The 57,671-nt window shown below is 64.3% G+C and carries 50 protein-coding genes and 3 pseudogenes (2 of these 53 cut by a window edge); 26 read left to right on the top strand and 27 right to left on the bottom strand.

All coding sequences use genetic code 11. The annotated features are described in order from the left end of the window. Nucleotides 1-1,698 (bottom strand): annotated as a pseudogene (locus tag HAP48_RS34345) (putative bifunctional diguanylate cyclase/phosphodiesterase); its annotated part reaches 36 nt to the left of the window's first position; the annotation flags it as partial. Further along, the gene (locus HAP48_RS34340; RefSeq protein WP_224496732.1) at nucleotides 1,689-1,856 is read right to left on the bottom strand and encodes a hypothetical protein; all 168 of its coding nucleotides are present in this window, start codon (nucleotides 1,854-1,856) and stop codon (nucleotides 1,689-1,691) included. The pseudogene HAP48_RS34345 and the gene HAP48_RS34340, both read right to left, overlap by 10 nt. Nucleotides 1,857-2,253: 397 nt before the next feature. Here HAP48_RS34340 and HAP48_RS34335 point away from each other — a divergent pair, with 397 nt between their 5' ends. From HAP48_RS34335 to HAP48_RS34325, 3 genes are all read left to right on the top strand, one after another. Continuing rightward, nucleotides 2,254-4,014 carry an ATP-binding protein gene (locus HAP48_RS34335; protein WP_166204244.1) on the top strand — a complete coding sequence of 587 codons (1,761 nt, stop codon included), beginning with the start codon at nucleotides 2,254-2,256 and terminating at the stop codon, nucleotides 4,012-4,014. A 97-nt stretch (nucleotides 4,015-4,111) separates the two neighbouring features. Next, nucleotides 4,112-4,690: a peroxidase-related enzyme gene (locus HAP48_RS34330; protein ID WP_166204243.1), complete on the top strand. Its 579-nt coding sequence runs from the start codon at nucleotides 4,112-4,114 to the stop codon at nucleotides 4,688-4,690. 8 nt (nucleotides 4,691-4,698) lie between these two features. Continuing rightward, nucleotides 4,699-5,211 (top strand): MgtC/SapB family protein, encoded by a 513-nt coding sequence (locus HAP48_RS34325; protein WP_166204242.1) that lies wholly within the window; start codon nucleotides 4,699-4,701, stop codon nucleotides 5,209-5,211. Here the strand turns inward: HAP48_RS34325 and HAP48_RS34320 are convergent. After that, entirely contained in the window at nucleotides 5,172-5,798 is a 627-nt protein-coding gene (locus HAP48_RS34320; RefSeq protein WP_166204241.1) for a ParB-like protein, read from the bottom strand. The two genes, HAP48_RS34325 and HAP48_RS34320, sit on opposite strands and share 40 nt — an antisense overlap. Nucleotides 5,799-5,999: 201 nt before the next feature. On the opposite strand from HAP48_RS34320, the gene HAP48_RS34315 reads away from it, so the two are divergent. The 7 genes from HAP48_RS34315 to HAP48_RS34285 all read left to right on the top strand — a co-directional run bounded on the left by HAP48_RS34315 (nucleotide 6,000) and on the right by HAP48_RS34285 (nucleotide 11,683). Further along, nucleotides 6,000-6,767, top strand: a complete 768-nt coding sequence (locus HAP48_RS34315) for an ion channel (RefSeq protein ID WP_224496731.1) — start codon at nucleotides 6,000-6,002, stop codon at nucleotides 6,765-6,767. An 87-nt stretch (nucleotides 6,768-6,854) separates the two neighbouring features. After that, the gene (locus tag HAP48_RS34310) at nucleotides 6,855-7,196 is read left to right on the top strand and encodes a hypothetical protein (RefSeq protein WP_166215434.1); all 342 of its coding nucleotides are present in this window, start codon (nucleotides 6,855-6,857) and stop codon (nucleotides 7,194-7,196) included. A 181-nt stretch (nucleotides 7,197-7,377) separates the two neighbouring features. Continuing rightward, nucleotides 7,378-7,677: an acyl carrier protein gene (locus tag HAP48_RS34305; RefSeq protein WP_024582229.1), complete on the top strand. Its 300-nt coding sequence runs from the start codon at nucleotides 7,378-7,380 to the stop codon at nucleotides 7,675-7,677. Between the two features lie 9 nt (nucleotides 7,678-7,686). Beyond that, complete coding sequence (locus tag HAP48_RS34300; protein ID WP_166204239.1) at nucleotides 7,687-8,163, top strand: 3-hydroxyacyl-ACP dehydratase FabZ family protein; 477 nt, start codon at nucleotides 7,687-7,689, stop codon at nucleotides 8,161-8,163. Then, a complete protein-coding gene (locus tag HAP48_RS34295) occupies nucleotides 8,156-9,340 on the top strand; it encodes a beta-ketoacyl-ACP synthase (RefSeq protein ID WP_166204238.1) in 1,185 nt (394 codons plus the stop codon). The genes HAP48_RS34300 and HAP48_RS34295 overlap by 8 nt, the downstream gene beginning before the upstream one ends. A gap of 107 nt (nucleotides 9,341-9,447) precedes the next feature. Beyond that, entirely contained in the window at nucleotides 9,448-10,725 is a 1,278-nt protein-coding gene (locus tag HAP48_RS34290; protein ID WP_166204237.1) for a beta-ketoacyl-ACP synthase, read from the top strand. 22 nt (nucleotides 10,726-10,747) lie between these two features. After that, nucleotides 10,748-11,683, top strand: coding sequence for a lipid A biosynthesis lauroyl acyltransferase (locus HAP48_RS34285; protein ID WP_166204236.1), 936 nt, complete (start codon nucleotides 10,748-10,750; stop codon nucleotides 11,681-11,683). 33 nt (nucleotides 11,684-11,716) lie between these two features. Here the strand turns inward: HAP48_RS34285 and HAP48_RS34280 are convergent, their stop codons facing one another. From HAP48_RS34280 to HAP48_RS34250, 7 genes are all read right to left on the bottom strand, one after another. After that, nucleotides 11,717-12,826, bottom strand: a complete 1,110-nt coding sequence (locus tag HAP48_RS34280; RefSeq protein WP_166204235.1) for a polyamine ABC transporter substrate-binding protein — start codon at nucleotides 12,824-12,826, stop codon at nucleotides 11,717-11,719. A gap of 6 nt (nucleotides 12,827-12,832) precedes the next feature. Further along, nucleotides 12,833-14,002, bottom strand: coding sequence for an aminotransferase (locus HAP48_RS34275; RefSeq protein ID WP_166204234.1), 1,170 nt, complete (start codon nucleotides 14,000-14,002; stop codon nucleotides 12,833-12,835). Between the two features lie 8 nt (nucleotides 14,003-14,010). After that, nucleotides 14,011-14,340 carry a rhodanese-like domain-containing protein gene (locus tag HAP48_RS34270; RefSeq protein WP_166204233.1) on the bottom strand — a complete coding sequence of 110 codons (330 nt, stop codon included), beginning with the start codon at nucleotides 14,338-14,340 and terminating at the stop codon, nucleotides 14,011-14,013. 136 nt (nucleotides 14,341-14,476) lie between these two features. Next, nucleotides 14,477-16,402, bottom strand: coding sequence for a potassium transporter Kup (locus HAP48_RS34265; protein WP_166204232.1), 1,926 nt, complete (start codon nucleotides 16,400-16,402; stop codon nucleotides 14,477-14,479). Nucleotides 16,403-16,556: 154 nt separating this feature from the next. After that, entirely contained in the window at nucleotides 16,557-18,479 is a 1,923-nt protein-coding gene (locus HAP48_RS34260) for a potassium transporter Kup (RefSeq protein ID WP_166204231.1), read from the bottom strand. 113 nt (nucleotides 18,480-18,592) lie between these two features. After that, nucleotides 18,593-19,423: an OmpA/MotB family protein gene (locus HAP48_RS34255; RefSeq protein WP_166204230.1), complete on the bottom strand. Its 831-nt coding sequence runs from the start codon at nucleotides 19,421-19,423 to the stop codon at nucleotides 18,593-18,595. A gap of 28 nt (nucleotides 19,424-19,451) precedes the next feature. Next, a complete protein-coding gene (locus HAP48_RS34250) occupies nucleotides 19,452-20,225 on the bottom strand; it encodes a motility protein A (RefSeq protein WP_029078588.1) in 774 nt (257 codons plus the stop codon). A gap of 273 nt (nucleotides 20,226-20,498) precedes the next feature. On the opposite strand from HAP48_RS34250, the gene HAP48_RS34245 reads away from it, so the two are divergent. Further along, nucleotides 20,499-21,476 (top strand): NADPH:quinone oxidoreductase family protein, encoded by a 978-nt coding sequence (locus tag HAP48_RS34245; RefSeq protein WP_166204229.1) that lies wholly within the window; start codon nucleotides 20,499-20,501, stop codon nucleotides 21,474-21,476. Nucleotides 21,477-22,299: 823 nt separating this feature from the next. Beyond that, complete coding sequence (locus HAP48_RS34240) at nucleotides 22,300-22,488, top strand: hypothetical protein (protein WP_166202813.1); 189 nt, start codon at nucleotides 22,300-22,302, stop codon at nucleotides 22,486-22,488. Nucleotides 22,489-23,289: 801 nt separating this feature from the next. Here the strand turns inward: HAP48_RS34240 and HAP48_RS34235 are convergent. Continuing rightward, complete coding sequence (locus tag HAP48_RS34235) at nucleotides 23,290-26,643, bottom strand: adenylate/guanylate cyclase domain-containing protein (RefSeq protein WP_166204228.1); 3,354 nt, start codon at nucleotides 26,641-26,643, stop codon at nucleotides 23,290-23,292. Between the two features lie 328 nt (nucleotides 26,644-26,971). Continuing rightward, a complete protein-coding gene (locus HAP48_RS34230; protein WP_166204227.1) occupies nucleotides 26,972-28,165 on the bottom strand; it encodes a M14 family metallopeptidase in 1,194 nt (397 codons plus the stop codon). Between the two features lie 265 nt (nucleotides 28,166-28,430). On the opposite strand from HAP48_RS34230, the gene HAP48_RS34225 reads away from it, so the two are divergent. The 4 genes from HAP48_RS34225 (at nucleotide 28,431) to HAP48_RS34210 (ending at nucleotide 31,665) form a co-directional block, all read left to right on the top strand. Beyond that, complete coding sequence (locus HAP48_RS34225; protein WP_166204226.1) at nucleotides 28,431-29,336, top strand: hypothetical protein; 906 nt, start codon at nucleotides 28,431-28,433, stop codon at nucleotides 29,334-29,336. A 70-nt stretch (nucleotides 29,337-29,406) separates the two neighbouring features. Continuing rightward, a complete protein-coding gene (locus HAP48_RS34220; protein WP_166204225.1) occupies nucleotides 29,407-29,817 on the top strand; it encodes an ASCH domain-containing protein in 411 nt (136 codons plus the stop codon). A gap of 282 nt (nucleotides 29,818-30,099) precedes the next feature. Next, nucleotides 30,100-30,333 (top strand): hypothetical protein, encoded by a 234-nt coding sequence (locus HAP48_RS34215; protein ID WP_166204224.1) that lies wholly within the window; start codon nucleotides 30,100-30,102, stop codon nucleotides 30,331-30,333. Nucleotides 30,334-30,396: 63 nt separating this feature from the next. Further along, nucleotides 30,397-31,665, top strand: a complete 1,269-nt coding sequence (locus HAP48_RS34210; RefSeq protein WP_166204223.1) for a lipoprotein-releasing ABC transporter permease subunit — start codon at nucleotides 30,397-30,399, stop codon at nucleotides 31,663-31,665. Between the two features lie 9 nt (nucleotides 31,666-31,674). On the opposite strand, the gene HAP48_RS34205 is transcribed toward HAP48_RS34210, so the two are convergent. The 8 genes and pseudogenes from HAP48_RS34205 to HAP48_RS34170 all read right to left on the bottom strand — a co-directional run bounded on the left by HAP48_RS34205 (nucleotide 31,675) and on the right by HAP48_RS34170 (nucleotide 40,551). Beyond that, nucleotides 31,675-32,946, bottom strand: coding sequence for an NAD(P)/FAD-dependent oxidoreductase (locus HAP48_RS34205; protein WP_166204222.1), 1,272 nt, complete (start codon nucleotides 32,944-32,946; stop codon nucleotides 31,675-31,677). Next, on the bottom strand, nucleotides 32,946-34,610 hold the full coding sequence (locus HAP48_RS34200) for a thiamine pyrophosphate-binding protein (RefSeq protein ID WP_166204221.1): 1,665 nt from the start codon (nucleotides 34,608-34,610) through the stop codon (nucleotides 32,946-32,948). Before HAP48_RS34200 ends, HAP48_RS34205 begins: the two co-directional genes overlap by 1 nt. 314 nt (nucleotides 34,611-34,924) lie before the next feature. Beyond that, nucleotides 34,925-36,070 carry an acyl-CoA dehydrogenase family protein gene (locus tag HAP48_RS34195; protein WP_166215432.1) on the bottom strand — a complete coding sequence of 382 codons (1,146 nt, stop codon included), beginning with the start codon at nucleotides 36,068-36,070 and terminating at the stop codon, nucleotides 34,925-34,927. A gap of 77 nt (nucleotides 36,071-36,147) precedes the next feature. Next, nucleotides 36,148-36,974: pseudogene (locus HAP48_RS34190) on the bottom strand (SDR family NAD(P)-dependent oxidoreductase). 172 nt (nucleotides 36,975-37,146) lie between these two features. Then, entirely contained in the window at nucleotides 37,147-38,313 is a 1,167-nt protein-coding gene (locus HAP48_RS34185) for an integrase core domain-containing protein (RefSeq protein WP_224496526.1), read from the bottom strand. A gap of 186 nt (nucleotides 38,314-38,499) precedes the next feature. Then, entirely contained in the window at nucleotides 38,500-38,907 is a 408-nt protein-coding gene (locus HAP48_RS34180; RefSeq protein ID WP_166204220.1) for a MaoC family dehydratase, read from the bottom strand. Then, nucleotides 38,904-39,359, bottom strand: a complete 456-nt coding sequence (locus HAP48_RS34175; protein ID WP_166204219.1) for a MaoC family dehydratase N-terminal domain-containing protein — start codon at nucleotides 39,357-39,359, stop codon at nucleotides 38,904-38,906. Before HAP48_RS34175 ends, HAP48_RS34180 begins: the two co-directional genes overlap by 4 nt. A gap of 7 nt (nucleotides 39,360-39,366) precedes the next feature. Continuing rightward, nucleotides 39,367-40,551 carry a lipid-transfer protein gene (locus HAP48_RS34170; RefSeq protein ID WP_166204218.1) on the bottom strand — a complete coding sequence of 395 codons (1,185 nt, stop codon included), beginning with the start codon at nucleotides 40,549-40,551 and terminating at the stop codon, nucleotides 39,367-39,369. A gap of 105 nt (nucleotides 40,552-40,656) precedes the next feature. Between HAP48_RS34170 and HAP48_RS34165 the strand changes: the two genes are divergently transcribed. The 7 genes and pseudogenes from HAP48_RS34165 to HAP48_RS34135 all read left to right on the top strand — a co-directional run. Next, entirely contained in the window at nucleotides 40,657-41,457 is an 801-nt protein-coding gene (locus HAP48_RS34165; protein WP_166204217.1) for a TetR/AcrR family transcriptional regulator, read from the top strand. Beyond that, entirely contained in the window at nucleotides 41,387-42,943 is a 1,557-nt protein-coding gene (locus tag HAP48_RS34160; protein WP_166204216.1) for an acyl-CoA synthetase, read from the top strand. The genes HAP48_RS34165 and HAP48_RS34160 overlap by 71 nt, the downstream gene beginning before the upstream one ends. Nucleotides 42,944-43,158: 215 nt before the next feature. Further along, a complete protein-coding gene (locus HAP48_RS34155) occupies nucleotides 43,159-43,755 on the top strand; it encodes a DUF2889 domain-containing protein (RefSeq protein ID WP_166204215.1) in 597 nt (198 codons plus the stop codon). A gap of 72 nt (nucleotides 43,756-43,827) precedes the next feature. Continuing rightward, nucleotides 43,828-44,979 (top strand): IS110 family RNA-guided transposase, encoded by a 1,152-nt coding sequence (locus HAP48_RS34150; RefSeq protein ID WP_166204214.1) that lies wholly within the window; start codon nucleotides 43,828-43,830, stop codon nucleotides 44,977-44,979. 347 nt (nucleotides 44,980-45,326) lie between these two features. Beyond that, a complete protein-coding gene (locus HAP48_RS34145) occupies nucleotides 45,327-45,641 on the top strand; it encodes a transposase (protein WP_166204213.1) in 315 nt (104 codons plus the stop codon). Nucleotides 45,642-45,843: 202 nt separating this feature from the next. After that, the gene (locus HAP48_RS34140) at nucleotides 45,844-47,211 is read left to right on the top strand and encodes an IS110 family RNA-guided transposase (RefSeq protein WP_166204212.1); all 1,368 of its coding nucleotides are present in this window, start codon (nucleotides 45,844-45,846) and stop codon (nucleotides 47,209-47,211) included. A gap of 9 nt (nucleotides 47,212-47,220) precedes the next feature. Further along, a pseudogene (locus tag HAP48_RS34135) lies at nucleotides 47,221-48,105 on the top strand (IS3 family transposase); the annotation flags it as partial. A gap of 217 nt (nucleotides 48,106-48,322) precedes the next feature. On the opposite strand, the gene HAP48_RS34130 reads toward HAP48_RS34135, so the two are convergent. Together HAP48_RS34130 and HAP48_RS34125 are read right to left on the bottom strand one after the other, a co-directional pair. Beyond that, the gene (locus HAP48_RS34130) at nucleotides 48,323-48,790 is read right to left on the bottom strand and encodes a carboxymuconolactone decarboxylase family protein (protein WP_166204210.1); all 468 of its coding nucleotides are present in this window, start codon (nucleotides 48,788-48,790) and stop codon (nucleotides 48,323-48,325) included. Then, nucleotides 48,787-49,194 carry a cupin domain-containing protein gene (locus tag HAP48_RS34125; RefSeq protein WP_166204209.1) on the bottom strand — a complete coding sequence of 136 codons (408 nt, stop codon included), beginning with the start codon at nucleotides 49,192-49,194 and terminating at the stop codon, nucleotides 48,787-48,789. Before HAP48_RS34125 ends, HAP48_RS34130 begins: the two co-directional genes overlap by 4 nt. Before the next feature lie 88 nt (nucleotides 49,195-49,282). Here HAP48_RS34125 and pdxR point away from each other — a divergent pair, with 88 nt between their 5' ends. After that, nucleotides 49,283-50,737 carry a MocR-like pyridoxine biosynthesis transcription factor PdxR gene (gene pdxR, locus HAP48_RS34120; RefSeq protein WP_166204208.1) on the top strand — a complete coding sequence of 485 codons (1,455 nt, stop codon included), beginning with the start codon at nucleotides 49,283-49,285 and terminating at the stop codon, nucleotides 50,735-50,737. Here pdxR and HAP48_RS34115 read toward each other — a convergent pair. Then, nucleotides 50,715-51,542 carry an SDR family NAD(P)-dependent oxidoreductase gene (locus tag HAP48_RS34115; RefSeq protein WP_166204207.1) on the bottom strand — a complete coding sequence of 276 codons (828 nt, stop codon included), beginning with the start codon at nucleotides 51,540-51,542 and terminating at the stop codon, nucleotides 50,715-50,717. The two genes, pdxR and HAP48_RS34115, sit on opposite strands and share 23 nt — an antisense overlap. A gap of 398 nt (nucleotides 51,543-51,940) precedes the next feature. On the opposite strand from HAP48_RS34115, the gene HAP48_RS34110 reads away from it, so the two are divergent. Then, nucleotides 51,941-52,336, top strand: a complete 396-nt coding sequence (locus HAP48_RS34110; protein WP_224496730.1) for a hypothetical protein — start codon at nucleotides 51,941-51,943, stop codon at nucleotides 52,334-52,336. A gap of 189 nt (nucleotides 52,337-52,525) precedes the next feature. Next, complete coding sequence (locus HAP48_RS34105; RefSeq protein ID WP_166204206.1) at nucleotides 52,526-53,146, top strand: TerC family protein; 621 nt, start codon at nucleotides 52,526-52,528, stop codon at nucleotides 53,144-53,146. Nucleotides 53,147-53,209: 63 nt separating this feature from the next. Here the strand turns inward: HAP48_RS34105 and HAP48_RS34100 are convergent, their stop codons facing one another. From HAP48_RS34100 to HAP48_RS34085, 4 genes are all read right to left on the bottom strand, one after another. Further along, on the bottom strand, nucleotides 53,210-53,929 hold the full coding sequence (locus HAP48_RS34100; RefSeq protein ID WP_166204205.1) for an RraA family protein: 720 nt from the start codon (nucleotides 53,927-53,929) through the stop codon (nucleotides 53,210-53,212). 270 nt (nucleotides 53,930-54,199) lie between these two features. Next, entirely contained in the window at nucleotides 54,200-55,078 is an 879-nt protein-coding gene (gene pssA, locus HAP48_RS34095) for a CDP-diacylglycerol--serine O-phosphatidyltransferase (protein ID WP_029078561.1), read from the bottom strand. A gap of 78 nt (nucleotides 55,079-55,156) precedes the next feature. After that, nucleotides 55,157-55,855, bottom strand: coding sequence for a phosphatidylserine decarboxylase (locus HAP48_RS34090; protein ID WP_166204204.1), 699 nt, complete (start codon nucleotides 55,853-55,855; stop codon nucleotides 55,157-55,159). 141 nt (nucleotides 55,856-55,996) lie between these two features. After that, a protein-coding gene (locus tag HAP48_RS34085; protein WP_166204203.1) for an ABCB family ABC transporter ATP-binding protein/permease crosses the window boundary here: on the bottom strand, nucleotides 55,997-57,671 show its 3' portion. 314 nt of this gene lie beyond the right edge of the window; only the last 1,675 of its 1,989 coding nucleotides appear in the window; the start codon falls outside the window, past its right edge; the stop codon is at nucleotides 55,997-55,999.

The following is a 57,671-nucleotide window of genomic DNA, read 5'->3' as shown; positions in this document are numbered from 1 at the left end:
CAGCAGCTTGCGGACGTCAGCGGCCGGCACCGGCCGGCTGAACAGATAACCCTGCATCTCGGTGCAGCCGAGGACGCGCAGCATGTTGCGCTGCTGCTCGGTCTCGACGCCCTCCGCGGTCGTGGTCATGTCGCTGGCGGCGGCAATGTTCACGACGGCCTGGACGATCGTGGACGACGCACCGGCCCCGGCGAGATCCTTGATGAACGCACGATCGATCTTGATCTTGTCGAAGGGAAAGCGCTGCAGGTAGCTCAGCGACGAATAACCGGTGCCGAAATCGTCGAGCGCGATGCGGACGCCGAGCTCGCGCAGCTGATGCAGGATATCGAGCGCGGCCTCGTCGTCGCGGATCAGCACGGCCTCGGTAATCTCGAGTTCGAGCCGCGACGGCGCGAGCCCGGACGCCGCCAGCGCGGCGGCGACGTTCAGCGCCAGCGTCTGGCTCTTGAACTGGATCGGAGACACGTTGACCGCGACATGGATATGTTCCGGCCAGTTCACGGCTTCCCGGCACGCGGTGTTGAGCACCCAGTGGCCAATGTCGTTGATCAGACCGGTATCCTCGGCGACCGGGATGAAATCCGCCGGCGAGATCATGCCGCGTTCGGGATGGCGCCAGCGCAGCAGCGCCTCGCAGCAGCTGACCCGGCTGTCCTCGAGATGGAGCAGCGGCTGATAATGCAGCTCGAAGCTGCCGTCGGCGATCGCCTGGCGCAGCTCGAGCTCAAGACTGCGCCGCGCCTTGGCGCGCGCATCCATGCCGGTCTCGAAGAACCGGTAGGTGCGGCGGCCGTCGCTCTTCGCGCCATAGAGCGCGAGGTCGGCGTTGCGCAGCAGTTGATCGAGGTCGAGGCCATCGGCGGGCGCGACCGCGATGCCGATGCTTGCGTCGGTGGTGATCAGATGCCCGCTGCAGTCGACCGGCTGCCGGATCGCCTGATAGATCGCGGCCAGCAGCTGCATGGTCTGGGTCTGGTCGCGGATGGCGGTCTGGATCACGGCAAACTCGTCGCCGCCGAGCCGCGCCGCGACATCGCCCTCCCCGACACAGGAGCGCAGGCGATCGGCGATCGCCCTGAGCAGTTCGTCGCCGATCTGATGGCCGAGCGCGTCGTTGACGCTCTTGAACTCGTCGACGTCGATGTACATGACCGCGAGCTGCTCATCGGGCCGGAGCGCTTTCAGCGCCCGCTCCAGGCGCTCGCGGAACAGCACACGGTTCGGCAGATCGGTCAGCGCATCATAATGCGCCATGTAGGCGATCCTGTTCTCGGTGCGCGTGCGCTCCGTGACATCCTCGATGGTCGCCACCCAGCCGCCTTCCGGCAGCGGCTTGTTGACGATCTCGATCGCGCGCCCGCCCGGCGCGCGCGTGAGTTGACGCGTGGCGCGGCCAAGCTTCACGTTGCCGATGATGGTATCGCAGAAATCCTCGACGTCGCCATCGAACGAGCCGGTCTCCTGACGGTGTGCGATCAGCCGCTGCATGGTGCAGCCCGGCTTCGCGATATCGGGCGAGAGCCCGAACATCTCGATATAGGGACGGTTGCAGATGATGATGCGCGCCGACGCATCGTAGAGCACGAGCCCCTGCGGAATGTTGTTCACGGCGGTCGTGAGATTGCGCCGTTCGGCGGCGAGCCGGTCGTCCGAGATCTGGTGCCGCTTCAGCAACAGGAAGACGATCACGGCCATATCGCAAATGCCGCCATCAAGAGGCCTTCGCGCTCGCTCCACTGCGCGGTCGCGCTTCCGAGCAGGCTGCCCACGAGCATGCCGGCACAGAACGCCAACCCCTTGGTCGAGCCGTCGTCGGCATTCCCTGACTTTGCATTGCGGTGTTCGATGCGCACGCTGATCTCTCCCCGAGCGCGGCATCGTTACGCGGCACAAATGGAAAGGACGTTACAAGTCGCAGTTAGCAATCGGTTACACGATACCATGACACGGCGCGCGGCCAATCGCGCCGCAGTCTCCGTAAACCTAAGGAGCCGCTGCTCACTCCTCGGAGATGGTGAATGCGGCGTTAACGGCAAAACCGCGAAACAATCGCGGCTGTGCCGGAAAGCGACGATTTCACCGCCGGAGCGCGCGACAGGGCGCGATCTCACGACACGACAGAAACAAATCGTCACCGGGAAGGTATAGATTTAGCCGATGCGGAACCCCGGCGACTTAACGGTTTTTCCAGCCCCGGGCCGGCATATTGGTCCGGACATTTAGATTTCGAGAACGAGCCAGGCGAGAACTGTGACATCCTTCGGACGTGTGATCTCTGTGCGCGGCTCGCAGGCCCGGGTTGGGCTGCTGGCCGGCGGCCAGATGCAACTTTCAGAAATGCGCGCAACTGTCGGCCGGTTCGTCAGCATCCGCTGCGCGAGCTCGATCATCGTCGCCATGATCACCGAAGTGTCGTGCGAGCACCTGCCGCCGTCCGACCAGTACATGGCGACCGCTTCCGTCGACCTGCTCGGCGAAATCCTTGGCGGCGACCGGCCGAAATTCCAGCGCGGCGTCACCCACTATCCGACCATCGGCGACAGCACCGACCTGATCACGAACCAGGAGCTGCGCACGGTCTACGCGCCGAGCGGCTCGGACCAGATCAATGTCGGCACGCTGCAGCAGGATCGTTCGGTCATCGCCTATGTCGACGTCGAGGAAATGCTCTCCAAGCACTTCGCGGTGCTCGGCTCGACCGGCGTCGGCAAGTCCACCGGCGTCTCGCTGCTGCTCAACGAGATCCTGAAATCGCGGCCGAACCTGCGCATCTTCCTGCTCGACGTGCACAATGAATACGGCCGCTGCTTCGGCGAGCGCGCCCAGGTGCTGAACCCGCGAAACCTCAAGCTGCCGTTCTGGCTGTTCAACTTCGAGGAGATCGTCGACGTGCTGTTCGGCGGCCGCCCCGGCGTGCCCGAAGAGCTCGACATCCTCGCCGAAGTGATTCCGATGGCGAAGGGCCTCTACACCCAGTACCAGAACTCCGACCGGGTCGGTCTCGGGCTGAAGCGAATCGACCCCAAGCAGGTCGGCTACACCGTCGATACGCCGGTGCCCTATCGCCTCGTCGACCTGATCTCGCTGATCGACGAGCGCATGGGTAAGCTGGAGAACCGCTCCTCGCGCATCATCTATCACAAGCTGATCTCGCGCATCGACGCCGTGCGCAACGATCCGCGCTACGCCTTCATGTTCGACAATGCCAATGTCGGCGGCGACACCATGGCCGAGGTGATCAGCCATCTGTTCCGCCTGCCCGCCAACGGCAAGCCGATGACCATCATGCAGCTCGCGGGCTTCCCCGCCGAGGTCGTCGATTCCGTGGTGTCGGTGTTGTGCCGCATGGCGTTCGATTTCGGGCTGTGGAGCGACGGCGTCTCGCCGATGCTGTTCGTCTGCGAGGAAGCGCACCGCTACGCCTCCGCCGACCGCAATATCGGGTTCGGGCCGACCCGCAAGGCGGTGTCGCGCATCGCCAAGGAAGGCCGCAAGTATGGTGTCTATCTCGGCCTGATCACCCAGCGTCCGGCCGAGCTCGACGCCACCATCATCTCCCAGTGCAACACGCTGTTCACGATGCGCCTTGCCAACGACCGCGACCAGGCGCTGCTGCGCTCCGCCGTCTCGGACGCGGCCGCCAATTTGCTGTCGTTCGTGCCCTCGCTCGGCACCCGCGAAGTGCTGGCGTTCGGCGAGGGCGTGGCGTTGCCGACCCGGCTGCGCTTCAAGGAGGTGCCGCCGCACCAGCTGCCGCGCGGCGAGGCCACCATCGCAACCGTGCCGTCGGTCACCGCCGGGCATGATTTGCATTTCGTCAGCGCCGTGCTGGAACGCTGGCGCGGCGCCACCTCGCATCGCGATACCGCGCCGAACGACCCCGGTCTCAACTCCAGCCTCACCTCGCCTGCGCCGCCGCGCACCATGGCGCCGGCCGAGGCGCCGATGCTGCAGCCATCGCTGGGCCTCGATCCGGATCGCTTCTCGCTGCTGAAGAAGCCGCTGCGCTAGCATCACTGCCGCAAGGCGCCGATGCGCCTTGCGCCGGACCCGTCATCCACTATGGTTTCGCCTGACGCCGCAGCCCGCGGCATGCCGGAACCATCTCATGACGCCGCCGACCGCAAAGCGCTTCCCGACACCCGCTCTCGACAAGCTCCCCGAGGATATCCGCACCCGCATCCTGGCGGTGCAGGAGAAGTCCGGCTTCGTGCCGAACGTATTCCTCACTTTGGCCTATCGCCCCGACGAGTTTCGCGCGTTCTTTGCCTATCACGACGCGCTGATGGAGAAGGACTCCGGCCTCTCCAAGGCCGAGCGCGAGATGATCGTGGTGGCGACCAGCGCCGCCAACCAGTGCCAGTATTGCGTGATCGCCCACGGCGCGATCCTGCGCATCCGCGCCAAGAATCCCGAGATCGCCGACCAGATCGCGGTCAACTACCGCAAGGCCGACATCACGCCGCGGCAACGCGCGATGCTCGACTTCGCCATGAAGGTGAGCCGCGCCGCCGAGGAGGTCGCCGAGACCGACTTCGCGGCGCTCGCCGACCACGGCTTCAGCGACGACGACGTCTGGGACATCGCCGCGGTTGCGGCCTTCTTCGCGCTGTCGAACCGGCTCGCGAACGTCACCGGCATGCGGCCGAACGCCGAGTTCTACATGCTCGGCCGGCAGCCGAAATAGAGGGCGCGGTGACGGACTGGAGCGAGATCATCCTGCGTCTCGGCGTGGCGACCCTTGCCGGCAGCGCGATCGGGCTCGACCGCGACCTGAGCGGCAAGCCGATCGGCCTGAAGACGCTGGGTCTCGTCAGCCTCTCGACCGCCACGGTCGTGCTGCTGGCCTTGCACGCGGCTGCGCCGGGCCAGTTCACCGATGCCGCCAGCCGTGTGATCCAGGGCGTGCTGACCGGGATCGGATTTCTCGGCGCCGGCGTAATCGTCCGGCGCGGCGATCGCGCTCGGGTTCACGGCCTGACCAGCGCCGCATGCGCTTTTTTCGCCGCATGCGTCGGGATCGTCTGCGGCGCCGGACATTGGCCGATCGTCGCAACGGCCCTCGTACTTGCATTCCTGCTGCTGACTTTCGGCAACCGGACCGAGCGGTGGCTGCACCACGCGCTCGGCGGCAGGGAGGATCAGCACGGGCCGGAGGTCGCGCCCGGTCAGTCGTCGGATGCCGGGCCGCACCAGCCGGGCAGATAGACCGCTCCCCCGCTGCGACCGAGCGCCAGCCCCTTCTCCAGCGCCTTGGCGAAATTGTCCTCCACCGTCTTGCGCGGGATGTGGCGGCGCAGGAAATCGGCCCACAGGAATTCGCTGAACGGCGTCGTATCCTTGGCGAAACCGCCGGCCCGGCGCATCTCGCCGGCAAGGCTGCGGAACGGATCGTCCTTGAGATCCTTGATCGATTTCGGAATGTCCCTGAAGTGCCGGCGCTCGCCCTTGGAGTCATAGGGATAGACCCAGCGCTTGTTGTCCATCACGCCCCAGAACACGTCACGCTCGACCATCGTGAGATCGCCGATCACGGTGACCAGGATGTCCTTGACGCCCTCCTCGTGCAGCGCCCGCGCCATGTGATGATGATCGACCACGTAATAGCGATCGTCGGGACCATGGACGACCGGGATCATGTGCTTGCCCAGAAGCTCGGCACGCTTCTTGTCGGACTTGTGCTCGCGCCAGCGCTTCCGTTTCTCCTTTACCTCATGCATGCCGACCGTCATCTGGGTCGGCCGCAGCGACATGATCGGAACCGGTTTGACGTAGGGCTCGCGCGTATGGGCCATGATGTGTGCTCCCGTTTGACCGGCACTCCGGAATAGGTTCCATTATGTCATGGTGTCGCAGGCAGGTGAAAGAGCCGGTTCGGCGGAATGGCTTTGAGAGCAAACGATCGCGTGAAGGCCCGCACGGTCCGCCTCGGCAACCGCGAGGTCGTGACCGAGGGGTTGGAGCTTAGTTTCTGGGCAGACATAAGCCATCGCTGCATGACGGCATCCTGGCCCGCCTTTATCGGCGGTGCAGCATTGGTGTTCGTCGTCTTCAACGCCGTGTTCGCCTTGTTCTATTGGCTCGGCGATCATCCGATCGCCAACGTGCCCAACGGCCAATACATCGACTACCTCTATTTCAGTATCGAAACGCTTTCGACCGCCGGCTACGGCGACATGCACCCGCAGACGCATTACGGGCACTTCATCGCCACCATCGAACTCTTCACCGGCATCTTCTCGATGTCGCTGATGACCGGGCTGATCTTCGCGCGCTTCTCGCGGCCGAGCGCGCGGCTGCTGTTCGCCGACAGTCCCGTGATCTCAAACCATGAGGGACAGCTGACGCTGATGATCCGTCTCGCCAACGAGCGGCACAACATCATCGCCAATGCCACCGCGCGGCTGTGGCTGTTCAAGAGCGGCGTCAGCAAGGAAGGCATGGCCTATCGCCAGTTCTACGAGCTGCCATTGGTGCGCAGCGAAAGCCCGGCGCTGGTGCTGAGCTGGACCGTGTTTCATGTGATCGACCAGGACAGCCCGCTCAACGGCCTCACCGCCGCGGACCTGGAAGCCGTCAATGCCGGGCTCGGCCTCATCGTATCCGGCTATGACGACGTTGCAGCGCAAACTGTGCACGCGCGAAAATCGTACGAACATTCCGACATCCGCTTCGGCCATCGCTATGCAGAAATTTTGCGCGCGACCGACGACGGCCGTCTCAGGATCGATTACAGTCGGTTCCACGAGACGATCGAAGGATGAATACCACCTCTGCGCGCACCAAGATTTTAGATGTGAAGCGCATCGAACATGCTAGACATAAGCGGCGACGCGACCGGACTGACAACAGTGAAGACGCAGCGGCCAATTTCCTCGGAGGACGAGCACGTGGTGCTCAAATTCCGGCCGCGCACCTCGGCGCAGCCGCCCGGCAAGCGCGAGCAGCCGATCCGATCGCCCCGTCCTGCTTCCGTTGCCAACGATCTCTCTCGCTATGAGAAGCCGCGCGAGGAGCCGGACGATTTCCGCCAGCGCATGCTCGCCAACATCGCCGCCTTCGCCTTCACCGTGGCGCTCACCGCGATCGGTATCTGGCTGGCCATGAGCATCGCCGATTTGCGCAAGACCCAGGACTGCGTGCTGATGGGCCGCCGCGATTGCGCGAAGATTACGGTGATGCCGCGCAACTAGGCTGGCCGGAACCCTGCCCAAAAACCGCCCTTGCCAGGCCGGCCAAGCTCCATTGAACTAACGGCCCTGCTCCGATATACGGGCACACGACTCCGGCAGCAGCAATAAGGGCATTCCGGGGCAACGCGCCCGCCTTCTCCGAGAGTCCCGGAATTACCTTCAATATATCAAAGGCTTAATGATGTCCTCCACATTCGAGCAGATCGCCAACATTATCGCGGAGACCTGCGACATCCCGCGCGACACGATCAAGCCGGAGAGCCACGCGATCGACGATCTGGGAATCGACAGCCTCGACTTCCTCGACATCGCCTTTGCCATCGACAAGGCCTTTGGCATCAAGATGCCGCTCGAGAAGTGGACCCAGGAGGTCAACGACGGCAAGGCAACGACGGAGCAGTACTTCGTGCTGAAGAATCTCGCCGACCGCATCGACGAGTTGGTTGCGGCCAAGAACGCGGGCACGGGCACGGGCTCGTAATCGCCCATCATGCAGCTCGAAATTTTTCAGCTGATCGACCGGATCGTCGACCTCGACCTCGACGCAAGGACCATTGTCGTCGAGGCGGATGTCCCGCCCGACAGCCACTCCGTTTTCGCGGGGCACTTCCCGGGCTACCCGATCATGCCCGGCGTGTTGCTGACCGAAGCAATGGCCCAGAGCTCGGGCTGGCTGATCCTCGGTCTGACCAAGTTCGAGCGCATGCCTTTCCTCGCCATGGTCAAGGAAGCCAAGATGCGCGGCTTCGTCAGCCCCGGCTCGGTCCTGAGGATCGAAGCCAAGATCGAACACGAAGGTTCAGGCTTCGCCGTGACCTCGGCGAAGGTCCGCGTCGGCAAAGAGCTCAAATGCAATGCCGAGCTGACCTTCCGTCATATCCCCTTCCCTCACCCGGACTTGCGTGTGCACATGGATGCGATGGCCAACAAGATCGGCTTTCCGATGCAGGCAATGACCAATGGCTGAGAAGGAAGTCTGGATCACCGGCGTCGGCCTGCTCTCGTCGCTCGGCGAGGGGCTGGACGCGCATTGGCAGGCGCTGGGCGAACGGCGCGTCAATGCCGACGAGAAGCGTCTCGCGCCCTACGTGATCCATCCGATCGCCCCGGTCAGCTTCGACGCCCAGATTCCGAAGAAGGGCGACCAGCGCCAGATGGAGCTGTGGCAGCGCATCGGCACCTATGCCGCGGGGCTGGCGCTCGATTCCGCCGGCGTCAAAGGCAATCAGGAAATCCTGTCGCGGATGGACATGATCATCGCAGCCGGTGGCGGCGAGCGTGACCTCAATGTCGACCTGGCGATCATGAACGCCGACGCGCAGGGCAATTTGCCGCCCGCCCTGCTCAACGAAAAGCTGATGAACGAACTGCGCCCGACGCTGTTCCTGGCGCAGCTTTCCAACCTGCTCGCCGGCAACATCGCAATCGTTCACGGCGTGTGCGGGACGTCGCGCACCTTCATGGGCGAGGAAGCCTCGAGCATCGACGCTGCGCGGATCGCAGTCGCGCGCATCGGCGCCGGACAGAGCGACATCGCGCTGGTCGGCGCGGCGCATAATGGCGATCGCGGCGACCTCTTGATGCTCTACACGTTCGGCGACTTCGCCCTCAAGGATCAACATAGCGCGGTATGGGCCCGCAGGAACAACCCGGGCTTCGCGATCGGCTCGGCCGGCGCTTTCCTGGTGATGGAGTCGCGCGAGCACGCCGAGGCCCGTGGCGCCAAGCCCTACGCCAGGCTGACCAGGGTGGTCGCCGATCTGGCCAAGCGCAAGGAGCCCGGCGCCGTGACGAAATCGCTGCAGGCGATGTGGCCGAAGCTCGGCGTCAGCGACGACAAGGCCATGCTGATCACGGGCGCGACCGGCGCCGAGCCCGCGACCACTGAGGAGCGCGCATTCCTCGGCCAGCACCCCGGCCTCGCCGTGCGCGCCACCGGAACGACCTTTGGGCACACCATGGAGGCGCAGTTCCCGCTCGGGCTGGCGCTGGCAGCGTTGTCGATCTCGCGCGGCGCGCTTTATCCGGCCAACGATCCGACCGGGCTGGAGGTTGAAAAGACCGAAGCGCCAACCCAGATTGTCGTGTTGGGGGTCGGCCACTGGCAGGGCGAAGGCATGGCACTGGTCGAGGCCGTCAGTTAGTGCATGATCCGGAAAAGCTTTCCGAAAAGATCATGCTCAAACAAATAGCTAAAGCGCGATGAGTCTCATCGCGCTTTAAGTTCGGCGCAAGTACCGACGGGGAAACCATGACAGCACCACGCGATAAATTCGGCCGACCGATCGTTGTCGTGACCGGCATGGGAATCGTGACGTCGCTCGGCGGCGGCAAGACCGACAATTGGAAGCGCCTGACCGCGGGCGAGTCCGGCATCAAGACCGTGACCCGTTTCCCGCTCGACAGCCTGAAGACGACGATGGCCGGCGCCGTCGATTTCGTCACCGTCGACCCGTTCTCCTCGACCAGCCTGTCACAGCGTCTGGCCGAGATCGCGACCGAGGAAGCGCTGGAGCAATCCGGCATCGGCACCAAGGGCGACTTTCCCGGCCCGATGTTCCTGGCGGTCGCACCGATCGAGACCGAGTGGCCGCAGCGGCTCGAAATCGCGCGCGAGGTTCCGACAAAGGACTTTGGCATCATCGACTATCTGGCGACCTGCAGCGGCGGCAAGTTTGCGCACTTCCACCGGCGCTTTACGTTCGGCTCCGTCGCGCTCAGCCTGGCCGAGACCTTCGGCACCAAGGGATCACCGATTTCGCTCTCGACGGCTTGTGCGTCCGGCGCGACCGCGATCCAGCTCGGCGTCGAGGCGATCCGCCGCGGCGAAACCGATGCGACGCTGTGCATCGCGACCGACGGCTCGGTGAACCCGGAAGCCATGGTGCGTTTCTCGCTGCTCTCGGCCCTTTCCACCCAGAACGATCCGCCCCAGGGCGCCTCAAAACCGTTCTCGAAGAACCGCGACGGCTTCGTGATGGCCGAAGGCGCCGGCGCGCTGGTGCTGGAGAGCTACGAGGCCGCGATGGCGCGCGGCGCGCACATCCTGGGCGTCGTCGCCGGCTGCGGCGAGCTGACCGACTCCTTCCACCGCACCCGCTCCGCCCCCGACGGCAAGCCGGCAATCGGCTGCGTGCGCAAGACGCTTGCGGACGCCGGCATGGAGCCGCACCAGATCGACCACATCAACGCACACGGCACCTCGACGCCGGAAAACGACAAGATGGAATATCTGGCGACCGCGGCCGTGTTCGGCGAGCACACGCCAAATATTCCCGTGTCGTCGAACAAATCGGCGGTCGGTCACACCATCTCGGCCGCCGGTGCGGTCGAGGCGATCTTCTCGCTGCTGACGCTCGAGCATCAACGCATTCCGCCGACGATCAATTACGAGGTGCCCGACCCCGCGATCCCGTTCGACGTGGTCGGCAACAAGGCGCGCGACGCCAAGGTGACCGCTGTGATGTCGAACTCGTTCGGGTTCGGCGGGCAGAACGCCTCGCTGATCCTGACGCGCGAGCCGGCTTAGGCCGGCTCCATCGCCTCATCAGATGAAACGCCTGCTCCTTCGCGCCCGGGCGCGCCTGCGTGACGCCGCCAAGCCTGTGACGGGCGCTGCGATCGGCGCGCTGACGACCGGCCTGCTGCGAACCACGCGCTACTTCGATCCGGACAAGACTGCAAATTTCTTCGGTCACGCCGCGCATTTCATCGGCCGCAGGTTGCGCGAGGATCGCATTGGCCGCGAGAATCTCACGGCGGCCTTCCCGGAAAAGTCACCGGAAGAGATCGAGACGATCCTGACCGGGGTCTGGCACAATCTCGGCCGCATCGGTGCCGAATTTGCGCATCTCGATCGCATCTGGGACCACGACCCCGCGCATCCCGACAAGCCCGGCCGGGTCGAATTCTCCGGACGCAGCAAGCAATTGTTCGATCAGCTCCGCGACGACGGCAAACCGGCGCTGTTCTTTGCCGCGCATCTCGGCAACTGGGAGCTTTCTCCGCTCGCCGCCGCCGCGCATGGGCTCGAAGCCGTCGTTTTGTTCCGGCGACCGAACATCGAGGCCGCCGACCGCGCCATCGAACGGATCCGGGCCGTCAATTTGGGCACGCTGGTCCCGGCCGGCCGGGACGCGCCGCTCAAGCTGGCAAAGGCCCTGCAAGACGGCCAGCACGTTGCGATGCTGGTCGATCAGTATCTGACCAACGGCGTTCCCGTCACCTTCTTCGGCCGCAAGACCACGGCGAACCCGCTGCTGGCGCGCCTGCGCCGGCAGATCGACTGCCCGATCCACGGCACGCGGATCATCCGCCTGCCCGACGGCCGTTTCCGCGGCGAAGTCTCCGAGGAAGTGAAGCCGGTGTTCGACGCATCCGGCGAGATCGATATCCAGGGCACGATGCAGGCGATCACCGACGTGGTCGAAGGCTGGGTCCGCGAGTATCCGGATCAATGGCTCTGGTTGCACCGGCGCTGGCGGTAGGCCGGACTTCGCCATTGCCCGCGCGAACGCCCGTCACTTCCCCGTCTTCACCCGCGTCCACAGCCGGTTGATGATCCGCTGCGTCGCCGGATCGTGCGCCGTGATCACGAACAGCTTCTTCTGCATCGCCTCGTCGGGATAGATGTTCATGTCGTTGAAAATCTTCGGATCGATCAGCTTCTGGCTCGCCAGATTGCCGTTGGCGTAGGACAGGAAGTTCGAGTTCTTCGCCGCGACCTCGGGCCGGTAGAGATAGTTGATCAGCTCATAGGCCTCAGTGACATTCTTGGCATCGGCGGGGATCGCGAGATTGTCGAAGAACATCTGCGCCCCCTCCTTCGGGATCGTGTAGCCGATCTCGACGCCGGTGTTGGCTTCGGCTGCACGGCTGCGTGCCTGCATGATGTCGCCCGACCATCCGACCACGAAGCAGATCTCGCCCGAGGCCAGCGCGCCGAGATATTCGGACGAATGGAACTTGCGCACATAGGGCCGGATTTTGATGACGAGATCGGCGGCCTTCTCGAGGTCGGCCTGCTTGGTCGAGTTCGGATCGAGGCCAAGATAGCTCAGCGCCGCCGGCAGGATGTCGTCGGCGGAATCCAGCATGTGGATGCCGCAATCCTTGAACTTGGCGAGGTTCTCCGGCTTGAACACGATGTCCCAGCTGTCGATCTTCGCATCCGGCCCGAGAATCTTCTCCGCCATCTTGACGTTGTAGCCGATGCCGGTGGTGCCCCACATGTAGTTGGCGCCGTAATTGTTGCCGGGATCGTAGGTGGCGAGCTGACCGGTCACCACGGGCCATGCATTGGCGAGGTTCGGCAGCTTCGACTTATCGAGCTTCAGGAACACCTTCGCGGTGATCTGGCGCTGCAGGAAGTAGCCGGTCGGCACCACGACGTCGTAGCCCGACTTGCCGGCGAGCAGCCGCGTCTCCAGCGTCTCATTGGCGTCGAACGTATCGTAGACGACCTTGATGCCGGTTTCCTTGGTGAAGTCCTCGAGGACTCCCGGCGCCATGTAGTTCGACCAGTTGTAGAAGTTGACCGTACGCTCCTCCGCACCCGCAGAGGCGCCGAGTAGCAGAACCGTGGCGATCGCGCCGACGAAGCTGACGAGACGACGGTTCTGCTTCTGCATTCTGGTCTACCTCTTGCGGCGGTGCACGGCGTCGGACAGCCGCTCCAGCGCAGTGTCGAGCGTCGAGTCCTTCTTGGCGAAACAAAAACGCACGACAGACGTCACAGCATCCTGCTCGTAGAACGCCGACACCGGAATAGCCGCAACCTTGTAATCCTGCACAATTCGCCAGCAGAACTCGGCGTCGGTCTCGTTGAGCCCAAGTGGCGACAGATCGACGGTGAGGAAGTAGGTCCCCTGCGACTTCAGCACCGGAAAGCCGATGCTCTCCAACCCCTTGGTGAGGCGGTCGCGGCTGCGCGCCATGTCCTTGCGCATGTCGAGGAAATAATCGTCCGACTTGCCAAGGCCATACGCAACGGCCGCCTGCAGGTTGGGCGCCGTCGTGAAGGTGAGGAACTGGTGCACCTTGGCGGCGACCCGCAGCAGCGGCGGTGCGGCGCAGACGAAGCCGATCTTCCATCCCGTCAGCGAGAAGATCTTGCCGGCGCTGCCGACCTTGATGGTGCGGTCGCGCATGCCCGGGATCGTGATCAGCGGGATGTGCTCGCGGCCGTCGAACACCACATGCTCCCAGACCTCGTCGCAGATCGCGACCACGTCGAACTCCTGGCAGAATCGCGCCAGCAGTTCGAGGTCCTCGCGCGGATAGACCACGGCGGCCGGGTTGAGCGGATTGTTGAACAGCACCGCCTTGGTCTTGTGGTTGAAGACGCTGCGCAGCATCTCCTCGTTGAGCCGCCATTCCGGCGGCTCGAGCCGCAACAGGCGGGGAATGCCGCCGGCCTGGCGGATGATCGGCAGGTAGGAATCATAGACCGGCTGGAAGCACACCACTTCGTCGCCCGGCTCGATCATCGCCAGGATCGAGGACGTCAGCGCCTCGGTGCCACCGGAGGTGACCATCACCTCGGTCATCGGGTCGAGCTTGAGCCCGTGCCAATGACCGTAATGCGATGCGATCGCCTGACGAAGCTCCGGGATGCCCATCATCGACGGATACTGGTTGTAGCCGTTGACGGAAGCATCCGCGGCGGCGCGGCGGATGTCCTCCGGTCCGGGATCGTCGGGAAAGCCCTGGCCGAGATTGATGGCGTTGTTGTCGCGCGCAGCCTGCGACATCGCCTCGAAGATCGTGACGGGAAGGTCCGCGAAGACCTTGTTCATGGAGGTCATGTCAGCAATCAGCCGCCCGTCTTGGTCGGCAGTCCCGCCGCCTTCCAGCCGATGATGCCGCCAGCCAGATGCTTGTCGTAAGGCAGGCCCGCGGCCTGGGCGGCCAGCGAGGCCGTCACCGAGCGCTTGCCCGAGCGGCAGGCGAACACCACCTGCTTGCCCTGCGGATCGGGAATCGCGGCCGGATCGAACGTCGACAGCGCCACCACGACGCCATCGGGATAGGCCTCGACGGCAACCTCATTGGGCTCGCGGACGTCGACCAGGAGATAGCGGCCTTCCGCTATGCCCTTCGACACCTCGTCCGGAAACAAATCTTCCACTTTGTGGTCCGCCACGGAAATATCCTCCCGACAATCAGTTGGCGAGCGTCGCACGGCTCGCCGTTCCGGGCCGCAAAGTCGCCTCTTGCGCGGAGAAAATCAAGCGTCCGAAACGGGTTAGATGCTGCGCAGAAACGCTGGATCGTAGACCCTAGATCGTGACTTGCGTGCCGACCTCGACCACCCGCCCGGTCGGGATCTGGAAATAGTCGGTGGCGTCGTTCGACGAGCGGCTCAGCGCGATGAACAGATGGTCCTGCCAGCTCGGCATGCCCGAATGCGCCGCGGGCTTCAGCGCACGGCGGGACAGGAAGAACGAGGTCGACATGATGTCGAACTGCCAGCCGAGCTTGCGGGCGATCGCCAGCGTCTTCGGCACGTTCGGCTGTTCCATGAAGCCGAACTTCAGCGTCACTTTGGAGAAGGTCTCGCTCAGCTGCTCCATCCGCACCCGCTCGGACGGATCGATCCGCGGCGTCGGCGCGGTCTCGATGGTGAGGATCACGTTCTTCTCGTGCAGCACCTTGTAGTGCTTGAGGCTGTGCATCAGCGCGGTCGGCGCGCTGACGGGGTCGCTGGTCAGGAACACCGCGGTGCCGGAGACCCGCTGCGGCGGCCGCTTCTCCAGCATCTTGACGAGATCGTCGAGCGGGAATTCCAGCTTGCGCGATTTCTCGAACAGCAGCCGGCTGCCGCGCCGCCAAGTGTACATCACCAGGATCATGGCCCCGCCAAGCGCGAGCGGCACCCAGCCGCCCTCGAACACCTTGAGCAGGTTGGCGGCAAGGAAGGTGATGTCGAGGAACAGGAACGGCGCAACCAGCGCGGCGGCGGCGATCGGCGACCATTTCCAGACCCGCCAGATCACCACAAAGCCCATCATCGCCGTCACCACCATGGTGCCGGTCACCGAGATGCCGTAGGCCGACGCCAGCGCGCTCGATGAGCGGAACATCAGCACCAGCACGATCACCGCGATGAACAGGAAGCGGTTGATGCGCGGCATGTAGATCTGCCCGGAATGCGCCTCCGAGGTGTGGCGGATCTCGAACCGCGGCATAAGGCCGAGCTGGATCGCCTGCCGGGTCAGCGAATAGGCGCCGGTGATAACGGCCTGGCTCGCAATCACGGTCGCCATGGTCGCAAGCGCGACCATCGGGATCAGCGCCCAGTCCGGGAACATCAGGAAGAACGGGTTCTCGATCCCCTTGGGATCGCCGATCAGGAGCGCGCCCTGCCCCAGATAGTTCAGCGCTAGCGATGGCAGCACGATGAACAGCCACGCGGTCTGGATCGGGCGTTTGCCGAAGTGGCCGAGATCGGCATAGAGCGCTTCCGCGCCGGTCACGGCGAGGAAGACCGCACCGAGCGTGATGAAGCCGATCACGCCGTGATGCAGCATGAACGACACCGCAAGGATCGGGTTGAGCGCGTACAGCACCTCCGGATGCCGCGCGATCTGCGGCAGCGCCGCGATCGCAATCACGGCGAACCACACGCACATCACCGGGCCGAAGAACGCCGCCACGCGCGCGGTGCCGCGCGACTGCACCGCGAACAGCACGACCAGGATCACCACTGTGAGCGGGACGACATAGGGATCGAAGGTGGAGGTGACGAGCTTGATGCCTTCGATCGCCGACAACACCGAGAGCGCCGGCGTGATGACGGCGTCGCCATAGAACAGCGCGCCGCTGATGATGCCGAGCAGCACGATTGCGGCGCCGCCCTTGGTGACCGCGCGCTGCGCCAGCGCCATCAGCGCCAGCGTACCGCCTTCGCCGTTGTTGTCGGCGCGGAGCAGGATCACGACGTATTTCAGCGTGACGACGACGATCAGCGCCCACAGGATCAGCGAGAGCACGCCGAGCACCGCATGAGCCGTCACGCCGCCCTCGCCGCCGCTGGCCGCGACAATGGCTTCGCGCAGCGCGTAGAGCGGGCTGGTGCCGATGTCGCCATAGACGACACCGATGCTGCCGAGCATCAGCGCCTTGAAGGTGGCGGTGGAATGCGCCTCGCCATGGCCATTTGCCGCCGGCGCTTCCGCCGCGGTGATCGCACTCTCGGATGACATGGGAAGCTGCGCCTCTGTCTTCTGCCGCACCGCACAATGCCGGGTCGCAGGGCTATACTCCCGGCAGGAATGCATAGGTTAGCCCGGATTCAGGCCTCCGCCATGCATATCACGCATAGATCACAGCTTTTCAACTGTAGAATTCGTTGCCGCATCAAATAGTTACCTGGGTACCCACTTCAACCACCCGGCCGGTCGGGATCTGGAAATAGTCGGTGGCATCGTTGGCGGAGCGGCTCATCGCGATGAACAGATGGTCCTGCCATTGCGGCATGCCGGACTGGGCCGAGGGCTTGAGCGAGCGGCGCGACACGAAGAACGAGGTCGCCATGATGTCGAACTGCCAGCCGAGCTTGCGTGCGACCGCCAGCGCCTTCGGCACGTTCGGCGATTCCATGTAGCCGAAACGCAGCCGCACCGCGGTGAACTTGTCGCTGACCTTCTCCATGTTGACGCGCTCCGACAGATCGACGCGTGGCGTCGGTGCGGTCTCGATGGTCAGGATCACATTGTGCTCGTGCAGCACCTTGTTGTGCTTCAGATTGTGCAACAGGGCGGTCGGCACGAAACTGGGATCGCTGGTCAGGAACACCGCGGTGCCCTTGACGATGTGCGGCGGCCGCTTCTCCAGACTGTGAATCAGATCGCGCAGCGGCACCTCGATGCGGCGGGTCTTGGCGATCAGAATCGCGGCGCCGCGGCGCCAGGTCCAGATCATCGTCGCCATCACGGCGCCGAACAACAGCGGCACCCAGGCGCCCTCGAACAGCTTCAGCAGATTGGCGCTGAAGAAGGTCATGTCGACGATCACGAACGGCAGGATCAACGCCGCCGCCGACGCCGCGCGCCAGTTCCACAGCTTCCAGATCACGATGAAGCCCATGATACCGTCGGCGACCATGGTGGTGGAGACCGCGATGCCGTAGGCCGAGGCGAGCCCGCTCGAGGTGCGGAACAGCAGCACCAGCAGCAGCACGCCGATCAACAGCAGCCGGTTGACGCGCGGCAAATAGATCTGGCCGGCATGGGTCTCCGAGGTGTAGCGGACCTCGAAGCGCGGCAACAGCCCGAGCTGCACCGCCTGGCTGATCAGCGAATAGGCGCCGGTGATGACGGCCTGGCTTGCGATCACAGTCGCGGCGGTGGCAAGCCCGACCAGCGGCAGCAGCAGCACGTCCGGCACCATGCGGTAGAACGAGTTCTCGATCGCCGAGGGATCGGACAGCACCAGCGCGCCCTGCCCGAAATAGTTCAGGAGCAGCGCGGGCAGCACGAAGAACAGCCAGCCGGACTGGATCGGCTTGCGGCCGAAATGCCCGAGATCGGCATACAGCGCCTCGCCGCCGGTCACCGCGAGGAACACCGCGCCCAAGGTCACGAGGCCGATGGTGCCGTGGGTCAGCATGAACTGGAGCGCGTAATACGGATTGATCGCCGCCAGCACCGACGGATCGTCCGTGATGTGGACCAGCCCCATCACCGCAAGCCCGGCGAACCACAGCACCATCACCGGCCCGAAGGCGGAGGCGACGCGGGCGGTGCCGGAGCTCTGCACCGAGAACAGCAGGACGAGGATCAGGATCGTCAGCGGCACCACATAGTGCTCGAGATGCGGCGTGGCGAGCTTGAGACCTTCGACCGCCGACAGCACCGAGATCGCCGGCGTGATCATGGAATCGCCGATGAACATCGAGGCGCCAACCACGCCGAGCGCGAGCAGCGGCCAGCTGCGCCGTCCGATCGCGCGCTGGCCGAGCGCCATCAGCGACAGCGTGCCGCCCTCGCCATTGTTGTCGGCGCGCAGCAGCAGCAGCACGTATTTCGCGGTGACGACGGTGAACAGCGCCCACAGGATCAGGCTGAGCACGCCGAGCACCATGATGCGGGTGACCGGCTGGCCATGCGCGGCGCCGCCGACCGCCTCCCGGAATGCGTAGAGCGGCGACGTCCCGATATCGCCGAACACAACCCCGATGCTGCCCAGTGTCAGGGCCCAGAAGCCGGAGGTGCCTTGGCCCGTTCCTTGGCCCGAGCCTTGACCCTCCTGGGCTTCGGTGGATGAGACGCTGGCAGCCATGGCGAGATTAGAACGCCCGATCGGTTGATTTTGATCCGCGCGGCTATCGACGCTTCCGCTCCGCGTGTCAACCGCGCAACATTACGAGCTTGACGGTAGCATGTAACCCGGAGCTACGGCTTCAGATCCGGCGGCAGCGGCGGATTTTCCCGCATCAACGTGATGGTCACGCGACGGTTGGCCGGCAAGGTCGGATCGTCGGGAAACAGCGGCTGGCCGTCAGCTTTGCCGGAAACCGCGAAGATATGGGACGGCGGCAGCCCTTCCCGCTCCAGGATCTGCCGCACCGCATTGGCGCGGTCCGCGGACAGGTCGAAGGCGTCGTAGTCGCTGCGCGCCGGCACGAAGCCTGCGGCTGTATGCCCCACGATCGCGACCCGCAGCGGCGTCGCCTTCAAGGGAGCTGCAAGCCTCTGGATCAGCCGGCGGGTGCGTTCATAGGGCTCCCTGGAACCATCGGCGAACATCGAGCGGCCGTCCTGGTCGACGATCTCGAGGTTCAACCCCTCCTTGGTCTCCTCGAACATGATGTTCTTGGAGATCTCGGTCAGTTCCGGCATGTCCTGCAGCGCCTGCCGGAGCGAGGCGGAGGCCAGCGCGAATTCGCGGTCGATCTTCAGCCGCGCGCCGTTGATCTGGCTGCGCTCCTTCTCGTCCGGCGTCGGATTGGCCGAGGACTCCTCCGGCGAGATGTGCTCGACATTCTTCAGCTTCGGCCGGGTCGGCAGGCCGTCGGATTCGACGACGCCGGAATAGCGCACATCGGTCTGCACGCCGAAGGCGTCGCGCATCGAGCCTGCGACGATCTTCAGCTTGTTGTTGTCCATGGTGGAGAACGCGACGAGCATCACGAAGAAGCTCATCATCAGGCCCATCAGGTCGGCGAAGGTCACGAACCAGCCGTGACCTCCACCGTGAGCGTCGCCGCGCTTTTTCTTGGCCATCGCTGCGTTTCCCGAAAGCGCCGGCCGGTCAGGCCGGGACCGGCTCGCCTTCCTCGTTGCGATGCTTCTCCGGCAAATAGGCGAGCAGCATCTCGCGCACCAGCGCCGGGCTCTTGGAGTCGCGGATCATCAGGATGCCGTCGATGATCAGCGTGCGGTTTGTCTCCTCGTCGAGCAGCTTGCCGTGCAGCTTGTCGGCGATCGGTAGGCAGAACAGATTGGCGACCAGCGCGCCGTACAGCGTCGCGAGCAACGCGGTCGCCATGAACGGGCCGAGCTTGGAGGGGTCGGTCATGTTGGCGAACATCTGCACCATGCCGATCAGCGTGCCGATCATGCCGAACGCCGGTGCGCAGTCGCCGATCGCGCGATAGATCTTGCTGCCCTCGTCGAGGTGCATCAGGAAATTGTCGCGGTCGCGTTCCATGTTGTCGCGGATAAATTCGAGGTCGTAGCCGTCGGCGACGTAGCGGATGCCCTTGGCAAGGAACGGCTCGTCGGTCTCGACCTTCTCGAGGCCGACCGGGCCCTGCTTGCGGGCGATCTCGGCGATGCGGGCGAGCTCGTCGACGAGGTCGCGGGCCGACAGCCGGCTCATGGTGAAGGCAAATTTGGCGCCGAGCGGCAGGCCGTGCAGCATCACGCCGAGCGGAAAGCGGATCATCGTCGCCGCGATCGAACCACCGAAGATGATGATCATGGCGTGTTCGGAGATGAACATGTGCAGGTCGCCGCCCATGAACATCATCACCGCGATGACGATGATGCCGGCCAACAGCCCGGCGCCTGTCATGATATCCATGAAAAACTCCAACGCGAACGCAACCCGCCTGTCCTGGACGGCGCGCAGCCCAAGGCGGGCCGCGTGGAAAAACCCTAACGTTAATGCCATTAAGGACGCGTTACCGAATTTGGTAGGGATAACAACGGGTAAACGCCGGTCTTTTCGTGATGTCGTTGAAGATGCTGGCTTTCCGCATGCGACGCCGTCGCTGCATGCGGAAAAGCCCTCCCCGTAGAACAACGGACATGAGATAGGTTGGCTCAGAGGAAGCCAACCAATGAGCAGGACAGGATGAAGGCGGTCGTCGTCGAGCAATATGCGCCCATCGATCAGATCGGGTTGAAGGAGATCGCCAGCCCCGAACCCGGTCCCGGTGAGATCCGCGTCCGGGTTCACGCCGCGAGCATCGGCTTCGTCGACGGGCTGAAGGTCGAGGGCCGCTACCAGACCAAGGATCCCCTGCCCTTTACGCCCGGCGCGGAATTCGCCGGCGTGGTCGATGCGGTCGCGAGCGACGTCACCGGCATCGCGCCGGGCATGCGGATGATGGGCGCGGCGCGCTCGGGGGCGCTGGCCGAGCAGATCGTGGTGCCGCCTGCCGCCGTCGAGATCATGCCCGACGGCCTGACGATGGAGGCCGCCGCCGCCTTCCGCACCAACTACCTCACCGCGCTCTATGCGCTCGGCGAGCGCGGCCGGCTGCGATCCGGCGAACAGTTGCTGGTGCTCGGCGCCGCCGGCGGCACCGGCGTTGCCGCGATCCAAATCGGCAAGCTGCTCGGCGCGCGGGTCATCGCCGCGGCCTCGACCGAGGAGAAGCGCAGCTTCGCCGCAAGCTTCGGCGCCGATGCTGTCGTCGACTACACGCGGCCCGATTGGCGCGACGCGCTGAAGGACGCGACGGGCGGCGATGGCCCCGACGTGATCTTCGATCCAGTCGGCGGCGAGGTCTCGCTGCAGGCGTTCCGCTCGATCGCCTGGAACGGCCGCCATGTCGTGGTCGGCTTTGCGGCCGGCAGCATCCCCGCGCTGCCGTTCAATCTGCCGCTGTTGAAAGGTGGGCTTCTGATCGGCGTCGACGCCGCCCAGATCGCGCGCCGCGAGCCCGAGGCGCAGACGCGCGTGATGACGCAATTGTCGGCATGGCTGAACGACGGCCGACTGACGCCGGTGGTCGGCAAGGTGTTCGCGTTTGAGGATTTTCGCGACGCATTCACCACGATGCAGACCCGCGCGGCGCTGGGCAAGATGGTGGTGCGGATCGGGTAGCGGAAGAGGCACCGCAGTCATGTCATCGTAGCTGTGTCGTCCCGGCGAAAGCCGGGACCCATAACCACAGGGTTCTGTTGTTGAACACGCTGTGGCCCCAGCGTCGCTCGCATAATTGCCATTCGTGGTTATGGGTCCCGGGTCGCGCTTCGCTTGCCCGGGACGACACTGAAATTGTCGCAGCGTTTGTGACATGACCCATGCATCGGCATTCTCGCGACATGAATCGTCCGAGTCTTGCCTCTCGTTTGCCCTCTCCTTGAACAGAGGGCGCAGGGAAAGCCGGGTGCCGATCGCACCCATGGGCCCGAGCAAAAGGTAGAAAGCTCGGGGGTAGGACCACAGGTGTAACCGGAGCAATCCGGCTTTCCCTGCGCGATGGGTTACGGCTTACTTCGTGCTCTCCCCGGCGAGACTGGGCTTGCTTGTCACCGCCTTCGCAACACGCCATCGCGTGTTGCGACGAGACACCTGCCGCTAGGGCGTCAGGACCACACGACTTCGCCGTCCGCCTTACGCGCACTCGTCGACTGCGCGCTCGGCGTCCACCGCATCCCACACCGCGTTCGTGACGATCGCGAAGCGCCCCTCGATCGGGTGAGACGGCGGCATTAGACTGCTGAGTTGGGGGCCGCGTCAAGAGAAATTTCCGAAAAAACGAAATCCCTCTGTCGCCGGAGACTGGCGGGTTATGCCGGGTTGCCCGCTGTCGAGGCCGCTGCGAACGTACCAGCAGGCCGGCATGTCCGGCATTATCACACGTTATTGTCGCCGGGTTCCGTGCCGCCTACGGTCTGCCGAAAACGGCAGCGGGCGGGAAAAAATGCAGGACATGCTGACGCATCTCGAGAAACTTCGCACCGACGCTGCGGAGTGCGCCCTGATCCGCGACCTGACCACGGACATCCAGAAGCGCGAGTTGTTCACCAAGCTTGCCGAGCATCTTGCGGCGCTCGCGGCGGAAGTCGAGAAGACCATAGCCGCGGCCCGCAAGGAGGGCGCGGCTGGCTAGCGGGGCATCCGCATCAATCCGGGACGTCCGCTTGTCCGCCAACAGCGATGCAGAAGCGACATTGCACGAGGTCTGAGCAGGGCCAACAGGCGACACTCGCGAAATGAAAGAGGCCGCCAACTGAAGCGGCCTTAGTGAATAGCTCCCAATTTCTTTGGCTCGGCGCTCTTATGAGCGCCAGCCGCTACCGCTAGTCGCAACGGCGGATCCTGCGGACCGAACCGTCGTCGCGCTCGATCGTGACGGTGCGGCATCCACCGCGATATCCGCGATCATATCCGTAGGCGCGATAAGCGGGTCGATCGTAGTCTCGGTAGTAACGCCGCTCGGGGCCCACGACTACGCCGCCGAGCGGAGTTTCAACGGCAACTTGAGCCGACGCGGGTGCAATGGAGATCGGTGTGGCGACCGCGAAACCAGCAACCGCCAGCACACCAGCCAGTAACAGAGTTCTCATACCCGTTCCTCCTGAGTTATCGCATTGCTTTCCAACATCTCAGGTAGGGCAAGGTTCCTGCACGAAATTCACCCAAACGGCGGGCGGCTCGGACTTAGGTCGCCCGCCTCGGATCGATACGGACAGTAGCCCACGCGCATGTTCCTGAACCAAACAAATACCGACCGGACTCTCTGTTGAGGGTCAAAACCCGGCAATACTCTGATTGAACAGAAAGGCTCTGCTTAGACCCCAAAAGCTGACGTCTGCACCTCTTTGGGCACACGCCTTGGGTGTTTGGACAAAAATGCAGGACATGCCGACCATGCAGGCTCATGATCCAAGTCGACCCATGATTTGTCTCATCACGTGCGAGCTGACTCCGCACGCCCGTGCAGCATTTCGATAGCCTGCTTGAAGTCGGGCGTATCGTGCCCTTCGGTGAAGCAGTCACAAGTCGACCTTAGTAATTCCTGCGCTTGGTCACGCTTGCCAATGCGACCCCACAAATCAGCGAGATGGATAGCAGTGCGCAATTCGAGGACCTTGGCGCCTTGTAAGGCCGCAAAATCAAGGGAACGCTTCAATCCTGCTTCGACCATTTCTTCGGTTTGGCCTGTTTCCCGCATCAGCAGCGCGCGGTTCAGAAGCAGGCGATCCAAATAGAAGGATTCGCCGATGTTTGACGCGACGTGAATCGCCCTTTCTACTTCGCTCAGACCTTCCTGATATCTTCCAATCACCAGGTGGATTTCGGCGATAACCCCGTAAGCGCGAGATAGAACAATTCGGTTACCGGTCCGCTGCAGTAAGCCGGTGCCCTCAGTTGCAAGTGCAAGACCTTCTTCCGCTCTGCCGGAATATGCCAATGCCCAGCCGCGATAGATCAGTCCCATCGCACGCGGCAGCGGAAGTCCGTATTGCTCGGCGAGGTTCAGGAGTTCCGCCGTGTTTGCAGTCACGCCGAGAACATCCCCGCGTGTCATCTGCGATTCAATGACGAACCAAAGGCCGTGCATAAGAGTGGGCTCATGGTTGAGCCTCCGGGCCAACGCCAAGGCCTGATCAGCCCTGTCCTTTGCTTGTGCCGTATAACCGAGACTCGAACAGAGTTGTGAAGCGATCGCCAAGCCGCAAACGGCAGGGTCATGTCCGAGATACAAGAACCGGTGATGCGCGTGGCGCTGCTCATCATAGAGCGCCAATCCAGCATCGATATGTCCGAGAGCGTCCTTCATTGCCCCTCGTCCCCAACGCACGGGCCACGCTGTGTGATGTGCTTGCAGCAACACCTCCTGGCTGTCCAAATCCTGCGCAATCCTGAGCAGATTGCGCGACACTTTCTCAGCTGCATCCAGCCGGCCATTGGCATAGTGGAATAGCCAGAGGTTTGCGATGGAGGGTGCGATCTCCGGTGAACTGTCGAGCTGATGGCCCACTTCAGTGGCCCGTTCGACAACTTCGCCGACTTCGGTCGCACCCCAGCCATGGACGCTCATCAACGCCGGCGCGAGCTGCGACAAGATCGCGAGCTCGATGCCCAGGCGGTCACTCGTTTGCGGATGCCCCTCTAGCAGGGCCAGCGCGCGACGAAAGTGAGCCACCGCTTCGCGATTGTTCGCCCTTCGAGCAGATTGTTCTCCAGCCTTCCGCCAATAGGCTATCGCTTCGGCTGGTCGGTCGGCTTGTTGCAGATGAAAGGCGACGATCTCCGGCGCAGCGCTGTCGGTGGTTCCGCCGGCCAGCATTGCATTGGCGATGCGTGCATGGATATCCCGCCTCGAAGTCCGCAGAAGCGTGGAATAAGCGGCATCTTGCACAAGGGCATGCTTGAAAAGGAAGGCGGCCTGAGGAAGCGATGCGCTCTGGAAGATCAGTTCCTTCTCGACCAGCCGGGCAAGGGCATCCTCCAGGTAGACAGGAGGGCGCTCCGACGCCGCCGCAAGAAGGTTGTATGAAAACTCGCGCCCGATCGCCGCGCCAAGCTGGGCGATCTCCTTCGCTGCCTTCCCCAGGCAGTCAAGACGTCCAATTAACGAGGCCTGCAAAGTTGAAGGGATACGACGGTCGGGTGTCGACGGGGCGGAGCCGTTGCTGACGACATTGGCGTCTCCGACTTCGAGCACAGCTCGCGTCACTTGCTCGAGGAACAGCGGCACACCGTCTGACCGATCGATGATTTCCTGCACCACTCCCTCGGAGAGCGGCGCATTGGTGCGTTCGATCTGCCGCACGAGGGCGACCGAATCTTCCGGCGAAAGCCGCGGCAGCGGCAGCGATGTCACATGAGATTGGCTTGCCCAAGACGATTGAAACTCCGTTCGAGACGTGACGAGCGCCAGAATCGGCAATTGCCGCAGCTGCCGAACGGCGAGATCCAGCCATTCGCGCGAGGTCGGGTCGATCCAATGGACATCCTCAAAGATTAACAGGACCGGCTGGCGCCTTGCCGCGCCAACCGCGTAACGCAAAAGAGCTTCCAACGTCTTTTCTTTCGTGCGCTGCGGTGAATAGTCCATTGCACGGTCGTCATCCGACCGCGGCAGCGCGAGCAACTCTGCAATCAAAAGGACATCCTCGGCCACGTCGGAGCTGGACGTGACTAGCGTTTCAATCTTGTTGCGCTTGGCTTCTGGAGTATCTTCATGTTTGAAGCCCGCCGCCCGTTCCAGGCAGGCGATGATGGGGAAGAGCGCGCTGTCGCGAGTATGGGGTGCACAAAAAAATTGCAGAATGGTGTGGGGCTCGGACCGAAGCTGTTCGGCGAATGTCGCTACAAGATGCGACTTTCCCAGTCCCGCCTCGGCCGAGACCTGAACCACGCGGGTCTCACCACTTTTTGCCAATCGCCAGTAACGTTTGAGCAGTTCGATTTCTGCCTCGCGTCCGACGAACGTCATCGTGCCTGCATGAAGAGCTTCGAACCGGCTTTCAGCTGCGCCGGCCCGCAGCACTGCCCATGACGGCACAGGTTTCGGAATGCCTTTGAGGTCCTTTGCTTCGAGTTCTTCAAGATCAAACAGCCTGCCGAGTTGCTTTCGGGTGCTTTCGGCGATGACAACCATTCCGGGCTCCGCCACGCCTTGCAATCGCGCCGCTAGATTCGGTGTTTCGCCGACGATGCCGCGTTCGCGCGCTTCGTCTGTCTCAATCAGGTCGCCGACGACGACCAGGCCGGTTGCGATGCCTACGCGCGTTTGCAACGGGACCAGCGTCTTGAGTTCACAGATCGCCGCGACAAGCTCCAACCCCGTCCGAACGGCGCGCTCCGCGTCCTCTTCATGGGCTTCCGGATAGCCAAAGTAGGCGAGCACGCCGTCTCCCATGTATCTGGCAACAAAGCCACCAGAGCGGCGGATGATCTGCGTGACGCAATTTTGGTAAGATGAGATAATGTCTCTGAGATCTTCGGGGTCCAGGCGCGTGGAGAGGGCTGTCGAGCCTACCATATCGGAAAACAATACTGTGACCTGGCGGCGCTCAGCGATCTCCCGCGGTTGCGGCTCGGACGGGCTGGCGGGTGCGGGTGATGCTGTTGCGATCGCGAGCCGGCCAATCGCCGCGAGCATTTTCCGTCGATGTCCGAGGAGAATGCCAAGTTCCTTGAGATCCTGATCGGTCAGATGCGGAAGTACCGAGATGTCGATGCCATTCTCGGCGAAGCGCTGCGAATACTCGGACAGGCCGATATCTTCCAGCCACTCGGCGATTTGCTGCATCTCCGCCCCCGTGTCGGTAGCCGGGCTCGATCGACCTTTCTAGCTATCTAACGACGATGCGAGTCGCCAAGCAATCGAGGTAGCGCGTCAAAGCGATCCAACATGACAGCACTACTTACTTTTCAGCTTCGGCTGTCTGCGCACGGATATTCAGGAGAGAAGTCAGCTCTGGGCCCAATTGCCGACATAGGCCGACGAACGACGTTCGCGCAGCGCTTGCGCGCCGGTTCGGGCCGGCTACGCTGCCCATGCCAAAGCCGATCCTCGACGAGCCTCGTGAACGGCCACAGTGAAAGTCGCGTCACCGGCCTTGAGGTCGATGCGGCAACTACTCGGGATAGACCTGAACGTCCTTTGGCCCCGGCTTGTTGAAAAGGATAAATACCAGGGGGTTGCCGGGCTCGGACATTGCATCGCTGCGCTGGCCCGTTATCTCTCCGGCCACGCCGCTTGTATACTCCGCAATCACCTCGCCGAAGCTATTGCGCTGGATCGCAACCTTCTGTCCGGCTTCAACCTTGTCGTTGAGTTTGACCAGATGCTCAACGAGACCGCCCGCGGTGGCCAGGATCGGGTACGCGCTGTTACCGACAAAGACAGTCACGTCCTTGCCTGTACGTCCCATTGGCCCGGCAACGATGCCGTGATGCTTGAGGACGTTCATTGTGCCTTCCACGAAGAGCGAGATCATCTCAGGGTCCAGGACGCGCGCAGCGCCGATTTCCGGCGTGAAGGACGGGATGCCGACGTCCATGAACGCGTTGTGCAGGACACCGGGATACACATGATTGTCGAAGATCTGGCCGACCGGATAGAGCTCAACCATCGCCTTGACCGCGGGCACATCCATACCGCCGATATTGAATGCGGTGACTTCGAATCCGGTTGTCCCGGTGTGGAAGTCGATCGCGAAATCGGCGTTCGGCCGCAGCAGCCGCTTGAACAGAAGCCCGGCGTGTCGGCTGGGTGCGGTGGCGCCGTTCTCGTTCCCGGGCCACTCCCGATTCATATCGATCAGATCGATGCCTCTGCCCTGGTTCGGCCATCTGCGCTGCATGCTTTCCAGGGCCGGGCGGGATACGTCCGTGACCGCCATCACCGTGCCCGACATCTGCGCCGGGTCGAGTTGGTTCATCACAGTCTGGACCGTATGCACGGAACTCATCTCGTCGCCATGCACGCCACTGGTCAGGATGCCGCGCTTGCCCGGCTTTGCTCCCTTGGCGACCGTCACAGACACATGCCAGTGCTGTCCGGTTGGCATCTCAACGCCCTGAAAATACAAACGGTGCTTCTTCCCGGGCTCAAGGTCGTTGACGTCGAGCGCGCTGACGACCTTTTTGCCTTCGATAACATCGCCGGTATAGACCGTTCCTGATGCCGGATTGCCAGGGGGTGTCGCTGCGCCCTGGGCATTCGCAGCACCAGCGTTGACGGCGACGGCGGCCGCGGAACCGACCGTGACAATGGATGCCATTATCAGATCGCGGCGATCGATACCTTTTGCAGACTTCTCCGGCATGATGGGGCCCTCAGTGTTGTGAAAGGCAATGTTCGTACGACGGCACAGCATACCCTTGAACCCTGGTGCGCCTGGCCAGACACATTTAAACGCAATCTCAGGTGAGGTTGCCGCATCAAAATAGCACGCCCCGCACGCCGCCAAGCCTGCCCGAAAGCGGTATCGGAGAGGCGCAGTTCGATGATCCTCTTCCTGAGAGGAAGGGTTTTCTTTTACCAGAGATTGGCCGGACCATCATTGCTCAATCTCGCAAGGGAGGCAGGTCATGCCACTGACCGAAGGCGACGTCCTGGATACACTGAGCGACCCGGTAGCGCTTGGCATCGAGTTCTACGTGAATAAGATTCACATTAAAGGCGAATACTTGACGACAGTTCGCGATCACATTCGCGCCGGCAATATCCTGGTCAAGGGCGGCACCGAGGATCTCGCTTTCTACGATCAAACGGCGGATATTCTGCTGACACAGAAGAAGTCGCCGCCCGCAAATGACGGCGATCGGGCGCTGCTGCTGCATGAATGCGTCCACGCCATGATCGACGTCTATGATCCTGATGGCACCGTTACGCGTCACATGGGCGAGTTGGCGGCCTATCTCACGCAAACGACCTATAGCGTGCGCAAGAATCCATCGGCTAACCGCACCGGCGCAGCCGCCTGGGACAAGTTCTGGGGCGACTTGTACGCCACGGTGCGCGCCAACAGGCTCGACACCAGCGCGGGCAACGGCGTCAAGATTCCATCGGCGACGCTCGAAAACTTGCGCCGGCAACTCGCCGCCTTGCCCTCTGTGAACTACGGAAGTTTCAGCAAAGAGGCGACCGGCGTATCGGACGGGCTGATCCGCATGAACATATTCCTGTCGACGACCGATGAACCCGTTTCCATGCGATCATCGAGCGTTGCCTACGAGTCCAATCCAGATCCGAGCGATGACTATCTGATCCGCACCCTGATGGAAGCCTATGCGAGCACCGATGTGAGAGGCTATGGCAAGCGCCTTCGCCAGCTCCGTCGGGATTTTCTCTTTTGCTCGCTGCCTCGCGCCCACGAGTTGCGGAGGCGGCTCCCGCTGCGCAAGCGGGGAGACCGGCTCTCCGAATTGTTTCACGATCGCCTGTCGCGCGGCGGCCGCGGCATACTTCTGCGTGTTCTTGCGTTACGAAGCTGACCGCGCCCAGGCCAGCGACGTTCGTCCCGCGCAGCGCTTGCGTGCCGGCCCGGGCCGGCTACGCTGTCCCATGCCAAAGCCGATCCCCGAACGGTACCAGCACCTCCGCGCGTTCGCGTTCGGCGACAATCCCGCCCTCGCCGATCAACTCCTCGAACTCGTGATCGACGGCGTCAAGACCGCGACCTGCAGCACGGAAGACGAGCCGAACACCTCGGCGCCCGGAGAGCGCTGGATCGTGCTCGATGGGCGCGGCGAGCCCCGCTGCGTCATCGAAACCACCGAGGTGACGTATCGGCGCTTCGGCGAGGTCGATGCCGGCTTCGCGCGTGACGAGGGCGAAGGCGACCGAAGCCTGGCGTATTGGCGCGATGCGCATCGCGCCTATTTCGGCCGCCTCGGACGATTCAGCGAAGACATGATGCTGATGTGCGAACGCTTTCGCCTGGTCGAGGTGTTCGGCGATCTCCCGGACGCGTAGCCGACGGCCGCTGGCGGCTCCGTCTTCCACTGGAAACCGCGGCGTCGGATCGCAGGAACCAACGTCGGTGCGGCGCATTGTCACTTCATCCACCGGTTGAAAGGTAATATCCCGTCAGTGTTCGGTATGTGTGCCGATTCTGTCGTGTTGCCTGTCCGCCGGGGAGATTCATTTAGTCGGCATCTGTTGAATTGCAGGATCCTTCACTTTGGCACTTTTTGCATATCAAGCACCGAGCACGACGTCCCGATCGCGCGGGCGGATCGCCGTCAGAGACGCGCAATGAAGACGGACAAGGCCATCTGGTACGTCTCGTTCGCGGTGAGAAATCCCGACGCCGGACACCACCGCTTCCCACGCCAGACCCGCACCTTCGCGAGCGAGCTGGACGCCAAGGCATTCGCGCGCACCCTGCTCGATCAGGCGCAGGACGTCAGCGCCGGAACGATCAACCCGCACACCCCAAGGCGCGTGATCGCACCGACGGCGATCACCACCTGGGCCGGCGAGAGCTGAGGCGGCGGCAGGGGCGCTGGCGAATCCCGCGGCAAGCAGACAGAATGCCGATCTCTCCGGCCGATGAGCAGGACTTTGGCAGAGCCATCGCAAACTGCGCCCTTCGCACCGTTCGAATGGATGCTATCCGCGCGCTACCTGCGGGCGCGACGCAGGGAAGGCTTTATCTCGGTCATTGCCGGGTTCTCGTTTCTGGGCATCATGCTCGGCGTCGCCACGTTGATCATCGTCATGGCCGTCATGAACGGCTTTCGCAAAGAGCTGCTGGGCAAGATCCTCGGCCTCAACGGCGATATTCTGATTCAGCCGGTGGAAAGGCCCCTGACCGACTGGCAGGACGTTGCCGAGCGCATCAGCCAGCTGCAGGGCATCCGCCTCGTTGTCCCCGTGGTCGACGGCATGGCACTGGCATCGTCGTCCAACGCCTCCGGTGTTCTCGTGCGCGGTATTCGCGCCGCCGACCTCTCCCGCCTGCCCTCGGTCAGCAACACCATCAAGGGATCGATCGAGCATTTTGACGAGGGCCAGGGGATCGTCATCGGCCGCCGGCTCGCCGATCAACTCTCCGCGCATGTCGGCGACGGCATCACGCTGGTCGCGCAGCGCGGCGCGACCACGCCGATGGGCATCATGCCGCGGATCAAGAAGTACCCGATATCGGCCGTGTTCGAGATCGGCATGTCGGAATATGACGCCGGCCTGATCTTCATGCCGATCATCGAAGCACAGGCCTATTTCAACCGCGGCACGAACGTCACCGGGATCGAGGTCTTCACCGTTGATCCCGATCGGGTCGACCAGTTTCGCAAGACGGTGACGGAAGCGGCCGAGCGGCCGGTCTTCCTGGTGGATTGGCGTCAGCGCAACACGACCTTCTTTGGCCTGCTTCAGGTCCAACGCAACGTGATGTTCGTGATCCTGACCATGATCGTGCTGGTGGCGGCGCTGAACATCGTGTCCGGGCTGATCATGCTGGTGAAGGACAAGAGCAGCGACATCGCGATCCTGCGGACGATGGGCGCCTCTCAGGGCGCGATCATGCGGATCTTCCTGATCACCGGGGCCTCGATCGGCGTGGTGGGGACGCTGGTCGGCTTCGCGGTCGGCCTTTTCGTATGCCGCCATGTCGAAGCGATCCGTCAATTCCTGTCATGGCTGACCGGCATCCAACTGTTCCCGCCCGAGCTCTATTTCCTGTCCGAGCTGCCGGCGGAGGTCGACATCGCGCAGACCGCAGCGGTCGTGATCATGGCGCTGACGCTGTCATTGCTTGCCACTCTCTATCCGTCATGGCGCGCGGCGCGGCTCGATCCGGTCGAGGCCTTCCGGTGATGTTGCGTCCTACAGAAAACGTGACGGCGCAAACGGCGCGAGCGGAATTTCGGGCTCCTTGCCGCTCAACAGTTGCGCGACCAGCCGGCCGGTGCGGGCTGAGCCGACCAGGCCGACATGGCCGTGGCCGAACGCATAGACCACGTCACGCGTGGCGCTGCTATGGCCGATGCACGGTCGCCCGTCCGGCATGCTCGGGCGATGACCGAACCAGGTCTTGATCCGCGATGCTGGAATATCCTTCGGCAGTTTCGGGAACATGCTGAAGAGATGCTCGCGCAGGATCTCGGCGCGCTTCCAGTTCGGCGCGGCGTCGAGCCCCGCGATCTCCACCGTACCTGCGGCGCGCAGGCCCTTGTCGGTCCAGTTGACGACCATCTTGGCGTCCGAGGCCATCACCGAATTGCGCGGTCCGGATTCCGGATTCTCGATCATGACGTGATAGCCGCGCTCGGTCTCCAGCGGGAGCGGATCGCCGATCGACGCGGTCAGTTGCCTGGAGCGCGCACCGGCGGCGACCACCGCGGCGTCGCAGGCAATCTCGCCGCTCTCGGTAACCACGGCGGCGAGCCGGTTGCCCGCGAGCTTGAGACCGACCGCCTTGGCGGCGACTCGCTCGGCGCCGTTTGCAATGGCGTGCACGGCGAGCGCTGCGACGTAGGCGCCGGGATCGCGGCAGCGGCCGGCCTCCTCGACCACGACGCCGAACTTGTAGCGCGGATGCAGATCGGGCTCGCGCTGGCGCATCTCGTCTTCGTTGAGCTCGAGCCATTCGATGCCGACGCGCTTGCGGATACGCCAGCCGAGGTCGCGGTCGAACGGTTCGCGCGTGGGAAACACATGCATCACCCCGCGCCGCTCGATCAGCTCGGGCACGCCGGCTTCCTCGGCGAGCTGCCGATGCAGCAGCGGCGCGTCCTTCAGGAGATCGCGCATCGCCCGCGCGGTGGCCTCGACCTGCGCCTCGGTGCGGCTCGCCAGCAGATACTTGATCAGCCACGGCAGCGCCTTCGGCAAATACGACCAGCGGATCGACAACGGCCCGAGCGGATCCATCAGATAGCCAGGCACCTTCTTCCAGGTGCCGGGTTCGGCCGGCGGGATCACCGAATGCGACGACAGCCAGCCGGCATTGCCATAGCTCGCCGCCTGCTCACCGCCGGGCTCGCCCGGATCGATCAGCGTGACTCGGTGACCACAGCGCAGCGCCTCGATGGCGCTGATCACACCGACCGCGCCGGCGCCGATGATCGCGACGTGACGGCCGGCGGACTCAGGCATCAACGCGCGGCCTGCTCGGGCACAAAGTCCTTGCCGACCGACAGCGCGCGCTGATCGACCAGGCAGTGCAGGATCGCCGGCTTGCCGGAGGCCAGCGCGCGCTCGAACGCGGGCGCAAAGTCCTCGGTGCGCTCGACCCGTTCGCCATGGCCGCCGAACGCCTTGGCGTAGAGCGCAAAGTCCGGGTTCTTGAGCTGGGTGCCGACGACGCGGCCGGGATAGTCGCGTTCCTGATGCATGCGGATGGTGCCGTATTGCGCGTTGTCGATGACGACGACGATCAGCGGCGCGTCGTACTGCACGGCGGTGGCGAATTCCTGCCCGTTCATCAGGAAGCAGCCGTCGCCGGCGAAGGCGACGACGACGCGATCCGGATGCTGCCGCTTGGCTATCACGGCCGCCGGCACGCCGTAGCCCATCGAGCCCGAGGTCGGCGCGAGCTGCGCTGCGAAGGTGTGGAAGCGATGGTGGCGGTGAATCCAGCCGGCATAGTTGCCGGCGCCGTTGCAGACGATCGCATCCTTCGGCAGACGATCGCGCAGCCAGGTCACGACTTCGCCGTATTGGAAATGGCCCGGCAGCTCGCGCGGCTTGTCGGTCCAGGCGAGATAATCGGCGTGCGCCTTCGCCGCCTCGCCCTTCCAGGCGGGTGCGGCCGATGGCTTCATGGTCTCGACGGCGGCGGCGAAGGCGGCAGGCGTCGCCTGGATCGCCAGCGCCGGCTGATAGACCCGGCCGAGCTCCTCGGAGCCGGGATGGACATGGATCAGCTTCTGGCTCGGCACGGGAATATCGAGCAGCGTGTAGGACGACGACGGCATTTCCGACATGCGGCCGCCGATCAGGAGAATGACGTCAGCGCCGGTGAAGCGATCCCTGAGCTTCGGGCTAGGGCCGATGCCGAGATCGCCGGCATAATGCGAATGGTCCGCGTCGAACAGCGAGGCGCGGCGGAACGAGGTCGCGACCGGCAGATCGAAGCGCTCGGCGAAGCGCGCGATGCCCTTGGCCGCCTCTTCGGTCCAGGCCGAGCCGCCGAGCACCACGATCGGCGCCTTGGCACCGGCCAGCATCGTGCCGAGCCGTTCGAGATCCGAAGGCGCCGGCCAGGTCACTGCAGGCTCGACCTTCGGCGCGTCGGCGACCGCCGCGGTCTCGGTGAGCATGTTCTCCGGCAGCGAGATCACCACCGGCCCGGGGCGGCCCTGCAGCGCGACGCGGAAGGCGCGCGCCACCAGCTCCGGAATGCGGTCCGGACGATCGATCTCGACCGCCCATTTCGCCATGGTGCCGAACACCGCCTTGTAGTCGAGTTCCTGGAACGCCTCGCGCTCGCGCATGCCGGTGTCGACCTGGCCGACGAACAGGATCATCGGGGTCGAATCCTGCATCGCGATGTGCACGCCATGCGCGGCGTTGGTCGAGCCCGGACCGCGGGTGACGAAACAGATGCCGGGCCGCCCAGTCAGCTTGCCATAGGCCTCCGCCATCATCGCCGCACCACCCTCGGCGCGGCAGATCACGACGTCGATCGGGCTGTCATGCAGGGCGTCGAGCGCCGCCAGATAGCTCTCGCCCGGCACGCAGGTGACGCGCTCCACCCCTTGCGCGACCAGCTGGTCGATCAGGATCTGGCCTCCGGTGCGGGCATTGCTTTTGGTCATGAGGGCTCCCTGCAGGTATTGGCGCGCGCTCAAGGCTCGCGCGGAAAATGGTCCGACGGGGGTATGATAGACGGCAATATGGCGCAAGGCCGAAACCGCCGCGGGATGCAGCGGCGGCATCGAGCCATGCGGCAGGGAAAGGGCAGCGGCCCGCCGCCGCTTATTTGCGCAGAGCGGAGGCCCGCAGGAATGCCGCCTTGCTCACCCGTCATGCCCGGGCTTGTCCCGGGCATCCACGTCTTGGCTCCTACCCGAAGAAGACGTAGATGGCCGGGACAAGCCCGGCCATGACGATGTGAGGTCGGAGCGAACCTTTACAGCGAGCGCGCGATCAGCAGCTTCATGATCTCGTTGGTGCCGCCATAGATCTTCTGGATCCGGGCATCGATGAACATGCGCGAGATCGGATATTCCTGCATGTAGCCGTAACCGCCGTGCAGCTGCAGGCATTCGTCCGCGGTTTCGACCTGCTTCTGCGAGCACCACCATTTCGCCATCGACGCCGTCACGGTGTCGAGGTCGCCGGCGACCAGGCGCTCGATGCACCAGTCGACGAACACGCGGGCGATCATCGCCTCGGTCTTGCGCTCGGCGAGCTTGAAGGCGGTGTTCTGGAATTCGAGCAGCGGCTTGCCGAACGCGGTGCGTTCCTTGGTGTACTCCGCGGTGATCCGAACCGCGCGCTCCATCGAGGCGACGGCGCCGACGGCGAGCGCCAGCCGCTCCTGCGGCAATTGCTGCATCAGCTGCACGAAGCCGTTGCCCTCCTCGGCCCCGAGCAGGTTCTCCGGCGGCACCGTGACATTGTCGAAGAACAGCTCCGAGGTGTCGGAGGCGTGCAGGCCGATCTTGTCGAGGTTGCGCCCGCGCCGGTAGCCCTCCGCGCCCGCGGTCTCCACCACGATCAGCGAGATGCCCTTCGAGCCCGCAGCCCCGGTGCGCGCCACCACGATGACGAGGTCGGCGGCCTGGCCGTTGGTGATGAACGTCTTCTGGCCGTTGATGACGTAGGAATTGCCCTGTTTCCTGGCCGTGGTCTTGACGGCCTGCAGGTCGGAGCCGGTGCCGGGCTCGGTCATCGCGATGGCGCCGACCATCACGCCGGACGCCATCTTCGGCAGCCAGCGCAGCTTCTGCTCCTCCGAGCCGTAATTGACGATGTAATGTGCGACGATCGCGCTGTGCACGGAGACACCGGTGGTCAACTCCGGCACCGTGCTCTCGAGGTCATCGAGCACGGCCGCGTCATAGGCGAAGCTGGTCCCTAAGCCGCCATAGGCCTCGGGCACGCTCGGCAGCAACGCGCCCATCTCGCCGAGCGCGCGCCAGGCCGAGCGGTCGACCAATTTCTGCTCGCGCCATTTTTCGGCGTGCGGCAAAAGGTCCTTGGCGAGGAATTTGCGGAACTGGTCACGGAAGGTGTCCAGCTCCTCGGTCATCCAGGACGATCGGTAGTGCATCATGCCCTCAGATTCTTGCTTTGACGCGTTTTCTTGACGCGAACCGGTACCCACTTCGCTCGAAAACGCTCTCGTTATCAGATCAACAGACCGCCGCCGGCGACGATCACCTGACCACTGATGTAGTTCGATTCCGGAGCGCAGAACAGATAGACCGCGTCCGCCGCCTCTTCCGGCGTGCCGCCGCGGCCGAGCGGGATCATCCGGCCATCGCCTCCAGCATCTGCGGTTGGACGCCGACCTTGATGTCGCGGCCGGCGACGTCGATGGTCTTCTGCTGGGTCTCGATCGGCTGGGTCAGGCGGGTGTTGATCAGGCCGAACGCCACGCAATTGACGTTGACCTTGTAGCGGCCCCACTCCTTGCACATCGTGCGCGTCAGCCCGATCAGCGAGGCCTTGGCCGAAGAATAGCTCGCCTGCCCGGCATTGCCGTAGAGGCCCGCGATCGAGGAGACGTTGACGACCTTGCGGAACACCTCGCGGCCGGCCTCGGCCTCTCGCTTGGCCATCACCCGGATCGGCTCGGACGCGGCACGCATGATCCGGAACGGGGCGACCAGATGGACGTCGAGCATCGCCTGGAACTGCTCGTCCGACATCTTCTGGATCGTCGAGTCCCAGGTGTAGCCGGCATTGTTGACGATGATGTCGAGGCCGCCGAACTGCTCGATCGCGCCGTCGACGAAACGATCGGCAAAGCCTGCCTCCGTCACGCTGCCATTGACCGCGATCGCCTCGCCGCCCATTGCCTTGATCTCGGCGGCGACGGCATTGCCCGGCTCGGCATCGAGGTCGTTGACCACGACCCGCGCGCCCTCGCTCGCAAGCTTCAGCGCAATAGCTCGCCCGATGCCGCGGCCTGAGCCTGAGATGAGCGCGACTTTGCCTTGCAGTTTCGACATGGTTCCTCCCTCAAACGAGATGATCTTCTTTCTTCACCTCTCCCGCTTGCGGGGGAGGTCGCATCGCATCGAAGATGCGATGCGGGTGGGGGCTCTCTCCGCGACATGACTCGTGTGTTCAACCGGCATGATTCCCGACATTTTGGACCGGCATGATCCCCGACAGTTTGGGTTAAGCGGTCTGTTCGCCCGGTTCGCGCAGCCCCTCACGAGGCGGAGCGAACCGGGTGAACAGGCCGCGGCGGTCGATGAGACCGACGTCGAGGTCGCAGAAGCGGACGACGTGGTCACCGGTATCGAGTTCGGCGATGCCGACAAGTTCGTTCACCAGCGCCTGACCGATAAAGACGAACTTGCCTTTCCATTTAATCTCCCCATTGCCGCGAACACGGCGGGCCTGGTGATCGGCGTCATACCAGGGGTCTTGCTCGCGATCCGGCATGGTGCGTTGAGATGCTCGATAGGCGTCCTCCGGCGGCCGTTGGCCCAGCGCTTCGTGAGGACGTTCCTTATTGTAATGCTCTCGGAAGGCGTCAAAGCGGGCCTGTTGCTCGGACGCATTATCTGCCGGTGGGCTCGATGTTTGCGCCTTCAAGGTGCGATGCATGCGCTCATGGCGACCGTTCTCCTGCGGCGAGGCCGGACGGATGAAGTGCGGCGTAATGCCGAGCTTCAGCCACCAGACCGACAATGTGGTGAGACCGCCGGCGCCGCGCGAGCCGAACGGCGAACCATTGTCGCAGCGGATTGCCCGCGGCAGGCCATGCTCGCGGAAAGCCCTCTCGAAGCGGGGGCGGACGCCCTCGGTCGTCGGTGCGACGATCTGCAGTTCGATCAGGAAGCGACTGTGGCTGTCAGCCACCGTCAACGGATCAATCCGGCACTGGTCGCGGGTGCGGAACCAACCCTTGAAGTCCACGCTCCACTCGTCGTTCGGCTCCTGCACCGGCGTGCAGGGACGCCGCTGGTCGAGCGGACGGCGGCGGCGCTTCACCGGCGAGATCAGCCCCGCGCGCTTGAGAATGCTCCCAATCGTCGACGCCGCCGGCCAATCGATCTCCGGCGCCTGGCGGTCAAGCAGGGCGAGCAGCTTGCGCGGTCCCAGATAGGGAAAGCGCTGCCGAGCCGCGATCACCTTCTCTGCAATCGCCGCATCGGTCGTTTGTCGGCATTGCTGCGGCGCGTGCGAACGGTCCCTGAACCACTCCGGATCGCCGCTCTGCTTCCGCTGGCGCCATGCGTAAAACGTGTCGCGGCAGATACCGTGACGGCGGCACAACTCCGACACGCTCCAGTTCCCGCTCTCGTACTCCATAAGCATCCGGATACGCTCTTCCATCCGACTGGTCTCTCTGAACGGCATCGTCGGGCCCTCCCGCCGATGCTTCTAGAAACCTGTCGGCAATCATGCCGGTCTAAACTGTCGGGTATCTATCCGGTCTGTACCGTGGAGAGAGCCCCCACCCCAGCCCTCCCCCGCAAGCGGGAGAGGGAGTACGAGTCCTTGCTCGGCGGGACTATCCCGCTACAACGCGATAACCGCTTCCCCCGCGAGCTTGACCTCGCCGTTCTGATCTTTCGTCGTCAGCGCGACCTTCGCCCGCTTCTCGCCGCCCTGCTCGATCAGCTCGATCACCGTGCCCTCGCAGGTCAGCTGCGCGCCGAGCTGGGTGATGGCGGCAAAGCGGGTCGAGAACGAGCGGATGCGCGACGGCGCGACCGCGTCGGTCAGCGCCTGGCCGAGATAGCCCATGACCAACATGCCGTGCGCGAACACGTCGGGGAATCCGGCCGCTTTTGCGAAGTCGATATCGACATGGATCGGGTTGTGATCGCCCGAGGCGCCGCAATACAGCGCAAGGCGATGCCGGGTGATCGGCGGAAATTCCTTGTGGACGATGCGGTCGCCGACCGCCCGACGTGCAGCGCTCATGACGGCCTCGCATTGCGCACCACGATGGTGCGCGAGACATCGGCGACATGGACGCCACTCTGGTTGGTGACCCCAGTCTCGACTACGATCAGCGTCATCGCCCCGCCCTTCTTGTCGGTCACGCTGGTGACGCGCGGGTGGAACGTCAGGGTGTCACCGACCACAACGGGGGCGTGATAGTCGAAGCGCTGCTCGCCATGCAGCACTCGGGCGAGATCGATGTCGAGCGCGGTCAGGAACTCGAACGGCACCGTTGCGTCCATCATCTCCAGGCAGAACAGATAGGTCGGTGGCACCGGCGCCGCCGCAAAACCCGCCGCCTGCGCGGTCGCCTCGTCCCGATAGACCGGATTGGTCTCGCCGAGCGTGTCGAGGAAGAAGCGCAGGCGCCCCGGCTCGACGCGCGCGGTCACCGGCGTGAATTCACGCCCGACAGCCGATTGATCGACCATGACGACCTCAGGCGCGTTGGTAGAGCGTCACGACGCAGGCGCCGCCGAGGCCGAGATTGTGCTGCAGGCCGAGCCGCGCACCTTCGACCTGGGTCGCCGACGCGGTGCCGCGCAGCTGCCGCGTCAGCTCGTAGCACTGCGCAAGGCCGGTGGCGCCGAGCGGATGGCCCTTCGACAACAGGCCGCCGGAGGGATTGGTGACGAACTTGCCGCCATAAGTATTGTCGCCGTCGTCGATGAACTTCGCGGCCTCGCCTTGGGCGCACAGGCTGAGCCCTTCATAGGTGATCAGCTCGTTGTGGGCGAAGCAGTCATGCAGCTCGACGACGTCGAGATCTTTTGGCCCGATGCCGGCTGCCTCATAGACCTTGTTGGCGGCGTCGCGCGCCATGTCGTAGCCGACCACCTGCATCATGTCGTCGGCCCCGAAGGTCGACGGCGTGTCGGTCGTCATCGCCTGCGCCGCGATGCGGACCTGCTTGTTGAGACCATGCTGGTCGGCGAATTTCTCCGAGACCAGGATCGCGGCGGCGCCGCCGCAGGTCGGCGGACACGCCATCAGCCGGGTCATCACGCCGGGCCAGATCACCTGGTCGTTCATGACGTCGTCGGCGGTGACCTCTTTCCGGAACAGCGCCAGGGGATTGTTCTTGGCATGGCGGCTCGCCTTGGCGCGCACTTTTGCAAACGCGGAGAGCGGCGTGCCGTATTTCTTCATGTGGCTGAGGCCGGCGCCGCCGAAATAGCGCAGCGCCAGCGGCACGCCGGGCGCATCGACCAGCTTGTCGGCCGCGGCGTCGAAATCGTCGAACGCGCTGGGCCGATCGGTGAACACGGCGCCAAGCGCACCGGGCTTCATCTGCTCGAAGCCGAGCGCCATCACGCAGTCGGCTGCGCCTGACTCGATCGCCTGCCGCGCCAGGAACAGCGCGGTCGAGCCGGTCGAGCAGTTGTTGTTGACGTTGACGATCGGGATGCCGGTCATGCCGACCGGATACAGCGCGCGCTGGCCGCAGGTGGAGTCGCCATAGACATAGCCGACATAGGCCTGTTGCACACGGCCGTAGTCGAGGCCGGCATCGGCAAGCGCGAGCCTGGCGGCCTCAGCGCCCATCACGTGATACGGCGCATTGGCGCCGGGCTTGACGAACGGGATCATGCCGACCCCGGCAACATAGGTGCGTGACGTCATTCTGTCCTCCCGAAAATTACCCACTGGACTATTTGTTACCCATGGGTAATATACGGCACCTCACGCAGAGTCAATGCGGCAACGGCTTCACGACATCGGCTTCATATGGACGACGGACACATCCCCTCCTCCAGCCAGTCCCCCTGGCTGCCCTTCGAGAGCCGGCGCCGCGCCCGCGACGAGAAGCGCGAGGCGGTGCTGCGCGCCGCCGTACAGCTGTTCCTCGAACAGGGCTATCACCGCGCCACGCTGAACGACGTCGCCAAGCGGCTCAACATCACCAAGCCCGCGCTCTACAATTACTTCCGCGGCAAGGACGAGATCCTGTTCGAGTGCTGGTCGATCGGCAACGAGCTGGTCGACGAATGCATCGCCGAAACCTCGGCCGGCGGCGGCAGCGGCCTTGCCAAGCTGCGCAAGCTGGTGGTCCGCTACGCCGAGCTGATGACCGAGGACTACGGCAAGAGCCTGGTCCGCTTCGACATCCGCGACCTCAGCGAGGACAACCGCAAGATCGTGCAGACGGCGAAGCGGCGGATCGACCGCGCCTTCCGCGACTACATCGTACAGGGTGTCGAGGACGGTTCGGTCAAACCGTGCGACCCGAAGCTCGCGGCGTTTGCGATCGCGGGCTCGCTGAACTGGATCGGCCACTGGTTCCAGCCCGGCGGTGAGTTGACCGGACGCGCCGTCGCCGAGGAATTCGCGATCCGCCTCACCGAGGGGATCGCCACGACATCAACGCGTAAAACAACAGCGCACAAAGCAGTCGCTCCGGCTGCAGAGAAGGCGGACAAACCGCCTCGCAAGGGAAACGCACCAAGGGAGGACGGAAGTGAACATCACACACGGGCTGCGGCGGGCGCTGCAGGTCAATCCAAACGGACTCGCAGTCGTCTGCGGTGAGCGGCGGCGCAACTGGCGCGAGGTCGGCACCCGCGTCGCCCGCCTCGCCGCGGCGATCCGCGGCCTTGGCGCTGACAACGGCGACCGCGTCGCGATCCTGTCGCTGAACTCCGATCGTTATCTCGAGCTGTACCTCGCGGTCGGCTGGGCCGGCGCCGTGATCGTGCCGCTCAACATCCGCTGGTCTCCGCTGGAGAACGAGGACGCGCTGCGCGACTGCCGCGCCACCATCCTGTTCGTCGACAAGGCATTCGCGCCGGTCGGCGCGACGCTGGCGACCACCATCCCCGGCCTCAAGCTGGTCTATGCCGACGAGGGCGAGACGCCTGTGGGCATGGAGAATTACGAGACACTGATCGCGCGCAGCGAGCCGATGGCGGATGCGATGCGCTCGCGCGACGATCTCGCCGGCATCTTCTACACCGGCGGCACCACCGGCCGCTCCAAGGGCGTGATGCTGAGCCACGGCAATCTGATGGCCAATGCGCTCAACGCGCTCGGCGAAGGCCTGTGGCCGAGCAGCACGATCTATCTGCATGCTGCGCCGATGTTCCACCTCGCCAATGGCGCGGCGATGTATTCGGTGCTGCTGTCGGGCGGATCCAACGTCGTGATCCAGGGCTTTACGCCCGATGGCGTCGCCACTGCGATTCAGAAGGAGCGCATCACCGACGTGCTGCTGGTGCCGACCATGATCCAGATGTTCGTCGATCATCCGACGCTCGGCACGTATGACCTGTCGTCGCTGAAGGGCATCTCCTACGGCGCTTCTGTCATCAGCGACGCCGTGCTGATGCGCGCCATGAAGGCGCTGCCGCATGTCGAATTCACGCAAGCTTACGGCATGACCGAGCTGTCGCCGATCGCTACGATTCTGCACTGGAAGGAGCATATCGGCGACGGCCGCGCCAAGGGCCGACACCGCGGCGCCGGCCGCGCCACGCTCGGCGCGGAATTGAAGATCGTCGATGCCGAAGACAAGGTCGTACCGCTGGGCACCGTCGGCGAGATCGCGGTGCGCGGCGATATGGTGATGATGGGCTATTGGGAACGGCCGGAGGAAACCGCGCGGGCCGTGATCGACGGCTGGATGCATACCGGCGACGGCGGCTACATGGACGAGGACGGTTTTGTCTACGTCGTCGACCGCGTCAAGGACATGATCATCTCTGGCGGCGAGAACGTCTATTCGGCCGAGGTCGAGAACGCCCTCGCCCAGCACCCGGCGGTGGCGCAGTGCGCCGTGATCGGCATCCCGAGCGAGCGCTGGGGCGAGCAGGTCCACGCCGTCGTGGTGCTGAAGAGCGGCGCCAGCGCCACGCCGGAAGAGCTGATGGAGCACTGCAAGGCGCTGATCGCCGGCTACAAATGCCCGCGCAGCGTCGACATCACCTCGACGCCCTTACCGCTCTCCGGCGCCGGCAAGATCTTGAAGCGCGAGCTGCGCAAGCCGTATTGGGAGAACCGCGAGCGGCGCGTCAGCTGAGGCGCGCGCTTCGCGATCGAGGCCTTCGGTCCCGTCATTCCGGGGCATCGCGCAGCGATGAACCCGGAATCTCGAGATTCCGGGTTCGATGCTCCGCATCGCCCCGGAATGACGGCGTCCCTTTGGACGTCGCATGGCGTTGCGCTGGCCTCAGGCGTTGACATCGGAGCATGCGGCCGATTGGATCAATTCCAGATTCAATCCAGCGAGTTCCGATGTCCGCACCCGATACCAATGCCGACGGCAAGCCCCGCCGCCTGATGCACCGCCGCTCCGTCGAATGTCTCGGCTATCTCCGCGACGACGGGCTATGGGAGGTTGAGGCGCGGCTGGTCGACACCAAACCCTATGTGCGGCACGACAGGCATCGCGGGCTGCAGCAGCCCGAGGACCCTGTGCACGACATAAGGCTGCGGCTCGCGGTCGACGACAGCTTTACCATCCGCGAGACCGGCACCACGATGGCCTCGACGCCCTACCCGTCCTGCCTCGATGTCGAAGGCATCCTGCAGCGCTTGGTCGGCGAGCGCATCGGCAAGGGCTGGCGCGAGATTGTCAGGCGCAAGATCGGCAAACTCGAAACCTGCACCCATCTCGCGGAGCTGCTGGGCCCCGCGGTAACGACGCTGTTCCAGACCGCGACCGCGGGCAAGGACCCGCAGGGCCGCGGCGCGCTCGATCACCAGCGCGACGCGACCGAGCCGCCGTTCTTCGTCGGCGGCTGCTATTCGTGGCGGCTGGACGGGCCTGTCGTCGCCGAAACATTTCCGCAGTTCGCCACGAAGCCGGTCGAGGCGAAGCAAGGTTCGTAGATTCCATGGGGCGGTGAGCGTGGCCTTTCCGATAGGTTTGGGTTTCCACACTCGAACCATCGGAGAAGTCAGATGCAAGCATTGACCACAGGCACGCCCACCGCCGACCATTGTGGCACAATTTTCGTTGCGGTCGAACTGAGTCAGAAGACGTGGCTTGTGACGTTGCACAGCCCGGACCGGGATCGGATTTCGCGCCACAAGCTGGAAGGGGGCGATCACACCGAACTACTGGCGTTGATCGAGCGGATCCGCGCCAAGGTGGCGGAGAAGTTCGGGTCGGCGCCCGGTGTGGTGAGCTGCTATGAAGCCGGCTATGACGGCTTTTGGCTGCACCGGCTATTGGAAGCAGCCGGGGTTACGAACTTTGTATTCGATCCGGCAAGCATTGCGGTGGAGCAGCGCGCGCGGCGGGCGAAGACGGATCGGATCGACGGCGAGCTTCTGTTGCGCACCCTGATGGCCTATCTGCGGGGCGAGCCGCGGGTGGTCCGGATCGTTCGCGTGCCGCGGGTGGAAGCGGAGGACGCCCGGCGCGCCAGCCGCGAACGCGACCGGCTGGTCACCGAGCAGACCGCCCACACCAACCGGATCAAGGCGCTGCTGCGCCTTCTGGGGATGGCGGTCGGCAACCCACGCCGACGGGACTGGCTTGCCTGGCTCGAGCGGCAGCGCGACTGGCAGGGCGAGCCGCTGCCGCCGCATCTTCTGGCCGAGATCAAGCGCGAGCACGCGCGGCTGATGCTGGTGCGTGAGCAGCTCGCGGCGCTGGAGCAGGCCCAGGCTGCGGACGCTTCTCCGGCCGTTACCACACCGATGGTCGAGCGGCGGGATCAATTGCAGCGGCTCAAGGCGCTCGGCCCGGCCTTCACCGCAACGCTGGTGAATGAGCTGTTCTACAAGGACTTCCGCAATCGGCGCGAGGTCGCCAGCTATTGCGGATTGACGCCCAGTCCCTGGAAGAGCGGCGGCATCGATCGCGAGCAGGGCATCAGCAAGGCCGGCAATCGGCGCGCCCGACACAAGGCGATCGAACTGGCCTGGCTGTGGCTCCGCCACCAGGGCGACAGCGCGCTCAGCCGCTGGTTCCGTGCCCGCACCGCCGACGCCGGCAAGCGCGCCAAACGCATCGCCATCGTCGCCCTGGCGCGCAAGCTGATCGTGGCGCTGTGGCGTTACCTCACCACCGGCCTCGTTCCCGAGCTGGCAACCATGAAGGCGTAGAACAAACCACACCACCACGCACCGCGGCTTCGCCGCGCTCCGTGCAGGATGGATGATGACCGTGCCACCCTAGGGCTTCAACCGCCGTTTCGTAGATGGGTCTCATCCGCGCCAGGCTTCCTCGCCGCAAGCATGCGGAAGGTGGGTACGGACATTGGTCCGACCGGATATGAGGTGATGCAGTGAGCTGCAGAAATCTTCGGAAGCCAATCCTCGCCTCGGACCAGGTCGTCGCGCTGCGCTACGCATGGCTCCGCGCGCCGCCCTCTTGCCGTCAAACCCCAACCCTGAACCTCCTCCGAATGAGTGGACACCTGTAGTAGGCTCAGAGAGCCCGGAGGTGTCGGATGCAAGAGCGTCAACGTCGGTCGTTTACCGAGGAGTACAAGCGGCAGGCCGCTGAACTCGTGGTATCGAGTGGCCGGTCGATCACGTCGGTCGGCAAGGAACTCGGTCTGCGTGATTCGGTGCTGCGGCGCTGGGTGGAGAAGCTCCGGCAGGAGCCGGCAGCGGCGGCGCGGCGCCCCACGACGCAAGCGACGCCGATGCCGGCGGACCAGGCTGCCGAGATCGCCCGGCTGCGCGAGGAGAATGAGCGGCTGCGCATGGAGCGGGACATTTTAAAAAACTGTCCAGCGCCGTGGCGTGCCTGCGCGGGGTAGAAACAGCCTTGTGCTATCGTCTGAGGCCGGGAGGGTAGCGGCCGTCAGCTTATTGGAGGCACTGTCCCCGTTAAAAAACGTGGTCCATGGGTGCATGCGGACTTGAGAGTGGTGACGGCGCTCCGGCGGCGATCCCGATTAGGAAGATGACAAATTGGCATAACCCAGACCCTCCTGCCCATGATTGGACGGAGGACCCGCAATGCTCAAGACGACAACTGCAGATCGCCCGGAATTGAAGCCAGTCAACGTCGGGGCGGCTGCCATCGACATCGGATCAAAGATGCACATGGCCGCCGTGAACCCGGCCTGCACCGATGTCCCAGTGCGCACGTTCAGCACGTTCACACAGGACCTGCATAGTCTGGCGGACTGGTTCAAGACATGCGGTGTGACCAGCGTCGCGATGGAATCCACTGGCGTCTATTGGATCCCGGTCTACGAGATTCTGGAGCAGCGCGGGTTCGAGGTCATTCTGGTCAACGCGCGGTATGCCAAGAATGTGCCCGGGCGCAAGACCGATGTCAGCGATGCTGCGTGGTTACGCCAGCTTCATTCCTATGGGCTGTTACGCGGCAGCTTCCGTCCCGATGCCGAGATTGCGACCCTGCGCGCTTATCTGCGCCAGCGGGAGCGGCTGGTTGAATATGCTGCCGCCCATATCCAGCACATGCAGAAGGCTCTGATGGAGATGAACCTGCAGCTCCATCATGTCGTCTCGGATATCACCGGAGCGACTGGTATGCGGATTATCCGAGCCATTGTTGCAGGCGAGCGCAATCCCGACGTTCTGGCAACCTATCGAGACGTGCGCTGCCATTCTTCAACGGAGACGATCCGCGCGGCGCTGATCGGCAACGACCGGGAGGAACATGTCTTCGCTCTGACCCAATCGCTGGAACTCTACGACATCTACCAGGCGAAGATGCTGGACTGCGACCGCAAGCTCGAAGTCTTGATCGCCGCGCTTAGCAACAGAGAAGCAAAGCCGGTCGGAAAGCTATCCCAGCCACGCGTAAAGACCAAGCAGGTCAACACACCCACCTTCGATGTCAGGACCGCGCTGTACGGTGTGCTCGGCGTTGATCTGACTGAGATCCATGGGCTGGGTCCGTCACTCGCATTGAAGCTCGTCGGCGAGTGCGGCAAGGATCTGAGGGCGTGGCCAACCGCCAAGCACTTCACCTCTTGGCTCTGCCTCGCACCCGGCAACAAAATCTCCGGTGGCAAGGTACTATCTTCACGCACGCGGAGATCCTCCAGCCGGGCAGCCGCACTACTGCGATTGGCAGCCACAACCGTGGGGCGGAGCGATACGGCGCTCGGAGCATTCTATCGCCGGCTGTCCTCACGCGCGGGCAAGTCGAAGGCGGTGACGGCGACCGCCCGCAAGATTGCAGTTTTATTCTACAACACACTCCGGCATGGCATGAGCTACAGGGATCCAGGTGCCGACCAATATGAGCGACAATATCGCAGCCGCGTCCTCGCTAACCTTCAGCGCCGGGCCAAATCGCTCGGCTTTGTCTTGCAGGCCATTCCGTGCAACGCCAATCAGGCTGTTTCTTAGGAAGTCGATCGCGATCTTTGCCGGAACCCGGACATGAGCTTCCGCTTCATTGAGGACCATCGCGACGCCTATCCGGTGCGGCTGATGTGCGCCGTGCTCGGGGTCTCGGCGGCCGGCTATTACGCTTGGCGTGAGCGCCCGGTAAACGCACGCGCAACCACCAATGCCGCGCTGCTGGCTGCGATCCGACAGGTCCATCAAGACAGTGGCGGACGCTATGGCAGTCCGCGGGTCCATGCCGCTCTGCGGGTACAGGGACGTGGCGCCAGCCGTGGCCGGATCGAACGCTTGATGCATCGGCACGGCATCCGCGCCATCATGGCATCACCGCGTCGCGTTCGGACCACCGACAGCCGCCACGGCCTGCCGATCGCGCCGAACCTCATCGAACGTCATTTTGCAGCCGCGGCCCCAAACCGGATCTGGCTCGCCGATATTACCTACATTCCGACTGCAGAGGGCTGGCTCTACCTGGCGGCCATCATGGACCTCTTCAGCCGCAAGATCGTCGGTTGGGCGATGCGGGATCACATGCAGGTCGAACTCGCCTCGTCCGCCTTGAAGATGGCAATCCAGCAGCAGCATCCGGAAGGCGGATTGATCCATCACTCCGATCGCGGCGTGCAGTACGCCTCACAGGACTATCGCGCGATCCTGTCGGCCGCCGGCATCACGGCATCAATGAGCCGCAAAGCCGACTGCTACGACAATGCCCCGATGGAGAGCTTCTTCCATACCCTGAAGACCGAGCTCGTTCATCATCGCCAATATGAGACCCGGGCCGAGGCCCAGCGCGATATCTTCGCCTTCATTGAGGGCTTCTACAATCGAACTCGACTCCATTCCGCCATCGGGTACCTCGCCCCGATCGAGATGGAGCTAAAACCAGCTTAACCCTGTCCACTTTTTCGGGGGAAGATCAAAGCTTGACTTACAAATCCCCATATGAGGGTGGGTTAGCCAACGGGTCTGCGCGAAGCGCGGCCCGATGATAAACTCCGCGTAACCCACCATCTTGCGCGCAACAAGGATGGTGGGTTACGCCTTCCACCATCGCTTGTCGAACGACCGCACTCGTGGGCGGCTAACCCACCCTACGAGATTTGCGCAATCACGCCGCGGCCGAATGCTCGACCACCGCTTGCGGCGGATTGCGGAAGCCGATCGCGATCCGGTTGTAGGTGTTCATCAGACCGATCGCGATGGTCAGGTCGACCAGCTGCTTCTCGTTGAACACCGCGCGAGCCGCCTGATAGTCCGCGTCCGGGATCGCGGTCTCGGCGACGCGCGTGACGGTTTCGGCCCAGGCCAGCGCGGCGCGCTCCTCGGCGTCGAACAGCGTCTCCGCCTCGCGCCAGACTTGCAGCAGCGCCAGCTTCTCGATCTTGACACCCATTTTCTGCAGGCTGCGCGTGTGCATGTCGAGGCAGTAGGCGCAGCCGTTGATCTGCGAGATGCGCAGATAGACCAGTTCGACCAGCGCCGCTGAGAGCCCAGACTGCGTGATGTAACCGTAGACGCCGCCGAGCGCCTTGATGCCGGCGGGCGCGGCCTTGTTGTAATCGATCCGCATGGTCACTGCTTGTGTCCTTCCTTGTCGAAGACGGTCAGCGCCTTGTCGTTGCTGTCGACGACGAACACTGCAAGCAGCTTCGCCGGTTCGGTCGCGCTGGCGTTTCGGCCGAGCACGTGATGCGCGCCGGGCGGCTCGAAGAAGCTGTCCCCGGCGCGGTAGATGTGCGCCGCCTCGCCCTCCAGCTGGCTCTCGATCGCGCCCTGCAGGACGTAGACATAGAGGAATGCCGACTTGGCGTGATGGTGCGGTGCCGACGGCTCGCCCGGCGGGAAGTTGACCTCGACCGCGATCAGCGACTTGCCGGGAATGTTGGTGATTGCGTGCTCGAATTTCGGCGTCACCGATTGCGCCATCGCAGGGGTCGCAAAAACCGCGCAGGCCAGCAGCGTCGTCCATAGGGTCTTCATCTGATGCCTCCATTGCTATCGGATAGATGCGGGCGCACGCGGCCAAAATGAAGCACCAAGAATGAACCGAATTGGTGTACCACGGGCTATGCCAAACCCGCTTCCCATCGCGCTCGACCGCTCAGGCCGGACGCCGCTGTCCGAGCAGATTCGCAGGGCGATTGCAGCGGCGATCGACAATGGCGTGCTGGTGCCGGGCGCCCGGCTGCCGTCATGGCTCGATCTCGCCGCCCAGCTCGGCGTCGCGCGCGGCACGGTGCGGGCGGCCTACGACAGGCTGGCGGACGCGCAGCACATCGTGTCGTCGAAGGCGAACGGCACCACCGTCGCGATGCGGCCGAGGAAAGCGGCGAAGCCCGACGCGCCGGTCGTTCCCGGCTCGGTCGTGGAGATGTTTCAGGATTTGAGCGGTCAGGGCATCTTCCGGATGGGTGTCCCCGCGCAAGAGACCCTGCCCGCGAAACTGCTGGCGCGAATCCGCGCACGCGCCGTGCGGGCGGAATTGAGCGCGGTGACGCGCACCATCGATCCGCGCGGCGAGATCGAATTCCGGCGCGAGATCGCAGCCCACCTTGCGATCGCGCGCGGGCTTGAATGCTCGCCCGCGCAGATCGTCATCACGTCGGGCTTCAGCGGCGGGCTCGGCCTTGCGCTGCGCGTGCTCGGCCTCGAAGGCCGCCGCGCATGGCTGGAAGACCCGGGATTTCCCTTGACCCGAAAGGGGCTCGAGCTCGCCCGGCTGGAGCCGGTGGCGATCCCGGTCGATGCCAATGGCGTCGATGTCGAGCACGGCCTGCGGCACGCGCCCGACGCGGCGCTCGCGGTCGTGACGCCGGGACAGCAGGCGCCGCTCGGCCCCCCGCTGTCACTGAGGCGTCGCGCCCAGCTGCTCGACTGGGCCGCGCAGGCCGGCGCCTGGATCATCGAGGACGACTATCTCGGCGAGTTGCAGCTCGACGGCCGCGCCGCGCCCGCACTCGCCTCGATCGATGCTGCCGGCCGCGTAATCCATCTCGGTTCCTTCAGCAAGACGATCTCGCCGACGCTTCGCCTCGGCTTCCTGGTTGCCCCTGAAGCGCTGGCGGCGCAGTTCGCCGATGTGGCGACCTGTCTCGCCCCTGCCCCCGGACCGGCGGTGCAGCTTTCGACCGCGGAGTTCATGCGCGATGGTCACTACATCCGCCATCTCCGGCGAACCAAGCGGGCCTATTGCGACAGCCGCGATGCGCTGACGGCTGCGCTGCGGACGTGGAGCAACGATGTGCGGGTTGCAGGCCTCGCGGTGATGCTGACGCTGCCGGACAAGACCGACGACGTCGCGATTGCGCGGCAGGTGCTCGCGCACGGGCTGGCGCCCGCCCCGCTCTCGCCCTGGTATGTCTCACCGAAACGCGCGCAGCCCGGCCTGCTGCTCGGCATTGCAACGGTGCCCGATCGCGGCGTTCAGGCCGCCTGCAAGCGTCTGTTCGAGGCGATCCGCGCTCAAGACCGCACCCATGGCGCGCCGGCGTCACGCCGCGTCAGGAAGCCCGCAAGCCGGTAAGCGCCAGACTCAGCGCCCGCAACCGCCTGCGCGCCTCGGCGTCATAGGCCTGGGCATGCGCGCGCACCTCGCGCCTGCCGTCGAAGAACAGCCCGCTTTGGCTTGCGACATCGTCGTCATGGACCAGACGCAGGATGGCGTCGCCGCCCTTTTCGACGGTCGAGATCGGCGTCGCGCCGCTGGCACGCACCATCGTGGTGTTCATGTAGGTCGCCGGGTGCAGCGCATTGACGGTCACGCCGGAGCCTTCGAGCTCCGCGGCAAGGTCGATGGTGAACATGATCTGCGACAGCTTGCTCTGCGCATAGGCGCGCGCACCGCTGTAGTTCCTGGTGATCATCACGTCGTCGAAATCGATCGGGTGCTGGCCGAGCGAGGCGACATTGACGATGCGCGCAGGCGCACTCGCCTTGAGCCGCGGCAGCAGCAGATGCGCGAGCAGGAAGCCCGCGAGATAGTTCACGGCGAAGCGCAGCTCGTGGCCGTCCTTACTGGTCTGCCGTGCCGGCCCCTCATTCTGCGAGCCGATGCCGGCGTTGCTGATGAACACGTCGAGCCGCTCCTGATCGTCGAGCACCAGCTGGGCGAACTCGCGGACCTCGGCGAGCGAGGACAGATCGGCCTGATAGAACATCGGCTCGCGGCCGGAGACCCGCTTGATCTCGTCGGCCAAGGTCTGCGCTCGCTTGGTATCGCGGCCGTGGATCAGCACCCGGGCGCCGGCGGAAGCCAGCTTCATCGCGACGTAGCGGCCGACGCCATCGGTGGAACCGGTGATCAGCACCGTCTTGCCTGCCATATTCATCGAAATTGCCCTTCGATCGTACGCCCAGCGCTGCCACCGAAGATAAAGGCCCCTAGCGGACATTGCCATGGTATGCCACGCGGCCGGCGGCGCCAAAACGGCGTCCATCATGGCTGGCCCAGGGCCTCCCGCTCCATGGTCACCCAGAGCGGCCGCATGGCCCGTTCGGCAGTCGCGCATCTGCTCGGCCTCCTGGTTCCTGACGCGCCGCAGGCGCCGCTTGTCGCCGTGATGGTTCCGGATTTTATCACCAAACACGACCTCATCCGCGCAGAAAGACGGCCCCAAGGGCGCTGACCAAAGCAAATACGATGCCTGCATGGTCAGCTTGTCGTGCGACCTGCAGTCGCGCGGCGCCGCGCCGCGCGTCAAGGTGAATGCGTTCTGATATCGTCGAAATGAACGACAAGGCCGGGATCGGCAAGGGTCGGCAAGGATCGGCAGGGATCGAAATGTCCTCGACCATTCCAGACCGGATTTTGCGAAAGGCTCCCTCGCTGGAGCCGTACGGCATGCTCCTGCTGTTCGGCGTGCTCACCGCGCTGCCGATCATCCTGACGGTCCGTCTGGTTGAGCCCGCACTCGTGCTGCCCGCGCTCAGCCTGCTGTTGTTCGCCGAGGCAGCCATTGCCGCGATGGCTGCGTGCGTGATCCACGTGCGCAGCAGCGTGGCGAACCTCACGCTGTGGGATTTTGCCGGGGCGTTCACCTTCATGGGGTGCGCGGCGGCGATCCTCGGCGAGCCGGATCAGGCGGCGCTGTTCTTCGAGGAACAGGCCGCGCTGCGTCGGTAACGCGACCATAATCCCAGGCCGGGCCCCTCTGGCAGCCACAAGCTGCGATGTCGGACTGGAACTCAGTTGGAGTGGCCCTGCTTCGACCCACGACGTGACCAGCGTCGTGGCGGATTTTCCGTCCGCATGACGGCAACAGCCGGCGTCGTCGAACCGGTCCACTCCCCGACCTCAAGGGGAGCAAGATCCATGTCCGACCTGTTTTCACTCGACGCCCTCAGCGCCTTGCTGCAAGTCGTCGTCATCGACCTCGTGCTGGCCGGCGACAACGCCGTCGTGATCGGCCTTGCCGCGGCCGGCCTGCCGCAGAAGCAACGCGGCAAGGCGATCCTGATCGGCATCGGCGCCGCCACGCTGCTGCGCATCCTGTTCGCCCTTGTCACCACACAACTGATGCAGATCGTCGGCCTGCTATTGGCCGGCGGCATCCTGCTGCTGTGGGTATGCTGGAAGATGTGGCGCGAGCTGCGCGCCATCGAACACGAGACCACGGCCGCGCATGGCGCCGACGGGACCGAGGCGCCGCGCAAGACGCTGCTGCAGGCGACGACCCAGATCATCGTCGCCGACGTCTCGATGTCGCTCGACAACGTGCTGGCCGTGGCAGGTGCAGCGCGCGAGCAGCCGATCGTGCTGGTGTTCGGGCTGGCGCTCTCGATCGCGATGATGGGCGCGGCCGCCAGCTTCATCGCAAAACTGCTGCAGAACCACCGCTGGATCGCCTATGTCGGCCTCGCCGTGATCCTCTATGTCGCGATCGACATGACGGTGCGCGGCGCATCCGAGATCGCGAAGGTCGCGCCGGCGTGAGGCTGAAGGCAAAACGGCGGGCCTCGTGGCCCGCCATTCCGCAAATCGACAGCGCATGCTGCCTCAGTGAATCTCCGCCGAGCGCTTCAGCGCATCCTTCAGCTTCTCGAGCGTAAAATCCTTGGAGCGCGCGATGTCCAGGATCGGGGTCTCGCGGCGGCCGCAGAGTTCGGCGGCTTCCGGCAGTTTGGCCGCGATCTCGTAGGGGATCACGATCGCGCCGTGGCTGTCGGCGTGGATCAGATCGTCGGAGCGCACCGTCATCCCGGCGACGCGAACCTCGCCGCCGAAGCTCTCGGCATGCACCCAGGCGTGCGACGGGCCGATCGAGCCGGCCAGCGCCTGGAAGCCCGGGGCCCATTGCGGAATGTCGCGGATCGAGCCGTCGGTGATGACGCCGAGGCAGCCGAGCGCCTTGTGCACGTTGCTCTGCACCTCACCCCAGAACGCGCCGTAGCCGACGTCGGGACCGTCGATGTCCTGGATCACGGAGATGCGCGGACCAAAACCGGTGCCGACATATTCGTAATATTCGATGCGGCGCTTCGACTGCTCCTCGGCCGAGAGGCCGGACTTCAACACCGAGCGGATCGCCACCGTGCGCGCATAGCCGACGATCGGCGGCAGCGTCGGGAACGGGCAGACCAGCGGCTTCACCGTGTAGCCGATCAGACGGCGCTCCGGCGCGACGATCTCCATCGCGTTGCAGATCGTCGGCGTGTCGTAGCGCGCCAACGCTTCAAGGACGGAGGCAGGAAGCGGGGCGGAAGCGGATGTCGTCACGGCGTTTCTCTCCTGATTTTTTGGCGTTCGCTGGCCGGTCTTAGGCCTATAGCCGAGATCGGCGACGAACCCAACCGAGCCACGCTCATGGCTGATATTTGGGAAGACGCAACCAGCTCTATCACCGTCACCCTGAGGTGGCCGCCGCTTCAGCGGCCCTCGAAGGGTCGACGGCCCGGCTGGTGGCCGTGCATCCTTCGAGACGCGCTACGCGCACCTCCAGCGACAAAGGCGAAGCCTTTGCGCGGGATGACGGGTCAGAGAGAGGCTTCAATGCAAATGCGTCGGACGATCGTCCCGGTCACTCTCCGCGGCCGGTGCCGCGTAGGGCGCGGCAGCCGATGCCGGCGCGGCTGCACCCGCCGCCTGCGTCTGCGCGGCGAGGCTGCGCTCCTGGTCGCGATAGGATTTCCAGCCCCAGGGCAGGCTGATCAGATACAGCACCGAGCCGGCCGACAGGATGTGCCAGGGATAGCCGATCAACAGCGCGACAAAGAATACCACGGCAACGAACACCGGCAGCACCATCTCCGGCGGCACGCGCATCTTCACGGTCTTGCCGGAGAATACCGGCAGCCGCGATACCATCAGGAACGCGATCAGGAGCGTGTAGAACGCGGTCAGCGTCGCCGGCGGCATCGGCACGCCGAGGAAGGCGAGATAGATCGGCAGCAGCACGGTAATCGCGCCGGCCGGCGCCGGCACGCCGGTGAAATAGTTGGCGGCGAAGGCCGGCTTGTTCGGATCGTCGATCGAGGCGTTGAAGCGCGCCAGCCGCAGGCCGCCGGAGATCGCAAACACCATCGCGGCTATCCAGCCGCCATTGTTCAGTTCATGCAGCGTCCAGAAATACAGGATCAGGCCCGGCGCGACGCCGAAATTGACGAAGTCGGCAAGGCTGTCGAGCTCGGCGCCGAATTTCGATTGGCCCTTGATCAGCCGCGCGACGCGGCCGTCGATGCCGTCGAGGATCGCGGCGAACACGATGGCGGCGACCGCAAGCTCCATCCGCCCTTCCGTCGAGAGCCGGATCGCGGTGAGGCCGGCGCAGATCGCCAGCAGCGTGATCATGTTCGGCACCAGCATCCGCACCGGGATCGGGCGGAACCGGCGGCGGCGAAACTCGGTGGAATTGGGATCGGATGGCATCATGCTTGGCAATATAGCAAGCATGCCCCGACTCCGCCATTGCGGCGGGAACCGGCTGATTGGGCGGGCGAAACAGAGTTAATCGGCGCGGTAGGTGCGGCCCGGATCGGCGCCGCGGAAATCCGCCAAAATCGTCTCGCCGGCAACCGCGGTCTGGCCCTCGGAGACCAAAGCCTTGGTGCCTTCAGGCAGATAGACGTCGAGCCGCGAGCCGAAGCGGATCAGGCCGAAGCGCTCGCCGGCGCCGATCGACTGGCCTTCCTTGACGAAGCAGACGATGCGGCGCGCCACCAGGCCCGCGATCTGGACCACGCCGATGCGCCCGTTGGCGTTCGAGATAATAAGCGAATTGCGCTCATTGTCCTCGCTCGCCTTGTCGAGCTCGGCATTGATGAACGCGCCGGGCCGATAGGCGATGCGGTCGATGCGGCCGACCACCGGGCTGCGGTTCACATGGCAGTTGAACACGCTCATGAACACCGAGACGCGCGGCAAAGGCTTGTCGCCGAGGCCGAGTTCGGCCGGCGGCAGCGCCTGCACCACCATCGAGACGCGGCCATCGGCCGGCGACACCACGATGCCGTCGCGCAACGGCGTCACGCGGACGGGATCGCGGAAGAATAGCGCGCACCAGACCGTGAGCAGCGTCCCGATCCAGCCCAGCGGGGTCCAGATCCAGAACAGGATCAGGCTCGCCAGCGCGAATCCGCCGATGAACGGATAACCCTCGGGGTGGATCGGCGGGATCTGCGCGCGGATGGAATTGGCGATCGACATCAAAGCTCGCTTGCGTTTCCCCACCCGGTTTGGCGGGAGAGGCCCTAAAGCGCGATGGGATCATCGCGCTTTAGTTGGTTGTTTAAGCATGATCTTTTCGGAAAACCGCTTCGCACTTTTCCGGATCATGCCCTAAATCGACTATTCCGCGGCGGTCGGCAAGGGCTTCTCACCCGCAACCGGGGTGGAATCGTCAGAGGATTCGGTGACCGGCGGCGGCAGGCGATTCGGCGCCGGGCCGTCGTCATCGACCTGGGCGAGCCGTTCGCGGGCCTCCTCGGCCTCGCGCTGCCGGTTCCACATGCTGGCGTAGAGGCCGCCGGCGCCCAAAAGCCGCGCATGGGTGCCGCGCTCGGCGATCCGACCCTGGTCCAGCACGATGATCTCGTCGGCGCCGACGATGGTCGAGAGCCGATGCGCGATCACCAGCGAGGTGCGGTTGCGCGACACCCGCTCCAGCGCGCCCTGGATCTCGTGCTCGGTGTGGCTGTCGAGCGCAGACGTCGCCTCGTCCAGCACCAGGATCGGCGGCGCCTTCAGCACCGTGCGCGCGATCGCGACGCGCTGCTTCTCGCCGCCGGAGAGTTTTAGACCCCGCTCGCCGACCTGGGTCTCATAGCCCTGCGGCGACATCCGGATGAAGCCGTCGATCTGCGCCAGCCGCGCCGCCTCCTCGACCTCCTCATTGCTGGCGTCCCAGCGGCCGTAGCGGATGTTGTAGCGGATGGTGTCGTTGAACAGCACGGTGTCCTGCGGCACCATGCCGATCGCCGATCGCAGCGAGGCCTGCGTCACGGTCTTGATGTCCTGCCCGTCGATCAGGATGCGGCCGCTCGAAACGTCGTAGAGCCGGAACAGCAGCCGCGAGATCGTCGACTTGCCGGCGCCGGAGGGACCGACGATCGCGACCGTCTTGCCGGCCGGCACCTCGAAGCTCAGACCTTTAAGGATCGCCCGGTCGGGCTCGTAGGCGAAGCGGACATCCTCGAAGCGCACGCTGCCTGTGGACACCGCGAGCGGCTTCGCGCCCGGCAAATCCTTGACCTCGGGATTGCGCTCCAGCACGTCGAACATCTTCTCGATGTCGATGATCGCCTGCTTGATCTCGCGATAGACCATGCCCATGAAATTCAAGGGCTGGTAGAGCTGGATCATCATCGAATTGATCAGCACGAAATCGCCGACGGTGTGGGTGCCGTTGCGGATGCCGAACGCGCACATCAGCATGGTCGCGGTCAGGCCCGCGGTGAAGATGATCGCCTGCCCGGTGTTGAGCACCGCAAGCGAGGTATAGGTCTTCACGCTGGCCTGCTCGTAGCGCTCCATCGAGCGGTCGTAGCGGCTGGCCTCGCGTTCCTCAGCGCCGAAATACTTCACCGTCTCGTAGTTGAGCAGCGAGTCGATCGCCTTGGTGTTCGCCTCGGTATCCGAGTCGTTCATCTTGCGGCGGATCTCGATCCGCCACTCGGTCGCGATGTAGGTGAAGTACATGAACACGACGACGGTCAGCAGCACGGCGAGCACGTAGCGCCAGTCGAACTGCCAGAGCAGCACGGCCGCCAGCAGCGCGACCTCGACGATGGTCGGGATCAGCTGCAGGATCACCATCCGCACGATGGTCTCGATGCCGGAGCGGCCGCGCTCCAGCACGCGGGTCAGGCCGCCGGTCTTGCGCTCGAGATGGAAGCGCAGCGACAATTCGTGCATGTGCACGAAGGTGATGTAGGCAAGCCGCCGCACCGCATGCATCGCGACGCGGGCGAAGATGCCGTCGCGCCACTGCGTCAGCACCGCCATGATGATGCGCACCGCGCCG

This window comes from Bradyrhizobium septentrionale, assembly GCF_011516645.4.
In the GTDB taxonomy this organism is placed as follows: domain Bacteria; phylum Pseudomonadota; class Alphaproteobacteria; order Rhizobiales; family Xanthobacteraceae; genus Bradyrhizobium; species Bradyrhizobium septentrionale.
This window is presented reverse-complemented; position numbering and strand designations above follow the sequence as displayed.

Coding starts and splice junctions, on each gene's coding strand:
- HAP48_RS34240 (WP_166202813.1), top strand. CDS start 22,300: ATGCAGGACATGCTGACGCATCTCGAGAAACTTCGCACCGACGCTGCG.
- HAP48_RS34245 (WP_166204229.1), top strand. CDS start 20,499: ATGAAGGCGGTCGTCGTCGAGCAATATGCGCCCATCGATCAGATCGGG.
- HAP48_RS34175 (WP_166204219.1), bottom strand. CDS start 39,359: ATGGTCGATCAATCGGCTGTCGGGCGTGAATTCACGCCGGTGACCGCG.
- HAP48_RS34105 (WP_166204206.1), top strand. CDS start 52,526: ATGTCCGACCTGTTTTCACTCGACGCCCTCAGCGCCTTGCTGCAAGTC.
- HAP48_RS34285 (WP_166204236.1), top strand. CDS start 10,748: ATGAAACGCCTGCTCCTTCGCGCCCGGGCGCGCCTGCGTGACGCCGCC.
- HAP48_RS34200 (WP_166204221.1), bottom strand. CDS start 34,610: ATGACCAAAAGCAATGCCCGCACCGGAGGCCAGATCCTGATCGACCAG.
- HAP48_RS34305 (WP_024582229.1), top strand. CDS start 7,378: ATGTCCTCCACATTCGAGCAGATCGCCAACATTATCGCGGAGACCTGC.
- HAP48_RS34215 (WP_166204224.1), top strand. CDS start 30,100: ATGAAGACGGACAAGGCCATCTGGTACGTCTCGTTCGCGGTGAGAAAT.
- pdxR (WP_166204208.1), top strand. CDS start 49,283: ATGCCAAACCCGCTTCCCATCGCGCTCGACCGCTCAGGCCGGACGCCG.
- HAP48_RS34290 (WP_166204237.1), top strand. CDS start 9,448: ATGACAGCACCACGCGATAAATTCGGCCGACCGATCGTTGTCGTGACC.
- HAP48_RS34330 (WP_166204243.1), top strand. CDS start 4,112: ATGACGCCGCCGACCGCAAAGCGCTTCCCGACACCCGCTCTCGACAAG.
- HAP48_RS34125 (WP_166204209.1), bottom strand. CDS start 49,194: ATGAAGACCCTATGGACGACGCTGCTGGCCTGCGCGGTTTTTGCGACC.
- HAP48_RS34300 (WP_166204239.1), top strand. CDS start 7,687: ATGCAGCTCGAAATTTTTCAGCTGATCGACCGGATCGTCGACCTCGAC.
- HAP48_RS34155 (WP_166204215.1), top strand. CDS start 43,159: ATGTCCGCACCCGATACCAATGCCGACGGCAAGCCCCGCCGCCTGATG.
- HAP48_RS34275 (WP_166204234.1), bottom strand. CDS start 14,002: ATGACCTCCATGAACAAGGTCTTCGCGGACCTTCCCGTCACGATCTTC.
- HAP48_RS34260 (WP_166204231.1), bottom strand. CDS start 18,479: ATGGCTGCCAGCGTCTCATCCACCGAAGCCCAGGAGGGTCAAGGCTCG.
- HAP48_RS34230 (WP_166204227.1), bottom strand. CDS start 28,165: ATGCCGGAGAAGTCTGCAAAAGGTATCGATCGCCGCGATCTGATAATG.
- HAP48_RS34210 (WP_166204223.1), top strand. CDS start 30,397: ATGAGCAGGACTTTGGCAGAGCCATCGCAAACTGCGCCCTTCGCACCG.
- HAP48_RS34265 (WP_166204232.1), bottom strand. CDS start 16,402: ATGTCATCCGAGAGTGCGATCACCGCGGCGGAAGCGCCGGCGGCAAAT.
- HAP48_RS34220 (WP_166204225.1), top strand. CDS start 29,407: ATGCCAAAGCCGATCCCCGAACGGTACCAGCACCTCCGCGCGTTCGCG.
- HAP48_RS34315 (WP_224496731.1), top strand. CDS start 6,000: ATGACGGCATCCTGGCCCGCCTTTATCGGCGGTGCAGCATTGGTGTTC.
- HAP48_RS34195 (WP_166215432.1), bottom strand. CDS start 36,070: ATGCACTACCGATCGTCCTGGATGACCGAGGAGCTGGACACCTTCCGT.
- HAP48_RS34255 (WP_166204230.1), bottom strand. CDS start 19,423: ATGGCCAAGAAAAAGCGCGGCGACGCTCACGGTGGAGGTCACGGCTGG.
- HAP48_RS34320 (WP_166204241.1), bottom strand. CDS start 5,798: ATGGCCCATACGCGCGAGCCCTACGTCAAACCGGTTCCGATCATGTCG.
- HAP48_RS34205 (WP_166204222.1), bottom strand. CDS start 32,946: ATGCCTGAGTCCGCCGGCCGTCACGTCGCGATCATCGGCGCCGGCGCG.
- HAP48_RS34090 (WP_166204204.1), bottom strand. CDS start 55,855: ATGTCGATCGCCAATTCCATCCGCGCGCAGATCCCGCCGATCCACCCC.
- HAP48_RS34225 (WP_166204226.1), top strand. CDS start 28,431: ATGCCACTGACCGAAGGCGACGTCCTGGATACACTGAGCGACCCGGTA.
- HAP48_RS34140 (WP_166204212.1), top strand. CDS start 45,844: ATGCTCAAGACGACAACTGCAGATCGCCCGGAATTGAAGCCAGTCAAC.
- HAP48_RS34235 (WP_166204228.1), bottom strand. CDS start 26,643: ATGCAGCAAATCGCCGAGTGGCTGGAAGATATCGGCCTGTCCGAGTAT.
- HAP48_RS34185 (WP_224496526.1), bottom strand. CDS start 38,313: ATGGAAGAGCGTATCCGGATGCTTATGGAGTACGAGAGCGGGAACTGG.
- HAP48_RS34115 (WP_166204207.1), bottom strand. CDS start 51,542: ATGAATATGGCAGGCAAGACGGTGCTGATCACCGGTTCCACCGATGGC.
- HAP48_RS34110 (WP_224496730.1), top strand. CDS start 51,941: ATGAACGACAAGGCCGGGATCGGCAAGGGTCGGCAAGGATCGGCAGGG.
- HAP48_RS34280 (WP_166204235.1), bottom strand. CDS start 12,826: ATGCAGAAGCAGAACCGTCGTCTCGTCAGCTTCGTCGGCGCGATCGCC.
- HAP48_RS34145 (WP_166204213.1), top strand. CDS start 45,327: ATGCAAGAGCGTCAACGTCGGTCGTTTACCGAGGAGTACAAGCGGCAG.
- HAP48_RS34180 (WP_166204220.1), bottom strand. CDS start 38,907: ATGAGCGCTGCACGTCGGGCGGTCGGCGACCGCATCGTCCACAAGGAA.
- HAP48_RS34250 (WP_029078588.1), bottom strand. CDS start 20,225: ATGGATATCATGACAGGCGCCGGGCTGTTGGCCGGCATCATCGTCATC.
- HAP48_RS34150 (WP_166204214.1), top strand. CDS start 43,828: ATGCAAGCATTGACCACAGGCACGCCCACCGCCGACCATTGTGGCACA.
- HAP48_RS34170 (WP_166204218.1), bottom strand. CDS start 40,551: ATGACGTCACGCACCTATGTTGCCGGGGTCGGCATGATCCCGTTCGTC.
- HAP48_RS34165 (WP_166204217.1), top strand. CDS start 40,657: ATGGACGACGGACACATCCCCTCCTCCAGCCAGTCCCCCTGGCTGCCC.
- HAP48_RS34295 (WP_166204238.1), top strand. CDS start 8,156: ATGGCTGAGAAGGAAGTCTGGATCACCGGCGTCGGCCTGCTCTCGTCG.
- pssA (WP_029078561.1), bottom strand. CDS start 55,078: ATGCCATCCGATCCCAATTCCACCGAGTTTCGCCGCCGCCGGTTCCGC.